Annotated in this window: 53 protein-coding genes and 1 tRNA gene (2 of these 54 cut by a window edge); 19 read left to right on the plus strand and 35 right to left on the minus strand. The window is 44.1% G+C overall.

Annotation, left to right across the window (positions count from 1 at the left end; translation table 11 throughout):
* From flgE to LHL20_RS03815, 6 genes are all read right to left on the minus strand, one after another.
* Positions 1 to 1,165, minus strand: partial view of a flagellar hook protein FlgE gene (gene flgE / locus LHL20_RS03790; RefSeq protein WP_159623576.1) — the 5' portion only. Its footprint begins 221 nt before the window's first position; only the first 1,165 of its 1,386 coding nucleotides appear in the window; the start codon lies at positions 1,163 to 1,165; its stop codon lies beyond the left edge, outside the window.
* Positions 1,166 to 1,179: 14 nt separating this feature from the next.
* On the minus strand, positions 1,180 to 1,866 hold the full coding sequence (locus LHL20_RS03795; protein ID WP_226432303.1) for a flagellar hook assembly protein FlgD: 687 nt from the start codon (positions 1,864 to 1,866) through the stop codon (positions 1,180 to 1,182).
* 31 nt (positions 1,867 to 1,897) lie between these two features.
* Positions 1,898 to 2,320, minus strand: coding sequence for a flagellar basal body rod protein FlgC (gene flgC / locus LHL20_RS03800; protein ID WP_159623580.1), 423 nt, complete (start codon positions 2,318 to 2,320; stop codon positions 1,898 to 1,900).
* Positions 2,321 to 2,322: 2 nt separating this feature from the next.
* Positions 2,323 to 2,757 (minus strand): flagellar basal body rod protein FlgB, encoded by a 435-nt coding sequence (flgB, locus tag LHL20_RS03805; protein ID WP_226432304.1) that lies wholly within the window; start codon positions 2,755 to 2,757, stop codon positions 2,323 to 2,325.
* A gap of 280 nt (positions 2,758 to 3,037) precedes the next feature.
* Entirely contained in the window at positions 3,038 to 3,868 is an 831-nt protein-coding gene (locus tag LHL20_RS03810) for a CheR family methyltransferase (RefSeq protein ID WP_159623584.1), read from the minus strand.
* 15 nt (positions 3,869 to 3,883) lie between these two features.
* Positions 3,884 to 4,813, minus strand: coding sequence for a chemotaxis protein CheV (locus tag LHL20_RS03815; protein ID WP_226432305.1), 930 nt, complete (start codon positions 4,811 to 4,813; stop codon positions 3,884 to 3,886).
* A gap of 202 nt (positions 4,814 to 5,015) precedes the next feature.
* On the opposite strand from LHL20_RS03815, the gene flgA reads away from it, so the two are divergent.
* From flgA to flgN, 3 genes are all read left to right on the plus strand, one after another.
* Positions 5,016 to 5,735, plus strand: a complete 720-nt coding sequence (gene flgA / locus LHL20_RS03820; RefSeq protein ID WP_226432306.1) for a flagellar basal body P-ring formation chaperone FlgA — start codon at positions 5,016 to 5,018, stop codon at positions 5,733 to 5,735.
* Between the two features lie 103 nt (positions 5,736 to 5,838).
* The gene (flgM, locus tag LHL20_RS03825) at positions 5,839 to 6,168 is read left to right on the plus strand and encodes a flagellar biosynthesis anti-sigma factor FlgM (RefSeq protein WP_226432307.1); all 330 of its coding nucleotides are present in this window, start codon (positions 5,839 to 5,841) and stop codon (positions 6,166 to 6,168) included.
* A gap of 87 nt (positions 6,169 to 6,255) precedes the next feature.
* Positions 6,256 to 6,687, plus strand: coding sequence for a flagellar export chaperone FlgN (flgN, locus tag LHL20_RS03830; protein WP_226432308.1), 432 nt, complete (start codon positions 6,256 to 6,258; stop codon positions 6,685 to 6,687).
* 22 nt (positions 6,688 to 6,709) lie between these two features.
* On the opposite strand, the gene LHL20_RS03835 is transcribed toward flgN, so the two are convergent.
* Positions 6,710 to 7,207, minus strand: a complete 498-nt coding sequence (locus LHL20_RS03835) for an LPP20 family lipoprotein (protein WP_226432309.1) — start codon at positions 7,205 to 7,207, stop codon at positions 6,710 to 6,712.
* A gap of 377 nt (positions 7,208 to 7,584) precedes the next feature.
* On the opposite strand from LHL20_RS03835, the gene LHL20_RS03840 reads away from it, so the two are divergent.
* From LHL20_RS03840 to LHL20_RS03860, 5 genes are all read left to right on the plus strand, one after another.
* Positions 7,585 to 8,766 (plus strand): flagellar assembly protein T N-terminal domain-containing protein, encoded by a 1,182-nt coding sequence (locus tag LHL20_RS03840; protein WP_226432310.1) that lies wholly within the window; start codon positions 7,585 to 7,587, stop codon positions 8,764 to 8,766.
* 56 nt (positions 8,767 to 8,822) lie between these two features.
* A tRNA-Arg gene (locus LHL20_RS03845) sits at positions 8,823 to 8,898 on the plus strand.
* Positions 8,899 to 9,340: 442 nt separating this feature from the next.
* A complete protein-coding gene (locus LHL20_RS03850) occupies positions 9,341 to 9,850 on the plus strand; it encodes a hypothetical protein (protein ID WP_226432311.1) in 510 nt (169 codons plus the stop codon).
* Between the two features lie 70 nt (positions 9,851 to 9,920).
* The gene (locus LHL20_RS03855; RefSeq protein WP_226432312.1) at positions 9,921 to 10,691 is read left to right on the plus strand and encodes a hypothetical protein; all 771 of its coding nucleotides are present in this window, start codon (positions 9,921 to 9,923) and stop codon (positions 10,689 to 10,691) included.
* A gap of 17 nt (positions 10,692 to 10,708) precedes the next feature.
* Positions 10,709 to 13,918: a carboxypeptidase-like regulatory domain-containing protein gene (locus LHL20_RS03860; protein WP_226432313.1), complete on the plus strand. Its 3,210-nt coding sequence runs from the start codon at positions 10,709 to 10,711 to the stop codon at positions 13,916 to 13,918.
* Positions 13,919 to 13,938: 20 nt separating this feature from the next.
* Here the strand turns inward: LHL20_RS03860 and LHL20_RS03865 are convergent, their stop codons facing one another.
* Complete coding sequence (locus tag LHL20_RS03865; RefSeq protein ID WP_226432314.1) at positions 13,939 to 14,454, minus strand: hypothetical protein; 516 nt, start codon at positions 14,452 to 14,454, stop codon at positions 13,939 to 13,941.
* Between the two features lie 216 nt (positions 14,455 to 14,670).
* On the opposite strand from LHL20_RS03865, the gene smrA reads away from it, so the two are divergent.
* On the plus strand, positions 14,671 to 15,258 hold the full coding sequence (gene smrA / locus LHL20_RS03870) for a DNA endonuclease SmrA (protein ID WP_202264094.1): 588 nt from the start codon (positions 14,671 to 14,673) through the stop codon (positions 15,256 to 15,258).
* 88 nt (positions 15,259 to 15,346) lie between these two features.
* On the opposite strand, the gene LHL20_RS03875 is transcribed toward smrA, so the two are convergent.
* Together LHL20_RS03875 and purL are read right to left on the minus strand one after the other, a co-directional pair.
* Positions 15,347 to 15,487, minus strand: coding sequence for a hypothetical protein (locus LHL20_RS03875; protein ID WP_201283734.1), 141 nt, complete (start codon positions 15,485 to 15,487; stop codon positions 15,347 to 15,349).
* Positions 15,488 to 15,781: 294 nt separating this feature from the next.
* Positions 15,782 to 19,669 carry a phosphoribosylformylglycinamidine synthase gene (gene purL / locus LHL20_RS03880; protein ID WP_226432315.1) on the minus strand — a complete coding sequence of 1,296 codons (3,888 nt, stop codon included), beginning with the start codon at positions 19,667 to 19,669 and terminating at the stop codon, positions 15,782 to 15,784.
* A gap of 176 nt (positions 19,670 to 19,845) precedes the next feature.
* On the opposite strand from purL, the gene mltF reads away from it, so the two are divergent.
* Entirely contained in the window at positions 19,846 to 21,228 is a 1,383-nt protein-coding gene (mltF, locus tag LHL20_RS03885) for a membrane-bound lytic murein transglycosylase MltF (protein WP_226432316.1), read from the plus strand.
* Positions 21,229 to 21,593: 365 nt separating this feature from the next.
* On the opposite strand, the gene tadA is transcribed toward mltF, so the two are convergent.
* Complete coding sequence (tadA, locus tag LHL20_RS03890) at positions 21,594 to 22,097, minus strand: tRNA adenosine(34) deaminase TadA (protein ID WP_413228877.1); 504 nt, start codon at positions 22,095 to 22,097, stop codon at positions 21,594 to 21,596.
* Between the two features lie 378 nt (positions 22,098 to 22,475).
* On the opposite strand from tadA, the gene LHL20_RS03895 reads away from it, so the two are divergent.
* A complete protein-coding gene (locus tag LHL20_RS03895; RefSeq protein ID WP_226432406.1) occupies positions 22,476 to 22,703 on the plus strand; it encodes a hypothetical protein in 228 nt (75 codons plus the stop codon).
* 94 nt (positions 22,704 to 22,797) lie between these two features.
* Here the strand turns inward: LHL20_RS03895 and LHL20_RS03900 are convergent, their stop codons facing one another.
* Positions 22,798 to 24,765 (minus strand): cation:proton antiporter domain-containing protein, encoded by a 1,968-nt coding sequence (locus LHL20_RS03900; protein WP_226432317.1) that lies wholly within the window; start codon positions 24,763 to 24,765, stop codon positions 22,798 to 22,800.
* Between the two features lie 302 nt (positions 24,766 to 25,067).
* On the opposite strand from LHL20_RS03900, the gene LHL20_RS03905 reads away from it, so the two are divergent.
* Complete coding sequence (locus LHL20_RS03905; protein ID WP_202264090.1) at positions 25,068 to 25,967, plus strand: GGDEF domain-containing protein; 900 nt, start codon at positions 25,068 to 25,070, stop codon at positions 25,965 to 25,967.
* A gap of 76 nt (positions 25,968 to 26,043) precedes the next feature.
* Here LHL20_RS03905 and tilS read toward each other — a convergent pair whose 3' ends face one another.
* From tilS to rpsB, 17 genes are all read right to left on the minus strand, one after another.
* Positions 26,044 to 27,372 (minus strand): tRNA lysidine(34) synthetase TilS, encoded by a 1,329-nt coding sequence (tilS, locus tag LHL20_RS21160; protein ID WP_226432318.1) that lies wholly within the window; start codon positions 27,370 to 27,372, stop codon positions 26,044 to 26,046.
* 40 nt (positions 27,373 to 27,412) lie between these two features.
* Positions 27,413 to 28,369, minus strand: a complete 957-nt coding sequence (gene accA / locus LHL20_RS03915) for an acetyl-CoA carboxylase carboxyl transferase subunit alpha (RefSeq protein WP_202264088.1) — start codon at positions 28,367 to 28,369, stop codon at positions 27,413 to 27,415.
* 68 nt (positions 28,370 to 28,437) lie between these two features.
* Positions 28,438 to 31,902: a DNA polymerase III subunit alpha gene (gene dnaE / locus LHL20_RS03920; protein ID WP_226432319.1), complete on the minus strand. Its 3,465-nt coding sequence runs from the start codon at positions 31,900 to 31,902 to the stop codon at positions 28,438 to 28,440.
* Between the two features lie 4 nt (positions 31,903 to 31,906).
* Complete coding sequence (gene rnhB, locus LHL20_RS03925; protein ID WP_226432320.1) at positions 31,907 to 32,479, minus strand: ribonuclease HII; 573 nt, start codon at positions 32,477 to 32,479, stop codon at positions 31,907 to 31,909.
* Entirely contained in the window at positions 32,472 to 33,620 is a 1,149-nt protein-coding gene (gene lpxB, locus LHL20_RS03930) for a lipid-A-disaccharide synthase (RefSeq protein WP_226432321.1), read from the minus strand. Before lpxB ends, rnhB begins: the two co-directional genes overlap by 8 nt.
* A gap of 2 nt (positions 33,621 to 33,622) precedes the next feature.
* A complete protein-coding gene (gene lpxA, locus LHL20_RS03935) occupies positions 33,623 to 34,393 on the minus strand; it encodes an acyl-ACP--UDP-N-acetylglucosamine O-acyltransferase (RefSeq protein ID WP_226432322.1) in 771 nt (256 codons plus the stop codon).
* Position 34,394: 1 nt separating this feature from the next.
* Positions 34,395 to 34,844 (minus strand): 3-hydroxyacyl-ACP dehydratase FabZ, encoded by a 450-nt coding sequence (fabZ, locus tag LHL20_RS03940; RefSeq protein ID WP_159623645.1) that lies wholly within the window; start codon positions 34,842 to 34,844, stop codon positions 34,395 to 34,397.
* A gap of 207 nt (positions 34,845 to 35,051) precedes the next feature.
* Positions 35,052 to 35,567, minus strand: a complete 516-nt coding sequence (locus LHL20_RS03945) for an OmpH family outer membrane protein (RefSeq protein WP_159623647.1) — start codon at positions 35,565 to 35,567, stop codon at positions 35,052 to 35,054.
* 59 nt (positions 35,568 to 35,626) lie between these two features.
* Complete coding sequence (gene bamA / locus LHL20_RS03950; RefSeq protein WP_226432323.1) at positions 35,627 to 38,110, minus strand: outer membrane protein assembly factor BamA; 2,484 nt, start codon at positions 38,108 to 38,110, stop codon at positions 35,627 to 35,629.
* Positions 38,111 to 38,169: 59 nt separating this feature from the next.
* Positions 38,170 to 39,522 carry a sigma E protease regulator RseP gene (gene rseP, locus LHL20_RS03955; protein WP_226432324.1) on the minus strand — a complete coding sequence of 451 codons (1,353 nt, stop codon included), beginning with the start codon at positions 39,520 to 39,522 and terminating at the stop codon, positions 38,170 to 38,172.
* Positions 39,516 to 40,703: a 1-deoxy-D-xylulose-5-phosphate reductoisomerase gene (ispC, locus tag LHL20_RS03960; RefSeq protein WP_226432325.1), complete on the minus strand. Its 1,188-nt coding sequence runs from the start codon at positions 40,701 to 40,703 to the stop codon at positions 39,516 to 39,518. The genes rseP and ispC overlap by 7 nt, the downstream gene beginning before the upstream one ends.
* Positions 40,703 to 41,566, minus strand: coding sequence for a phosphatidate cytidylyltransferase (locus LHL20_RS03965; RefSeq protein ID WP_159623655.1), 864 nt, complete (start codon positions 41,564 to 41,566; stop codon positions 40,703 to 40,705). Before LHL20_RS03965 ends, ispC begins: the two co-directional genes overlap by 1 nt.
* Before the next feature lie 54 nt (positions 41,567 to 41,620).
* Positions 41,621 to 42,403 (minus strand): polyprenyl diphosphate synthase, encoded by a 783-nt coding sequence (uppS, locus tag LHL20_RS03970; protein WP_226432326.1) that lies wholly within the window; start codon positions 42,401 to 42,403, stop codon positions 41,621 to 41,623.
* 9 nt (positions 42,404 to 42,412) lie between these two features.
* Positions 42,413 to 42,970 carry a ribosome recycling factor gene (frr, locus tag LHL20_RS03975; RefSeq protein WP_071817377.1) on the minus strand — a complete coding sequence of 186 codons (558 nt, stop codon included), beginning with the start codon at positions 42,968 to 42,970 and terminating at the stop codon, positions 42,413 to 42,415.
* A gap of 23 nt (positions 42,971 to 42,993) precedes the next feature.
* On the minus strand, positions 42,994 to 43,731 hold the full coding sequence (gene pyrH, locus LHL20_RS03980; protein WP_159623659.1) for a UMP kinase: 738 nt from the start codon (positions 43,729 to 43,731) through the stop codon (positions 42,994 to 42,996).
* A gap of 219 nt (positions 43,732 to 43,950) precedes the next feature.
* The gene (tsf, locus tag LHL20_RS03985) at positions 43,951 to 44,823 is read right to left on the minus strand and encodes a translation elongation factor Ts (protein ID WP_159623660.1); all 873 of its coding nucleotides are present in this window, start codon (positions 44,821 to 44,823) and stop codon (positions 43,951 to 43,953) included.
* 122 nt (positions 44,824 to 44,945) lie between these two features.
* Complete coding sequence (gene rpsB, locus LHL20_RS03990; RefSeq protein ID WP_159623661.1) at positions 44,946 to 45,677, minus strand: 30S ribosomal protein S2; 732 nt, start codon at positions 45,675 to 45,677, stop codon at positions 44,946 to 44,948.
* A gap of 409 nt (positions 45,678 to 46,086) precedes the next feature.
* Between rpsB and map the strand changes: the two genes are divergently transcribed.
* The 3 genes from map to dapD all read left to right on the plus strand — a co-directional run bounded on the left by map (position 46,087) and on the right by dapD (position 50,671).
* Positions 46,087 to 46,881: a type I methionyl aminopeptidase gene (map, locus tag LHL20_RS03995; RefSeq protein ID WP_226432327.1), complete on the plus strand. Its 795-nt coding sequence runs from the start codon at positions 46,087 to 46,089 to the stop codon at positions 46,879 to 46,881.
* A 317-nt stretch (positions 46,882 to 47,198) separates the two neighbouring features.
* On the plus strand, positions 47,199 to 49,850 hold the full coding sequence (glnD, locus tag LHL20_RS04000) for a [protein-PII] uridylyltransferase (protein ID WP_226432328.1): 2,652 nt from the start codon (positions 47,199 to 47,201) through the stop codon (positions 49,848 to 49,850).
* Positions 49,847 to 50,671 carry a 2,3,4,5-tetrahydropyridine-2,6-dicarboxylate N-succinyltransferase gene (gene dapD, locus LHL20_RS04005; RefSeq protein WP_159623664.1) on the plus strand — a complete coding sequence of 275 codons (825 nt, stop codon included), beginning with the start codon at positions 49,847 to 49,849 and terminating at the stop codon, positions 50,669 to 50,671. Before glnD ends, dapD begins: the two co-directional genes overlap by 4 nt.
* 59 nt (positions 50,672 to 50,730) lie before the next feature.
* On the opposite strand, the gene LHL20_RS04010 is transcribed toward dapD, so the two are convergent.
* The 3 genes from LHL20_RS04010 to LHL20_RS04020 all read right to left on the minus strand — a co-directional run bounded on the left by LHL20_RS04010 (position 50,731) and on the right by LHL20_RS04020 (position 52,363).
* Positions 50,731 to 51,180 carry a flavodoxin gene (locus LHL20_RS04010; RefSeq protein WP_226432329.1) on the minus strand — a complete coding sequence of 150 codons (450 nt, stop codon included), beginning with the start codon at positions 51,178 to 51,180 and terminating at the stop codon, positions 50,731 to 50,733.
* Between the two features lie 71 nt (positions 51,181 to 51,251).
* Positions 51,252 to 52,004 (minus strand): pseudouridine synthase, encoded by a 753-nt coding sequence (locus tag LHL20_RS04015; protein ID WP_226432330.1) that lies wholly within the window; start codon positions 52,002 to 52,004, stop codon positions 51,252 to 51,254.
* Complete coding sequence (locus LHL20_RS04020; RefSeq protein WP_226432331.1) at positions 52,004 to 52,363, minus strand: YqcC family protein; 360 nt, start codon at positions 52,361 to 52,363, stop codon at positions 52,004 to 52,006. Before LHL20_RS04020 ends, LHL20_RS04015 begins: the two co-directional genes overlap by 1 nt.
* A 168-nt stretch (positions 52,364 to 52,531) precedes the next feature.
* On the opposite strand from LHL20_RS04020, the gene LHL20_RS04025 reads away from it, so the two are divergent.
* Complete coding sequence (locus LHL20_RS04025; RefSeq protein WP_226432332.1) at positions 52,532 to 53,581, plus strand: DUF3549 family protein; 1,050 nt, start codon at positions 52,532 to 52,534, stop codon at positions 53,579 to 53,581.
* A gap of 1 nt (position 53,582) precedes the next feature.
* Positions 53,583 to 53,885 (plus strand): DUF3301 domain-containing protein, encoded by a 303-nt coding sequence (locus LHL20_RS04030; RefSeq protein ID WP_226432333.1) that lies wholly within the window; start codon positions 53,583 to 53,585, stop codon positions 53,883 to 53,885.
* A 917-nt stretch (positions 53,886 to 54,802) separates the two neighbouring features.
* On the opposite strand, the gene LHL20_RS04035 is transcribed toward LHL20_RS04030, so the two are convergent.
* Together LHL20_RS04035 and LHL20_RS04040 are read right to left on the minus strand one after the other, a co-directional pair.
* A complete protein-coding gene (locus LHL20_RS04035) occupies positions 54,803 to 55,465 on the minus strand; it encodes a GNAT family N-acetyltransferase (RefSeq protein ID WP_226432334.1) in 663 nt (220 codons plus the stop codon).
* A gap of 313 nt (positions 55,466 to 55,778) precedes the next feature.
* The gene (locus tag LHL20_RS04040; protein ID WP_159623674.1) at positions 55,779 to 56,144 is read right to left on the minus strand and encodes a DUF3192 domain-containing protein; all 366 of its coding nucleotides are present in this window, start codon (positions 56,142 to 56,144) and stop codon (positions 55,779 to 55,781) included.
* Positions 56,145 to 56,319: 175 nt separating this feature from the next.
* Here LHL20_RS04040 and LHL20_RS04045 point away from each other — a divergent pair, with 175 nt between their 5' ends.
* The gene (locus LHL20_RS04045; RefSeq protein ID WP_226432335.1) at positions 56,320 to 56,724 is read left to right on the plus strand and encodes a hypothetical protein; all 405 of its coding nucleotides are present in this window, start codon (positions 56,320 to 56,322) and stop codon (positions 56,722 to 56,724) included.
* A 10-nt stretch (positions 56,725 to 56,734) separates the two neighbouring features.
* On the opposite strand, the gene syd is transcribed toward LHL20_RS04045, so the two are convergent.
* On the minus strand, positions 56,735 to 57,307 hold the full coding sequence (gene syd / locus LHL20_RS04050) for a SecY-interacting protein (RefSeq protein ID WP_226432336.1): 573 nt from the start codon (positions 57,305 to 57,307) through the stop codon (positions 56,735 to 56,737).
* 308 nt (positions 57,308 to 57,615) lie between these two features.
* On the opposite strand from syd, the gene queF reads away from it, so the two are divergent.
* Positions 57,616 to 57,671: the beginning of an NADPH-dependent 7-cyano-7-deazaguanine reductase QueF gene (gene queF, locus LHL20_RS04055; RefSeq protein ID WP_226432337.1), read on the plus strand. The gene runs 802 nt beyond the window's last position; only the first 56 of its 858 coding nucleotides appear in the window; it begins with the start codon at positions 57,616 to 57,618; its stop codon lies beyond the right edge, outside the window.

Here is a 57,671-nt window from a genome sequence, read left to right on the forward strand (position 1 = left end):
TACTTTCCTGAGTAAGGCCCTGCTCATTAGAGAAGCGTACCAAGGCTACACGCACGATAGGTTCAGACGTACCGTTTGAGAAAGTTGCTCGCACAAGGCCATCTGGACCAATATCAATCCCCGTCAAACGGCCCACTGGCAAACCATCTTGCTCAAGAGACGTTACCTCGAATGCTGACGCGAACTGAGTAGGCTCATTCGGTGTTGCACCATTAACATCAAGGTTAAAATCAATGCTAATTTGTTGCGATGGATCTGAACCGTTCGCCAAAATAGTGGCACCAAGTGCCTCTGTTTGCATCTTGAAGTCTAGTGTTGCAGTACCATCTGGCGTTTCCATCCCAACAAAGTCACCACCTTGCGAGAAGATGAGCTTGGAGGCAGTCACTGCGTTACCCGTATTTGTCCCCAAAACGTTCACTGCCGTGGCAGGGTCAGTATCAGCGCCAGCAGAGTCGGTCATGTCAACCAAGGTATCGTCAACGGCTGTTGCAACATACCATTCGTTATCTACACCCGCGGTGCCGTCTTTAATAAAGTAGTATGTCATTACGTGGCTATCACCTAATGAATCGTACACTGTCACTGACGTTGCCGCGTTGTAAGTTAAGGGGTCTTCTGGGTTAAAATCTGCTGGATCAAGTGCTGAATCACCCGCCGGTAGGTTCATTCTAATATCGACTTCAGAAGTTTGCTGCGGCGAACCCGAAGAGTCAGGAATTCGCACGGGCTCAGTGGTACTTAATGCAACCGATGCACTCGTGCCATCAGCGTTCACTGGAAAACCTAGCAGGTTGTCACCATTACTGTTAACGACAAAGTTATCACTATCTAGCTTGAACTGGCCTGCGCGAGTGAAAGAAAAATCGCGAGAGGTTATTTCAGGTACAGTGGCAAAAAAGCCATTGCCGGTAATCGCCAAATCTAGTGAAGTATTGGTAAATTGCAAACTACCTTGTGAAAACTGCTGTGCAACTTCTTGCGTTAATACACCATCACCCACTTTGGTTTTACCACCCGCCAACAGTGATGCCGCATATACGTCACCAAACTCTGCACGTGATTCCTTAAAGCCAACTGTATTTACGTTTGCGATGTTGTTGGCGGTTACATCCAAATCTTTTTGTGCGGCAGATACGCCACTCAGTGCAATATTAAAAGACATTATTGATTCTCCTACTAACTGCCGATTTGAATGACGTCATCAAGATTGATACTGACATCACCATCCAAATTCAAAATTACGCCTTGACCACTAACGGCCAAACTGACACTTCCCACATGGCGGTTTACGGCTGTGTTCAACTGAACACCTTCACCGTTCAACTCACCGGTAGCATTGATTACATACTCGCCTGGGGTGACATCATTGCCATGCTTGTCTTTGCCATCCCATTCAAATTCGATGTTGCCAGCAGTTTGGGTGCCAGCATCAATTGTTTTAATTACTTCGCCGTATTGGTTTTCAATGGTAATTTTCATGTTCTGAACTGTCTTCTCGTTCACAACTACCCCTGAAATGCCGTCACCTTGATTTGCCATATAGCCCACGTTGCCTTGCACCAATACGTTTTGACCAATAAGGCTAGAGGCTTGAAGCGCTTGGTTTGATGTCATGGAAGCAGCGAACGACTCAAACTTTTCATTTAGCTGTGAAATACCATCAGCCATGGTAAAAGATGTCATCTGAGCAACCATTTGGTCATTGTCAACCGGTGCGGTCGGATCCTGATTGGCAAGCTGTTCAGTCAACATCGCGAAGAAATCTTCTTGCGATAGCTGCTGCTCAGTCCCATCGGCAATCTTCACCGTCTCTTCTTGCCAATACAAATCTGTATTTAAGCCGGTATTGTTTATGGTATTCACTGGTTTATCCTCACATTAACCAAGCGGCAGATTATTGCCCTTGACCGAGTTGAAGCACGCGGCGGAAAATTCTTTTGGTTGTATCGGCAACTTGCACATTTGTCTCGTAAGCTTTTGACGCCGACATCATATTCGCCATTTCTTCCACAATGTTGACGTTCGGCTTATAGATGTAGCCATTCTCGTCTGCCATTGGGTTATTTGGTGCATACTCCACTTGAAGTGGCGCATCGCTCTCTACAATGCCTCTTACCTGCACGCCAGTACCTTTTGACTGATCGCGCATGGCATCTTGAAGCGCTGTTGCAAACACAGGGTGTCTTGCTCGGTAGGTCTCGTTGTAACTACTGCTCACCGAATTCGCATTGGCGATATTACTTGCAGTGGTATTTAAGCGCACATTTTCCGCTTCCATACCTGTGCTCGATATTGTCATTACATTAAAAAGACTCATGACTATTGACCTCCAGAGCTTAACGCTTTCTTCATGCCTTTAATTTTTCCATTCAAAAATTCAAGACTTACTTGATAACGCAACCCATTATCTAAAAATCGATTTCTTTCGGCTTGTACTTCAACAGAGTTCCCGTCTCCCGTATCAGGTTGAGTCGGGATTCGGTATTTCATGTCAAAATTTGCCGATACTGACGTTGAATTGCCGCCTATGTGGCGAGAATTTGTCCTAACGAGACCACCTGAAGAGTGAGAAGATACGCCCCCCGAGCTTTCTTTCATTGCAGACTGCATAGCTTTGTTAAAATCGATATCTCTGGCTTTGTAGCCAGGTGTATTGGCGTTGGCAAGGTTGCCCGCAATCACTTCCATACGCTCTGTGCGTATCTTGAGCGCGGATTCGTGAAACCCTACTAATTTGTCTAAATTAATTGCCATAAATCGACCTCTGACTTACTCGTATTGCTTTCTCTGCGTTCATCTTTTGGCTTGGCGTTTATTTGCCCACAAGATGAGAAATGAAAAAGTCTCTTCTAAGCATGTGATGTGTGTAGAAGTTCAACACACGTCATCGATACTTATTTTTGATTGCGGTTAGGCTTTCTTGAAGATTATTTAGCAAAGCAGATGCCAAAATGTGTTTTTGACGGGGAAAGAGAAGTAAGAAAACGGGTTCAATTAGAAGAAAAACACTTATTAATCAAACCCATATTAATATTTATTTTTTTTGATAGTAGAGCCCAGGGTGGCACTTAACCATGCTGTAGATATCACTCGCTGCGCTAATAGATTCAGAAGCGCCAAGGAACAGTACGCCATCACTTTGCAGCTGTCCGGCAATTTGTTGCAGTATTCGCTGTTTAACTTGAGGTGAAAAATAAATAAGGACGTTGCGGCAAAAAACGATGTCGAAGCGGCCAAGACCTGCATAACTTGACAACAAATTAAGACTTCTAAACGATACCATTCGCCGAACTTCAGGCTTCACTTGCATCAGGCCTGTTTCGTGTTGCTCAAAAAAAGTGTCACGGCGCTGAGCAGAAAGACCACGAGCAAGTGAAAGTTCGTCATAGATACCTTGCTCGCACTTCTTAAGCATTTCAGAAGAAAGATCAGTTGCCACTATTTCAACGCCAGCACGCAGAGCGCCCGGCCGCTGACGCTGGAACTCAAGTACTGACATGGCAATAGAATATGGCTCTTGGCCGGAAGAGCATGCCGCACTCCAGATCCTAATCTTCTGATTCTTAGATGCGAGTTTTGGCAATAAATCCTTAATGAGAAGATCGAACGGGTAATTATCTCGAAACCACAACGTTTCGTTTGTGGTCATTGCATCGATCACACCTTGCAGAAGTGTGCGATCAAAACCGCGCACAACAACATCGATAAGTTCATCCGCAGATTCGTACTTATGCTTGTATAGCAAAGAGGCAAGGCGGCTTCGTACTAAGTACTGTTTATTGTCACCTAATACAATACCGCACTGCTTTTCGAGAAAGTCTCTAAATTTAAGGTAACTTTCTGGCGAAACATCTTTATTAGCCAATGCAGTGTTGCTCCGTTACTCGCATTCAGTCATTAACCATTTTTGGACCGCTGTAGCCAACTCATCAGGGTGGAATTTAGCGATAAAGTCATCGGCCCCGACTTTCTGCACCATGGCTTGGTTGAACACACCACTTAATGAGGTATGTAAAACGACATGAAGCTTCTGAAGCTCTGGTGTATTTTTGATTTCGGCAGTAAGGGTGTAGCCGTCCATTTCAGGCATTTCAATATCCGATACCAATACACCTACTCGATTTGTTACATCACCATATTCTTCGGCAATCGCCTTTAGGCGGTTAAGTGCTTCTAACCCGTTTTTGGCAAGCTCTATTTCAAGCCCTAGGCTTGTTAGCGCCTTCTTCACCTGATTGCGCGCCACGGCAGAATCATCTGCAATAAAGATGATTTTGTTCTCTTGGCCTTGGGTGGTTAAGCCCTCTGCAACCTCAGTACTTACTTCAGCGTTGAGCGGTGAAATTTCATTTAAGATTTTTTCAACGTCGAGGATTTCGATTAGCTCATTTTCTACTTCTGTAACTGCGGTCAAATAGCTGGCACGCCCTGTACCTTGAGGTGGCGGCATAATAGCATCCCAGTTTGTATTGATGATGCGCTCTACAGCACCCACCAAAAATCCCTGAACAGAGCGGTTGTATTCAGCGATTACAATAAAGGCGTTTTTTAAATCCTCAATGCGCTTACCACCGGTAGCCATGCTCAGGTCTATTACTGAAATTGTTTGCCCACGAATATGTGCAACGCCGCGTACTAGCGGGTTCAACTTCGGCATTGCGGTTAGAGGTGGACATTGAAGTACTTCACGCACTTTAAACACGTTAATCCCAAAACGCTGACGTCCGTTCAGTCTAAACAGCAACAGCTCTAAACGATTCTGTCCAACGAGCTGGGTGCGCTGGTTAACTGAATCTAAAATCCCCGACATAGGTCACCTCTAAGTAATACTGGGCATGATCATTGCCTACTATGTTTAAGATAGACAATATCACTAAATTTTTGCAGGTCAAACGACAGAAAAATGACGCTTGCTTCTGGTTATCGACCAAAATGCACGTTACTGCAACTTTGTTATCTGCATTGAGTTACTTAAGCATAGTCAATAACTCAACAACTGAACACGAAAAGTCATGATGAAAAATACGTACGCCAGCCTAAGCAGAACCATTTATTCGTTCGTCACACTCGTTGCGATGGGTCTTGTTCCCATTTCGAGTGATGCTTCGCAAAGTATGCACGAAAAAGTCGAAGAAGGCGCGAAACAATATTTATTGTCACAACTTGCTGATAACTCTCAAGATACTAGCACTGATGTGTCAATTGTGAAGATAGACGATAGAATAAACATTCCCAATTGCCCTACTGGCTTCCAATACCATGCTTCTGATGAAGCGCTCGCTCAGTCGTACATATCTGTTCGTGTAAGTTGTGGCGATAATGATTGGTATTTATTCACAAGTGGTCAAGTTACGCGCACTACGGAAATTGTGGTGACTCAAGGCGCGGTAAGTCCAGGAACGGTTTTGACCGCTTCAAACCTATCACTTGCCAAAGTGGATATTCGAAAACTTAGATTTACCGCTTTCACTGATATTGATGCGCTTGTTGGCGCTCGCGTAAAACGGCGGGTAACTGATGGTCAGGCGCTGCAAAGCAATATGCTATGCTTTGTATGTAAAGGTGATAGGATTACCATTACCGCGCAGGTGGCTGGGATGGAAGTAAAAACAGCTGGAATTGCCCAACAAGACGGTGTTGTAGGTGATAACATTAAAGTTATTAACGCCACGAGCCAAAAGCCTGTTATTGCAAGAGTCGCCAGTTCAGAAGAAGTCGTGATACACTTGTAATTGAGGCAGTGAAAATCTACCGCTTTTGTTAGTAAAAAGGCTAAAGAAATTACGCGCTAGGCCGATACAAATAACAGAGGCAAAAAGGTAGTGAGGATTAATTATGGCAATTAACAATATAAACAATGGGTTACCTAAAACTCCCGTTGATAATGGCAAGGTTGCGCAGCAAAATCAAACGCAGCAAGCCCAACAACAGGCATCGGCTCAGACTGCATCGACAGCACCTGTGCCACGTCAAGATTCTGTTTCGTTGACACAATCGGCGCAGCAGTTAAATCAAGTTCAAAAGAAAGGGTCTGAAGCGCCTGTGAATCAGGAAAAAGTGGATCGTCTTAAAAAAGCAATTCAAAGTGGTGAGTACCGCGTTAATCCAGAAGTACTGGCTAACAAAATTGCAAAACTTGAGTCAGAAATCTTCAGCTCAAAGTAAAACTCATGCCCGTTGGCGTCTAGAGTCCACTAATCTTTAAAGTAATTTAGTAAGTAGCTTAATAAGTAATGTAATACAGGTATCGAAGTGACAGAACAGATGAGCAATTTGGAACAGGCACTAAGCAAACAGGTAGAACAACTTTCTACACTCGCTTTATTGCTTGAAAAAGAATTGCAATTGATCAGTTCCCGCGAAGCAGAATCACTCATGCGTTTGCTCGACGAGAAGTCTGTCTTACTGGAAGCTATTCAAACTCTTGACGGTCAGGTGGAGCAGTTGATAAATGCTGCTCAAGAAATGACTGAAAAAGAAGAAGCGTTACTAGATAAAGCAAAGTCGCTTTTAGACGATTGTAAGTATCGAACTCAAATCAATCAAAAAGCCGTTGAGCAAGGACAGCTACGCCTCACACACCTACGCAATTTGATGATGGAGTTACGCGCCAAAGAATCGTTGACTTACGATAAGAAAGGTAAACCGAAAGGTGGCACTTTGGGTTCTGGCGTAAGTGCGTAACGCAATTTAACTCGGCACTACCTTAATAGTATTTAACGTTCTTCACCCTTCTAGGCTTTGCTGTCGTTAGGTAAAGGTCGTAGACCTGCTTCATATCTAATGAGAGTTCGGTAACATAAGTGTTATCTCCAACAGGATACGCCTTCATAACCTCAGCGCCACGGATAACACCTTCTACTGATGCTTTGAGTGTTTCACTTTCAACCACAAGACTCGAGACAGATTGGTTACCTTCTAAACGCTGCCCGTATACTTGTTCAGCTAACTCGCGATAGGCATCAAGTTTTGAAGCTCTCATTGCCATTATTAGCTTAGCGCTCTCACTGTCACCGCGCTGAGAGTCAATAGGCGCATAACCAACCGCTTTAAGTATAGGATAGCTCTCGGGTTCTACCGTTTCCCATTCCACATGCTTGTCGATAATGCCACAGCCACCCAAAGAAAGTGCAGCCCCTAGCGAAATAGCAAGCAACGAAGATTGACCGATATTCTTAAGTTTCTTAGACACTTTACATGGCATAACCGTATTTCCTGGCAAAAACAACTCAGACAACATTTTGACGCTGTTAAGCGTCTATTGGCTTTGAATTAATGTAACAGTTATTCATAAAGCAATTTGTGCGCCCATTTGAACTACTCTCGTAAACCTGAATCCATTGTAAGTTTGATTACGGGCTATAAATTGCCTGAAATGCTATGCAATCAATAGACGGATTTTTGGCAAAGATTATTGGCATCTTTTTAGCATATCCCATATGCGTTTGCTTCTTGCCTTAATAGACAAGGTATAAACAGCGCGGTAAAAGCCGCGCACAACAATACAACCAAACGCCCTTATCAATAGACGCCTGACGCGCGTTGCGTCAAGGTATTAGTGACATTTTACAGAGGTGTATTGTGCGACATTTAAATAGAGTGACAGCAACAGCCCTATTTAACATTGTTGTGGTGGTCATTTGCCTAATTGCACTTTTTATGGGGCAAGCAAATGCCGCATGGTATGAAGCTAAAGGACAAGCCGTTATTATTGATGGCGATAAAGAAGGCGCAAGAAAGAAAGCTACGCAAGAAGCACTAAAACAAGCAATGTTATTCGCTGGTGCGTCTATCCACAGTGTACACACACTTACTAATGGGCTGCTTGAAAACGAAGAAATGACAATCAGCGCCTCAGGCGAAGTTGCTCAATTAGAATTAGTCGATGAAATATACAATGGCAACGTTATTACCGTCAGTATCAGAGCCGATATCTTTCCAAAAGCACAATCATGTGACGCACAATTTGATGAGAAACACTTTTCAACAACGCGCTTTTTAGTTAAAAGCCGTCAGCAACTCACTCATGGTAACATTGTAAACTTTGACCAGGCATTTACTGAGCGCTTTGGTTTTATAATGCGCAATACCACCGACAACCTGAAACTTACGCACATAGCGCCCCACACTGCCCAATTTAAAACCCAATTTACCGAACAAAATGTGCGCAATCTTTCTCAGCAAAGCAACACGCAGTACGTTATTCTCGGCAGTATAGACGACCTCAGTATTGAAACATCTCCATCATCAATTTTCACACCTTGGAAAGACGACAAACAGCATAGACATTTTTCGCTTACCCTGCGCGTATACGATGGTATCAATGGTGGTCTTCTGTTCACGCACAATTACAAAACACGTGCGCAGTGGAGTTTTGACAAGTTTGAGAATGTTGACGAATACTCAACCGCATTTTGGCAGTCCCGTTATGGGCAAGCAGTGCAAGAGCTCGTTGAAGACGCCGTGCAAGATATAAAAGAAGCGACAGCATGCCAGCCAATTACAGGGCGAGTTATCCACGTTGCAGGCGATGTTATTTCGGTGTCTTTGGGGCACGATAACGGCGTTAGTAATAATGATGAACTATACGTTTATCAATCAAAAGAAGTCATAGACAACTATGGCCGTAAATACCTTCAATATCACCTTTACCCAGGTACTTTTGTTGTGCGTAACGCGTATAGCAACTCCTCGTCAGTAGTGAGTAAGAATACAGGTATTGTGGCTAATATTCAGGAGAACGATTTTGTTGTGAAGAAATAGTGTGATTCTATTCTATGGGTTAACAGGACTAATTTTTTACGTATAATCAAGATGCTGTCCTCATAGTTTAACTGGATAAAACAAGAACCTCCTAAGTTTTAGATCTGCGTTCGAGTCGCGGTGGGGACGCCATTTTCGTGATATTTTTACATACCTTTAACGTAAATTGCTAAGATCTTTTGTCTTGCAATTTGTGCATTTCGTGGAAAAAGTCGATTTTTAATGAAAAAAACTCGCCTAAAGTATTAAAAAAATAGCATTTTTGGGCTAACTGAAAATTTATACGAAAGTATTAAGCTGTTTTTCGAGTACAAAAAATACACTCCGAATCTATAAAAATCCCATTAAAAACAAAAGCTAACGAAGTTAATAATTCCAATTCTCACCTGAAATCAAGGCACTGCTTAATTAGTTATGTGTGTTGATACTTTATCTTTTGTCAAGTCATGTGGTTGAATAACCGTCGAAGTATGCTAGCAGTCTAAAACAGCGTACATCACCACTATAAAATTTATAACGTTTTCGTGTCACTGGAATTTCGGTGACACTTTTAGGGATAATTTGGGATATACACATGAAAAAACGCTTAGTCTCTCTTGCGCTACTTTCAACGCTATCTGCTTCAACAATTGCTGCAAATAGCACATTTCAAGCTACTGTAAATGCCATCTCTGATGCGGCAATTGCACAAACTACTGCACTTCATTTTGGTGCGATGCAACCAACTTCAGGTGCCGTTTGTACAATGGACAACACAGGTGCAGTTACAGGAAGCTGTGATGCAACCAACGCAAACATTGCTATTGGTCTAATCACAGTAAGTGGGCTGACCGCTAACGTACCACTAAACGTAACCGTTACAGGTCAAGCTGGTACTAACGTTTCATTTGTATCTGAGTTTGATATCAACGGCGCTGTTGGTACACATGAAAATAACGCTGACAACACCGCTATTGCTGTAACGACTAATGGTACGGGTGATAACTTAACGCTTGACGTATACGGTCAGATGACTGTTACTACTGCACTAACACCTGGTGACAGCTATACAGCAAACTACATCGTAGATGTATCTTTCCAGTAAAACTGCTAAAGTAGGGTGCTAATTCAAGCACCCTTTCACTCTCAAATCATGCAGTTGGGACCTTCACTTTATGCGCAGTACACCATTCTTTTCTCGTTTCTTTTTTTATACATTTTTACTTTTTGGGCTAATACTTTCAACGCAGGTTTCAGCCAATGTCGCGCTATCTAAATTTAGAGTCTATTTCGACGGTAAAACCCGAACCGCTTCACTGCAATTAAGAAATACGGGTGCTAAAGAGTTTAAGTACACTGCTGAATTAACGCTTAACGAAATGACCGAAGAGGGTGCTATTTACAGCGTTAATAGCGACCCATTGGCTGCCGATAAGTTTATTCGCTTTTCGCCAAAGCGAGGCACTATTAAGCCGGGTGAAAGACAGGCGCTACGCTTTGCCTTAAGAAAACCATCAGGGCTTGCCGATGGCGAATATCGCGCGGTATTGCGTATCGTCACTGAACTTGCTCCTACTGAAGGCGGAAACGTTAACCTTGCAAGTAAACTGGCATACAACGTACCCATTATAGTTCGTCACGGTGAGGTGTTTGCTGAATCAAGTCTCGCCTCACCCTCTACCGTGATGCATAACGGGCAGCCCCATATACAGGTATGGCAAACAAGAACGGGGAATCGTTCATTGTTCGGCGATTATGTAGTGGAAACAACAGATGGTGAAACCTTAGGCGTGCTAAACAACGTAGCCGTTTATCGTCCTCTCGAACGCAGAAAAGTATTAATACCATTAATTAATGCGTCAAAAGGCGACGTGGTAATCCGTTATACAGAAAACGAAAAGTTTGGTGGTAGTCTAGTACTCTCTATCCCCCACACTATTAACTAACCCACTGTTAGATCTTTATGTTCAGGCTCGTTCTGCTTTTGCTGCTTGCGTTAACAAATAGTGCGCTTGCGGCAAATTGTAAACTTGACGAGCCTTTTAAGCGCGTAACACTCGACGAAGACAACTTTTATATTGCCGTTTTACGTTTAAACGGGCGCCCGGTGTGGGACGGTTTAGATGTTTACAACGTCGATGATCATTTGCTTGTGCCTGTTTCACTTCTTGTTGATGCAATGGGCCTGAATTGGAACATAGACATTCCTACGAATAATATTGCTTCGCAAGGCGCTGAAAGCCACTGCGATTTTGATATTCAATTTTCATCTACCAGTACAAACTCTCGCGACTTCCTTTATTGGAGTAAAGACGATTTTGACCTTTACATTGATGTAAATGCGCTGCCAGCTTTGCTGCCCGTAAGTTATGAGTTCGATGATTCACTTTTGGTATTAAGTCTTACCAGCAATGATATAGAATTTATAGATACCACAGAGCCTCAGTTGATTGTCCCAACGTTTTATAAAAAAGATACCGAGAGTATCGACCGTGTTATTGACGATACGTACCACTTTTATACCTCCCCATTGTTTAGTTATCGCGTTGTAGCGCAAGACAGGAACGCGCAATCAGAACGATTAAGTGTCAATATCAATGCTGGTTTCGATTTACTTAAGCACGAAACCAACTTTCGAATGAGTAGAGTAAGGGATACTAGCCAACACTTCTTACGACTGACGAGAACGTTAGAGGATACCGCGACGTTACTTAGCGAACGAGGCTTAACCTACGAATTAGGTGATATTCAATTAATCGGAGACAATGTTGTCACCTCCCCCAGCCAATCGCTGGGTTTCCTCGTTCACAACGGCGATGACAAGGGGCGACGGAACTTTTCCAAAACCACTATTGAAGAGTTTGTACTTCCGGGTTGGCGTGTGCAGCTGTTTAGAAATGGGCAGTTTATCGATGAAAAATTCAGTGACGATCAAAACAAAGTACTGTTTGAAGATATAGATACGTTTTACGGAAACAACTTCTTCGAACTTAAACTTTACGGTCCTGAAGGACAACAGGAAACCCGAAATCAAACTGTTAGTGTTGGGCAAGAGCAAACACAAAAAGGTGACATCGATTTTAGTTTTGGGGTGAATGACAATAATTATCGCTTGTTAGATGGCAAAGTTTCTGAAAGTGGTTTAGGGAAATCAGTATTAGCGAAGGTAGGCGTGGGCTTAACTGATGATACAAGTATATCTGGCACTTACCAACGTTTATGGCTTAACGATACACCACTCGATTATTACACCAGCGCAATAGACACGCAATTTAAAGGTTCTGCGTTGCATGTATCCCTTACACAGCAAGAACAAGGTGGTTATGCGACGTTTGTTGGATGGAATGGAAGGATAAATCAGGATGTTGTATTTAACTTTTCAAATCGACATCTTAGTGACTTTGTTAGTCAGCGCTATGGTGAAAACTCGCTTATTGAAAACGAAACCACCGCTCGAATTAATGGGCAAACTGAATTATTTGGGCGGCTAGGCTGGAACGCCAACCTGTCGTATCGTACGTTTAAGCGAACAGATGACAATGCTAGCCTCGGGCTAAACATAAATAATAATTTATTGGGCGGTACGTTTTCTGGTGGTGTAGTGTTAGGCAAGAATACTGCGGAACCTGTAACAGGCCGATTGTATTACTCTAAGCAAATTGAAGGCTGGCAAGTTGCCAGTGCTTGGGACTTTGTTCCGTCAGATGGCTTTAATACCGACACGTTTTATGTTGCATTGCGCTGGCCTTATTTACTATCTCAGCATCGAGAAACACGCTTACAGTACAGAGCAAGCGGTACGAACAACCTTGAAGTGCAACATCAGCACAACTGGACCTTCGACTTTGTTAACGTGGGATTAGGAGGAACGCTTGGTGAAGATGGCGACTGGTCAATAAATCTCACGTTTACAGGCAATATCAATTATAACCCGTACAGTCGCGCATTTAATTTTGACAGAGCGGCTACTCCAGCAGCAGGCAGAATAGATGCTTTTGCATTCCTTGATGCAAACAGAAACAATCAATTCGACAGCAATGAGCAACCTCTAGAGGGTGTGAACTTCAAAGGTAATTCGCAATGGCGCAATGATTACACCAATGAAGAAGGTAAAGCGCGCATTATTACCAGTCACAATTTCCAAACGTTATCGATTGATAGCGCCTCACTGCCCGATCTCTATATGATAGCCGCAGACAATAATGTTGAAGTACTGACGCACAGCGGTGGTGTAAACCAAGTGAATTTACCGGTACACACCATAAGCGATGTAGAAGGCACACTTTTCCTTGTTAGCGAACAACAAAGTCGCGGCGCCCCCAGGGTTCAATTAAACATTGTTGATGAAAGTGGCCATAATGTGGCCACAACTTATACCGAGAGTGATGGTTATTTTTACGTTACGCAACTTCCACCCGGGGAGTACGAACTTGAAATAGACGAAGGCTACTTACAACGAAATGCGCTAAGCGTAAGTAGCAATTCATTGTCATTTATTGCACCTACTGAAGGTGATTCCATCTACTTAGACGACATCAAACTTATCAAGTCAATCGAATCGTCACAAGGTCTCCAATTAGACGATGATAGTCAATTTACCGAAAGTTCGATTATTGATGCCGATGTTAAATACGAAATACAAATTGGTATTTTTAGACATGCTCGTTCGATAAGTGAAGTCGTTAGACACCTCCCTACTACACCGAGCTCAATGCAGTATTATCGCAATCATAGATTAGCCATGACCTATGTAACGGTTGGCGGGTTTACAAGTATTACTGATGCATCGCTATTTTTAGAAGCAATTCAAAGTCACGTTGCGTTTAGTAACGCATTTATTAGTCCTGTTACGCGCTATGAAGGCGAAGATTGGACAAGAGAAACGGTTGTTTATGAATTTGATGAGAAAATTGAAGAGTCGCAACGTGCACTTGCAAAGAGCCTACCCAAACAAATATGTCAGTTGTCTGCATACTACTCCAAGGCATCCGTAAACCCACAAATACTTATATTACACCCAGAATTATTGCTTGTGCCAAACTCACCTGCAGATGCAACATTTTATCGATTGTTAGCACCGGTTAACGAAAATGGTACGTGTGTTGATGACTACCTCGATCATCAATATCGAGACGCACCGTTCATGATCCGCGCTGCGAACGTTCTTCACTAGAGCGCATTGAATTAAAAGGGTTATTGAAAGTTTACGTTAACGGTATAACTGGCTTGATATGTGTCACTGCTTTGCAATTCAGACAACACTTCTAAGTTTCCATGCACACTGATAGTCATGGTGTCGGTTGGCTGAATAGTAGTAACGGAAACACTTTGATCGCCATCGCTATCCGTACTGACTATACTATCGACCGTTATGGCAGGCTGAAAACGCAGTATGCCGTTATCAGAACCGACGACTTCAATTTGATATTCTTGGTTGGCAAGCAACCCAGATATATCGATTAGCCCAACAGAGATATTGGCGTTAGCGCTCACGCAGGCGCCTGATACCGTACCAGAGTTGTCAAGCGAACAGGTTGAGCCTGAAGTGTTGAGTATGCTTCCAAAATGCAGTGGGCTCGCCTCACTGATACTCGGTTCGTCGAATGCCGTAACTGCAGCCTGGAATACTGTGGACGCGGCAGTAACCGGCACAGTAATCAATAGGCAACACAATAGCGTTAGACGTAAAAACATAATTAGAACACTCATCAGATAATACTGAGTATTATAGCCTATTCTTAACCTTGTGCTTAATATCCAGCGACGAAAAATCACCTTCTATATATACCAAAGTATAAATAGACAAAAGTATAAGATCAGAATGCATTACCTAGTCGTATGCGAATGGATATATTGTAAAAACAATATTGCGCCCCACATTAAAGTAAGCGAATCAAAGAAGCGAGTAGTTAACGGGAGCTAACCATGATGTATGAAGATAATGATGATTTAAGTTCGTTCTTTGATGAAATGAAAGACGTTAGACGTATTAAAAGCGATAATGTGGCTCAACTTCACGACCCAGAAAGTGCGCTAGAGAAAAAACGAAAACGCGCATCCTCCCAAGATAGTATTCGAGATAAGTTATTAAATCCTCTGAGTATGGAAGGCGTAAAACCGGTACCGCCTGATGATTTTATAGCCTTTCAACAACCAGGGATCCAAGATGGGGTGTTTAAAAAACTTCGTTTGGGCAAATACCCTTTAGAGAATAAAATTTCGCTAAAAGGAATTTCATTAAAAGAAAGTTGTGATCGCGTTTATCAAACCATTAAACAAAGTCATGAGCGGGGCGTTCGCGCACTGCTTATTCAACACGGACAAGGCCTTGACAGTAAGCCGTTTCCAGCTTTAAAGAAAAGTTATGTGAACCATTGGCTGCGTGAGCTTGAAGAGGTCATTGCGTTTCACACAGCCCAACCATTGCATGGCGGTTTTGGGGCTACTTATGTTTTACTTAAAAAACATCCTGATCAGAAGATGATCAATAGGGAAAATAACAGAAAACGCTAACGCGTATTATCTCGCGTTTTTTAGCCCCCTAAATGAGTAACGCCCGTAACAGGAAACCTGCTACGGGCGTTAGAATTTTTCTTTCAGACTACTTAACTGAAGACTGCACACTAAGCGTCGATGGAGCATCGGCTGATTTCGCTGAAGTGCTAAACACAGCAGTAACGAACATCAGAACTACAGCAACAGCTACTCCGGTTAAGCCAAACCCTTTTGAAGAACGATTCATTAGTCGTCTCTTATTATTAAAGCCAGCGTATGACTTCGCAACCACGTTGCTTACCACTGGTACAACCCCAACTAAACTCCTGTAACCTAAGCGCATTCCTTGCTTGCACTACAATAGATCAGAGATCCGCTATTGACAAGAGCAAAAAGCAGATTTTTGACGCTTTGCCAAAGGTTTGACACAAAAGGTCTGCTACTTTGGTAAAAAAACGGCTATTTTTGTTTAAATTCAACACGCATTGATGATGAATCTTTCAAAATAGCCGTTTTACTTATTACTGAGATCCGTCAGTTATTAGCCAACAAATTTGCGTGCATTTCTAAAGATACGCATCCACGCGCCATCTTCTTGCCAATCATCCGGACGCCACGAGTTCGCTACCGCTCTAAATACACGTTCTGGGTGCGGCATCATAATTGTACTGCGCCCATCTGAAGACGTTAAACCTGTGATCCCTTGTGGTGAACCATTTGGGTTTGCCGGGTATTGCATCGTTGGCTTGCCGTAGTTGTCTACATAACGCATCGCCACTTGCGCACTCACTTGTGCCAGGGCATTATCGTTGGCAAATTCAGCCTGACCTTCACCGTGTGACACGGCAATTGGCATACGAGAACCCGCCATGCCGTCAAGTAACACCGACTTAGACTCCATTACCTCAACCATAGCAACACGGGCTTCAAATCGCGCCGACTGGTTAGTGACAAAGTGTGGCCAGTGTTCAGTACCAGGAATCAATGATTTAAGGTTTGATAGCATCTGACAGCCGTTGCATACACCTAAGCTAAAGGTGTCGTTGCGTTTAAAGAAGCCTTCAAATTGGTCGCGCGCTATACTATTAAACAAAATAGACTTAGCCCAGCCTTCGCCCGCACCGAGTACGTCACCGTAAGAGAAACCGCCACAAGCAGCAAGGCCAGCAAACTGTTCAAGCGTTATACGACCGGCCAACACATCACTCATATGAACGTCGATAGCGTCGAAGCCTGCGCGAGTAAATGCCGCTGCCATTTCAAGATGCGAATTGACGCCCTGCTCTCTTAGAATGGCGACTTTTGGCTTGACGCCCTTAGCAATATAAGGCGCAGCAATGTCTTCATTAACATCATAAGACAAAGCAACATGCAAACCTGGGTCTTCAGCGTCTTGCTTAGCAGCGTGCTCTTGTTCTGCGCACTCAGGGTTATCACGCAGCTTCTGCATTTCAAACGTAGTTTGCGCCCATGTAGTGCGCATAGCAACGCGACTGTCGGTAAGTACAGCAACGCCATCTCGACTGAACTCAATCATGTCTGTCGTGTTAAGCGTGCCGATATCGTGGGTAAGGTCAGTGAGGTCAAACTCGGCCAACACAGCATTAACCGCGTCTATATCGCTTTCGAGCACTTGAATAACGCCACCTAGTTCTTCATTGAACAATACAGCAACCTCATTGCCTTTAAGGGTATCAAGTGTAACGCTCACGCCTGTCTTACCGGCAAACGCCATTTCAGCAACTGTAGTAAACAGGCCACCATCAGAACGGTCGTGATAAGCTTGAACTAACCCTTTTTCAATGAGTGCCTGCATGGCGTCAAAGAAGCCTTTAAGGCGCTGTGCACTGACAACATCCGCTGGGCTATCACCAAGCTGTGTATACACTTGAGCTAAACAGCTCGCACCCAAGCGATTTTTACCTTCACCAAGATCAAGCAATAACAAACGGCTTGCGCCTTTGTCAGTGCGTAACTGAGGCGTCACTGTCTTACGGATATCTTTAACAGCACCAAACGCTGAAATAACCAGTGACAACGGTGAAGTAACCGCTTTATCTTCACCGTTCTCATTCCATGCCGTTTTCATAGACATTGAGTCTTTACCAACAGGTATCGTTAGGCCAAGCTCTGGGCAAAGCTCTTCACCTACGGCTTTTACTGCTTCGTAAAGGCCAGCATCTTCACCCGGGTGTCCCGCTGCCGCCATCCAGTTTGCCGAAAGTTTAATGCGCTTGATATCGCCAATGTTTGCCGCAGCAATGTTCGTTAGCGCTTCACCAACGGCAAGGCGCGCAGACGCGCCGTGCGATAGCAAAGCCACTGGCGTACGTTCGCCCATCGACATCGCTTCACCGTGATACGTATCAAATGCAGTGGCCGTTACCGCCACATCAGCAACAGGCACCTGCCATGGACCTACCATTTGATCGCGGCTTACAAGACCTGTTACAGAGCGATCGCCAATGGTAATTAGGAACGTTTTCTCAGCAACCGTTGGCAAAGATAAAATGCGATTCGCAGCATCAGCTAGTGTAATACCTGTCTCATCGAGTGCAGGCGAGCTGACTTTTGTAGAACTTACGTCGCGATGCATTTTAGGTGGCTTACCTAAAAGTACATCAAGCGGCATATCAATAGGTTTATTATCAAACTGGCTATCGTTAAGGTTTAGGTGTTGCTCTGCCGTTGCCTCACCAACCACGGCAAACGGCGCGCGTTCGCGGGCACAAATCGCTTCGAACACTGGCATATTTTCAGGTGCAACAGAGAGTACATAACGCTCTTGTGACTCATTACACCACAATTCAAGTGGCGTCATACCAGGTTCATCTGACAGTACTTTTCTTAGTTCAAAATTACCGCCACGGCCGCCGTCATTGACAAGTTCAGGTAATGCGTTTGAAAGGCCGCCCGCACCAACATCGTGTATAAACTGAATTGGGTTGTTTTCGCCTAATTGCCAACACGCATCAATGACTTCCTGACACCGACGCTCCATTTCTGGGTTGTCACGCTGTACAGAGGCAAAATCTAAATCTTCGTTCGATTGGCCAGACGCCATTGACGATGCAGCACCGCCACCAAGGCCAATATTCATCGCTGGGCCACCCAACACGATTAGCTTCGCGCCAACCGTAATCTCGCCTTTCTCGATGTGTTCACGACGAATGTTACCTAATCCACCAGCCAGCATAATAGGCTTGTGGTAACCACGAACTTCAACGCCGTTGAAACTATTAACTTCTTGCTCAAACGTACGGAAATAACCCAGTAACGCAGGACGACCAAACTCATTGTTAAACGCCGCACCACCAAGTGGTCCTTCAAGCATGATATCAAGCGCACTTACAATGCGCTGAGGCTTACCATACTGTATCTCCCACGGTTGCTCAGCCCCCGGAATACGTAAGTTAGATACAGTAAAACCAACCAAGCCCGCTTTAGGTTTTGAACCTCGACCAGTTGCACCTTCATCACGAATTTCACCACCTGAGCCGGTTGCTGCACCAGGGAAAGGCGAAATAGCAGTTGGATGGTTATGCGTTTCTACCTTCATCAATATATCGATATTTTCATGATGGTATTCGTATTGGTGTGACTGCGGATTTGGGAAAAAGCGCCCTGCTTGCCATCCTTCCATGACTGCCGCGTTGTCTTTGTAAGCGGAATACACATGATCAGGTAACAACTCGTAGGTGTTTTTGATCATTTTAAACAACGATTTTTCTTGGTCTTCGCCGTCAATTGTCCAACTCGCGTTGAAAATCTTGTGGCGGCAATGTTCAGAGTTTGCTTGAGCAAACATATAAAGCTCTACATCGGTAGGGTTTCTTCCTAGCTTTGTAAAACTATCAAATAGGTAGTCGATCTCATCATCCGCTAAAGCTAGGCCTAACGAGACATTGGCATTTATCAACGCATCTTTGCCTTCACCTAGTACATCTACACTGGTGAATGTATTTGCTTCAGTGTGGGCAAATAGTACAGCAGCATCGTCTGTGTTCGAAAATACAGACTCAGTCATACGGTCGTGAAGAAAACTTGCAATCAGAGCAAAATCATCTTCAGTCAGTTCACTCTCTGTCTCAATATAAAACGCACAGCCTCGTTCAATACGATTAATGCTTTTTAGACTACAGTTATGAGCGATGTCGGTGGCTTTGGAAGACCAGGGAGAGATAGTGCCGGGGCGAGGAGTTATGAGGAAGAGGGTTCCAGTGGGGGTTTGTGCTTGCCTCGCGGGGCCGTAAGTGAGCAGCTTTTCCAATATTTCTATGTGCTGCTTAGACAAATCACCCTGGGAATCGACTAGGTGAACATATTCGCTATAAAGGTTTTTGACCTTAACGCCGGATTGACCCAGCTTTGCAATCAGTTTAGTTTGGTTAAACTCTGACAGTGCAGGAGCGCCTCGAAGGACCAACATATTGATTTACCTGGTTTGTTAGAAACAACGACCACCAATGCGACACGTTGCCTCTTGGATTGATGAGTATTTCGGCGCGGATTATAGAGTAAATATGATCGCTTGATAACCTCATAACGCGCTAACATGACGTTTTTTTTAAACTTAGACGGTTTAATCACAATAAGACAAGGTCTATGCCGCTACTTGAATACAAAAAGCGATTAAAACTTTTACTTGTAATCACTTTATCTATGTTGACTGTAAGCTGTGGTGTGCCATCGGTGCATACTGCTTTATCGACATTGTTAGAGCGTGAATCGTTGCGCGTAGGCACTGTCTACGGTGCTGCAACCTTTTATAATGGTGCTGAAGGGCCACAAGGCTTTGAGTACGAGTTGTTAGCAGGTTTTGCCGATTTTCTTGGCGTCACTCTCGATTTATATCCATTCTATAGCTATGACGTCATGCTTGAGCAGTTAGAAGAAGGTAACCTCGATATCGTTGCCACAGGCGATGCCATAACTCCTCTGCTAGCAAAACGATTCGACTACGGGCCGGCTTACCAGCACGTAGAACAATTATTAATTTATCAAGCTGGAACAACTCGCCCACGAGACCTAGAGCAACTAGATAAGCCTATTATTACCGTTTCTGGCAGCAGCCAGACACAACTACTAGAAGAAAGACTTAACCTCGCCCCCCCACTTCAACCATCCCAACGAGTAGTCACTACTGATGACTCTGACTCTGAAGAGTTACTGCAGCAAGTGGCTGATGGCTCCATTGCTTATACCGTGGCAGATAGCAACCGCCTTGCGCTGCAGCGCAGGCGCCATCCGAATCTTGCTGTCGCATTAACACTTCAAGAAAACATGCCAATGGCGTGGGCGCTACCGCTCAATCAAGACGACTCTGTAAAGGCTGCACTTATCGAGTACTTTGGAACCGTGCATCAATCTGGTTGGTTTACTGTTTTAGAAGACAAATATTTTGGCCACATTAGGCAATTTGACTACGTTGACTCGCGAGCGTTTAACGCATCTGCAGAGACCGTACTCAATGAATATAAACCGTTATTTCAGAAGTACTCTGGCGAGTTGGACTGGCGACTAATTGCAGCAATGAGTTATCAAGAGAGTCATTGGGAACCCGAGGCGGTATCGCGAACCGGCGTAAGGGGGTTGATGATGTTAACCATGGATACGGCAAGTGACTGGAACGTTGATGACAGAACCGATCCAGAGCAAAGCATTCGTGGAGGTTCTCGCTACTTTGCCAGCCTGTTAAGTCGCATTCCCGCTCGTATTAGTGAACCTGACAGAACGTGGATGGCAATGGCTGCTTATAACGTTGGAATGGGACATTTAGAAGATGCACGAGTCTTAACACAACGACAAGGCGGTAATCCTGACTTGTGGGTTGATGTAAAACGCCGTCTTCCACAACTTAGACAAAAGAAATACTACCGCACCACCAAATACGGTTATGCACGAGGCGATGAGGCGTTGCAATACGTGGAGAATATTCGCCGCTATTACGACAGTTTGGTCTGGCTTGATGAACAAGGACGTATATAGGCGCTATTAACCTGCCATTTATCCTACGCCTATTGATAATTGTCATATCGATGTCATTTATAGGAAGTATAGTGAGATATACCTATTTCACCGCACTATCGTGCGAGTGTCATAAACTGAACAAAAGCGTGTTTAATATAAGCTCGCAACACGCTGAACTGAATGACTGAATGGTTGTCTTACCTCACGTTACGCAAGCAATTGCAAGGAGGATTAATGAAAAAAAACCGTTTTATGAGAAAAGGAACAAAATTGAAGAATAACAATAGACGTAGAATGATGTTAAAACGTTGCCATCAAAAAGTACTGCAGCGCCGTAAATTATTTGTCACAAGCGATATGTTTACCCAATTAACTCGAACAAACTAGCCTTCAGCGCTCAGCTTTTTCGCCTTTTTGGCAGCTTTTATTTCCTTCCTGCGCTTTTGAAAAAAACGTGACAATTTGTCGGCACATTCATCAGCAAGCACCCCAGAGACGATTTCCGCTTGGTGATTAAGCGCAGGATGTTGTAATAAGTTCATTACTGAGCCAGCGGCCCCTGTCTTTGCATCCCATGCGCCAAATACCACGCGCTTAACCCTAGCATGCACCAACATACCCGCACACATTGAGCACGGCTCAAGAGTGACATATAAGGTTGCGTCGACCAATCGGTAGTTTTGTACTTGTTTTGCAGCCTGTTGCACCGCACGAAGTTCAGCGTGTGCCGAAGGATCATGTGTGGTGATAGGCTCATTATACCCCTCACCCACTATCTCACCGTCAACAACAATACAAGCGCCTACAGGCACCTCGCCAATCAACTCCGCCTTATCAGCAAGAGATAGCGCGTGCTTCATAAACTTAATGTCTTGTTCAGAAACCATTGAAATGGCGTCAATACTATCAGCTTGTTGTTGGACCATCTCGGAGCCCAACAATTGATTATTTTCGTTACTCATTCGTCAATTTAACTAACTTGGATGGTGAAATTACTCAAAAGGCTGTAGCCACAAATGTACTAGGTCGCGTTAACTCATTATAAAATAGTGACTTTTGTCACTTGGCAATGTATTTGCAATCTTACAATATAACCATACTTGCTATTCGTAACTCGTTACATTTAATGCTGAAACGCTATGCCATTTAGGGCTATAGTAACAAAAGGGATATAGCAGTAAGTAGAAAAATAGACGAAACAGGTAAATTGCCGAGTTTTCATCTACACTCTTTTAACGCCATCTGAGAGGGATACCGCCGTGAATATGACCGCTGTTGCCATTGTTGCCATTTGTGCTTGGGCGCTTGTAACTATTATCGATAGTGCCAAAGACAAAAGTAAAAAAAAGCTAAATAGCAAAGAGACTGATGCTTACAAAGCAGAAATTGCTGAACTAAAAGAGCGTGTTTCGGTCCTTGAAAAAATCGTTACCGATGAGCGCTATGATTTGAAAAAGCAATTTGCCGATTTAGAAAAAGATCGCGTAGCCTAACCTAGATTTCTATGCAGCAAGGCCAGTATTAATTGGCCTTGATGCTCTCACATGTATCCCACCTATTGCTAACACAGTGCGATTGCACTTCCTACTAGCTGCCTTCAAGCAGCTTACGTTCAGCACGCTCCACTCGTCTAGGTTTACCCGCAATCACCAACACGTCATGCGCTTGTAATATGGCATCTTGGTCTGGATCTTTCACTTCGTTGCCATTGCGCCTTAGCCCTTTAACCGTCACGCGCATTCGAGCAAAGTCTATGTCTTTGATGGGTTTACCGATACAGGATGCATGCTCAGAGAGCACGACAGCATGAATAAATTCCAGCTTATCCTCAGTACCATACGTTATCTCGGTTGTCTCACCAGGATAGAAGCCGTGCATATGATCATACCGGCCTTTTCGCTCTGCACGCACCCGTTTTAAAATACGCGACATAGGCACTCCCGCATAGTGCAGCACCTGAGAGACCAACATTAAGCTTCCTTCTTGAAGCTCTGGAACCACCTGATTAGCACCGGCATTGTAGAGACTGTCGAGCTGATAATCTCGTTTAGTACGAGCCATTACATCCACGCGCTGTGCAAGTGAGCGAGTCTGTGTAATCACTTGCTTGGCTTTATCTACTTGGTCGAAAGTGACTAACACAAGCTTGGCGCTTTCTACATTTGCACTTATCAAAATATCCTTTTGACTTGCATCACCGAAAATCACTGGTTCCCCCGCATTTCGGCTTTCATGCACTCGAACGGGGTCCATATCAATAGCAACAAAGTGAATGCCTTCCATTTTAAGCATTCGCGCAACAGACTGCCCTACACGACCAAATCCACATATGACAACATGGTTGCTTAACGAACCGCTCAACACAGATGCCATATCGTCATCGCTTGGCAACTCGTTGTTTACTATACGCTTTGCAATAATAACGCTGTTAGCCATTAGCCATGGCGTAAGGGCCATACTTATAACGCCCATACACACAATAAGCGATGACTGTTGTGAGGTAAGCACGCCGTGAGTAGTGGCCAACGCTGCTATAACAAAACTAAATTCTCCTATTTGGCATAGTTTCACGCCAGCAGACCAACCATCAATAGCATCAGTTTTAACGAGCATTGACGCTGCACGAACCAGTACTACTTTAACAATCATTAATGCGAAGACACCAAATACAATCTCAAATAAGCTGTCCCATAGCACCGTCAGTTCGAGTTGCATTCCCACCGTAACAAAGAAGAGCCCCATCAATATATCTCTAAAGGGCCGAATATCTGCTTCTAGTTGATATTTATATTGGCTTTCTCCCAACATCATGCCAGCTAAAAACGCACCCAACGCCATGGATAGGCCGAAGTAATAGGTTAGGCCACCAGCAAGTAGTGCAATTAAGATGGTAGTCAGTACAAACAATTCATCCGTTCTTGTTCTCGCTACTTCTCTAAATACCCATGGCAGCAACCACTTACCTATCGACATCAGTAGTGCTATTACAAATACACCTTTTAATAGTGCTTCGCCTAGCGCCAACGCAATACTGACTTCACCGGTTTGCGCCAGTAATGGAATCGCAATTAAAAAAGGGACTACCGCGAGGTCTTGAAACAGTAAAATACTGACTGCAAGCTGTGTTCTTCGGTTGTTGAGGATCCCCATTTCCGTGGCCTGCTTTATAACAATAGCAGTAGAACTCAGTGCTAACGTCCCGCCAATTATTATCGACGCACTTAAATTGATCCCAAGAAAATACGGTACACAAGTAAAGACTGCAGTGGTGAGCAGCATCTGGCCAAGCCCCACACCAAATACCAATGAACGCATTGCGAGCAGTTTTGGGAGCGAAAACTCTAAGCCTAATGAGAAAAGTAAAAACACAATACCCACTTCAGCTAAAAGGTGCATTTCCTCTGGATGGGCAAAAACCGTTAATACTTGTGGACCTGCCAAAATACCGGCAAAGAGATACGCGAGAATGGGTGGCAAGTGTGCGCGCTTAAATAACGCGACGGCACACACAGAAATAAACATCAGTACCACAATATTTAAAAAGCTAGTTCCCACATCAACTCCATCTTGTATAACCACTTACTAATCAAACATTTCAACCAATATCGCTAGACTAGCCCACCCATAAAGCGCTGCAATTAATAGTGTGTTACAGCTGCCACATGGCTCGTGAATAGGCGTCAAAATAAGAATTGGCATCCACTTTGCTAAATCACATATATAGATGCAAATCCGGCAAGTTTTGCCGCTGTAAAACATTAAGCCAACCATACTATTGGCGTTTGGCAATTACAGAATCGTCAGGGCATTGACGCTATTTTTTGCATACCGAAGCACATTTGCATAGAGGTATCACTGTGGATTTTTCATCACCCATTTACGATAGCACACAACATGACAACTTTTACCCTGCACAAAGTACAGGCACATCACTTTCTGTCAGTGAGTTAACCGGGTTTGTCACGCAACTACTCTCTACGCTCGAATTACAGGAGTTAGGTGCACTGTATTTTCAGCAACTGAATATGCTCCTTCCAATGGTTGGCTTTAGCTTATCTGATTTTGATTCTCGCTGGGTATATGGCAACGCTAAGGTTTCCTCGACGTTGATTGATTTACCACTTCACGGGGCGCATTCATTAAGTGGCGAACAAGCCCATGCCTACTATTACATTAGCTCACCACTGTCGTTGTCGCAACGCGAAACCCTTTTCCAACTGCATGATTTATTTGGAAAACAGGTAAAACATGCGTTGTCACTGCTTCGTTTACAGCAGATGGCAACAAAGGACAGTTTAACGGGAGTGGGTAATAGAGCAGGCTTTGAACAAGCTATGCTACGTCAATTAGGTTGGGCGCAGCGCCATAACGAGCCCTTCGCGCTTCTCATCATTGATCTGGATAACTTCAAATACGTTAATGACAACTATGGGCACAGCGAAGGAGATAAAGTGCTCGTTCATATTGCGTCGCATCTCACCAAGGTTTTACGTGACGAAGATGAAGCCTTCCGCTTTGGTGGCGATGAGTTTTGCTGTGTACTCGATTGCCAAACACAACAGCAACTAGCATGCGCCGCACAGCGTATTCAAACCAGTATCAATCGCTCTCAATACCTTTCTCGGCTTGGTATCTCTTGCAGTTTAGGCGGTGCGGTATATCGTGATGCAGACACCACCGAAGCACTGTTTGACAGAGCAGACAATGCACTATACCGCGTTAAAAATTCAGGTAAAAACAGCTACTACGCGGCTTAAGCGCGATGTTAGAGCGGTAAAAGCTGCGGCAAAAAAGTGCCGCCTTCTTATTGTGCGATGTGCTGAAGGTTTCGCTCTACAAGTCCCGTGAAAACGTTATCTTAATGTCGCTATTGCATGTTGTTAGGTAGATACAAGCGTTATCTACTATAAGCCCTACTGGCACGCCGTTTACGAAAATCACAGGCACCTGACTTCGCTCCCACAAGGGCACACGCCACACTTTAAACCAATCCTTTAAGGTTTTAGAAACACTTGACGAACTTGGCTTTACTTTAAGTCCGCGTTGATTTGTTTTAAGTACAATCTCACCGCTGTCATTATCGGTTGAAACTTCAACGCGTATGTTTCCCTGCAACCAAGGTAGGTAACATGGTTCATTGACAGTCAGTGTTATTTCACTTTCTACAGGGTGTTTTGCATGCTCAACCCAGAAAAGGTCGCCATTAAATCGTGCCACTTTTCCCCAATTAAACGAGACTTCTGGTGTTGCATCGGGTTTAGCATGCAACATAGCCAAGATTTCGTCGAGTTGCGCTTTAGAGGGAACAAGTACCTTATGCGATGTGAACCACGCTCTTACAACGGCTGATTGCCATGGTACATTGAGTGTCGCAAGCCGTTCACCATTAAGACGTTTATCGTTGAATTTGACCGTATCAAGGTGAGCCAGCGCGGTTTCATTAACGAGTTCGGTTTGCTGGGCACACAATATGGCACTACGTCCTACCGTTTTAGTAAGCTTTGGCCAGCGTGACATGAGCTGAGGGATAATTTCGTTGCGCAAAAAATTTCGGTCAAAGCTGTTTTGGGTGTTTGACTCATCTTCTATCCACTTGAGACTTTCATCTTCAGCGTACTGAATGATATCTTGCTTTTCTAAGGCAAGCATCGGACGCATAACCAGCACGCCTTCGCGCAATTGCGCTTCTCCCATGCCCGAGAGACCTTGCGGCCCTGCTCCGCGCTTTAATTGAAGTAGCACCGTTTCGAGCTGATCTTGTGCATGTTGGCCTAATAGAAGCACACCGTTAACACTACGACATACTTGCAATAATTCCTTGTATCTCGCCTTACGCGCTTCTGCTTCAAGGCTTTGCCTTGCACCTTTTGCCACATCAACATGATGAAGGTGAAAGGTAATGTCATTCAACCGGCACTGCAGCTCACAGTGCTGTGCCCAATGATCTGCGTTAATACTAAGCCCATGATGAACATGTACTGCATGGATAGGACAATCAAACTGGTCGCGATAATCAACCACAGCTTGTAACAGAACGGAGGAATCAACACCGCCGCTGTAAGCAACAACGAGCGGTGTCTTTTGCGAATATGCAGCATCGGCAAGTGCGTGAGTGATGCGGTTAACAATATGCTCACTCACTGAGAATGATTGACGTGTCACTTACCTACAATGCCTTTTATATTTCAGCGATGTTTAGCGCTTAACAATAACCAAATGACATCAAGCGTGCATAACGCTCTTCCATCAGTTTTGTTTTATCTAGCTCTTTAAGCTGATTAAGCTGCTGCTTAATTACCGCTTTTAGGTTTGCAGCCATGCCATTGTGATCACGATGTGCACCACCTAAAGGCTCTTCAACGATACTATTGATTAGGCCTAATTCTTTAATTTGCGGTGCACTTACGCCCATTGCTTCTGCCGCTAATGGCGCTTTTTCAGCACTTTTCCACAAAATTGATGCACAGCCCTCAGGTGAGATAACCGAGTAGGTTGAATACTGAAGCATGTTTACGCGATCACCAACACCAATAGCCAGTGCACCACCCGAACCACCTTCACCGATAACAGTACACACGATTGGCACTGTTAATTCAGCCATTTCAAACAGGTTCTTAGCAATAGCTTCACTTTGACCACGCTCTTCAGCACCTACACCAGGATATGCTCCAGGTGTATCGATGAAGGTAATGATAGGTAGATTAAAGCGTTCCGCCATCTTCATTAGACGCAGTGCTTTACGGTATCCCTCTGGCTTCGGCATACCGAAATTACGTTTGATTTTTTCATTGGTATCACGCCCTTTTTGATGACCAATAACCATCACAGGTTGGTCATCTAGCATAGCCGGGCCACCAACAATGGCTTTATCGTCAGCAAAAGCACGATCCCCTGCAAGCTCATCAAACTCAGTGAAAATGCGAGGAATATAATCTAGTGTATAAGGACGCATTGGATGACGTGCAAGTTGCGACACCTGCCACGCGCCTAGGTCAGAAAAGATCTTCTTAGTAAGCTCCGCACTCTTACCACGAAGTTTATTAATCTCTTCTTCGATACCTACATCAAACTCACCACCTTGATTTACCAACCTAAGCTCTTCAATTTTTGCTTCTAGTTCGGCTATTGGTTGCTCAAAGTCCAAAAACTGTATACTCATTTCGTGTCCTATTCGTACTACGCTCGTCTATGCAAACGCGAGATGTCCAATCTATCGAACTCTTACCCTTAATGGTAGAGTATTGAAACGGCTTTTTCTCCCAAACACTGTTTGAGGTCGTGTAAAAGTTGATCCTCTGGTGTGACATACCATTTAGCTCCGCATGCTAGAGTAACCTCTGCATCGGGATGTGTCACGACCAATTGAACGGGACAGCTTCCACCGTTGAACGCCTGCAAGATAGATTGCATCTGACTCATTTTCTTTGGTTCAAGCATCTGGGTATCTATATTTAGTGCCAGTGCTCTCGCGTTTTTCTCTCGTGCCTGAACAATGTCCATTACATCACGGGCGGTGATTGTATTGCCCCCAGAGAAATCATCAAAGCTGACCTGTCCCTTTATGAGTAAAATTCTATCGGTTTCAAGGACACTTTCGAACTGTTCATACATATCGGGGAAGAAACGTACGTCTATTCTTGCACTCTTGTCATCAAGAGTCACAATAGCCCAGCGACGTCCGCGCTTATTAGTCATTACACGCACACCAAGCACAAGACCAACTGCATTAGCCATTTGATCTTTGCCCGTGGGTTTTAAATCAACCAAGCGTCCATCAGTGTAATAACGCAGTTCATCGGCATATTGATTTATGGGGTGACCCGTAAGATACAAGCCCAATGTGTCTTTTTCGCCCTCCAGCCAGACTTTTTCAGGCCACTCTGGCACGTCGGCAAACGCCTGCTTTACATCTTCTGGTTCGGTAGTCAGTAGACCAAACATATCAGACTGGCCAAACGACTCAGCTTTTGCGTGCTGACCCGCTGCTGCAAGTGCCTCTGGCAAGCTTGCCATGAGCGTTGCGCGATGTGGACCTAAATTGTCCATTGCACCTGCTAAGACCAACTTCTCGAGCACGCGCTTATTAACGCGCTTGATGTCGATTTTGGCGCAGAAATCAAAGAGGTCTTTAAACGCCCCTTGGGTTTCACGAGCTTCAATAATAGCCTCAATCGGGCCTTCGCCTACCCCTTTAATTGCGCCAATCCCGTAGACAATACGCCCTTCACTATCGACGGTAAATTTGTATTTACCCGCATTCAAATCTGGCGGCAGTATCTCAATACCCATACGTTCACATTCGTCGACAAGAGTTACGATTTTATCTGTGTTATCCATATCAGCAGACATTACTGCTGCCATAAATTCTGCGGGATAGTGTACTTTTAACCACAGTGTTTGGTATGAAACCAGTGCATAAGCTGCCGAGTGTGATTTGTTAAAACCATATCCCGCAAACTTTTCTACCAAGTCGAAGATTTTCATCGCCAGGTCTGGGTCGATGTTATTGCCTTTGGCACCTTCAGCAAACGTACCACGCTGCTTGGCCATCTCTTCTGGTTTTTTCTTACCCATTGCACGACGCAGCAAGTCAGCGCCGCCCAGTGAATAGCCTGCCATTTCCTGAGCAATCTGCATTACCTGTTCCTGATACAAGATAATGCCATAAGTAGGCTCTAGAATTTCTTGCAAGCACTCGTGCTGATATTCAGCATCGGGGTAGGAAATTTCTTCACGTCCGTGCTTACGGTCAATAAAGTTATCTACCATGCCTGATTGCAGTGGGCCAGGGCGAAATAGCGCAACCAGTGCGATAATATCTTCGAAGCAGTCAGGCTTAAGGCGCTTAATCAGTTCTTTCATACCTCGGGATTCCAACTGGAATACCGCGGTAGTCTCGGCGTTTTGAAGCGTTCTAAAACTCTTAGGGTCTTCGAGTGGAATCGCGCTGATATCTACTTCAACGTTTTTGCCTTCCTTAATCATATCAATCGCCCACTGAATGATAGTCAGTGTACGAAGTCCTAAGAAGTCAAATTTTACAAGGCCGGCAGTTTCAACGTCATTCTTATCGAACTGGGTAACCGGGTTTTTACCTTCGTCATCACAATACAAAGGCGAAAAATCAGTAATAGTGGTTGGCGCAATAACAACACCACCGGCGTGCTTACCTGCGTTTCGCGTAACCCCTTCAAGAATACGTGCCATATCAATGAGGTCTTTGACTTCCTCATCACTTTCGTACACTTCTGGTAATTGAGGCTCGGCCTTAAACGCTTTTTCAAGTGTCATGCCAGGGTCAGGTGGAATAAGCTTAGAGATACGGTCTACAAAGCCATAGGGGTGGCCTAATACGCGACCTACATCGCGAACCACCGCTTTTGCTGCCATGGTACCGAAAGTGATAATTTGTGATACCGCCTGACGTCCATAAAGCTCAGCAACGTGGTCGATTACTTCGTCTCGCCTATCCATACAGAAGTCGACGTCGAAATCGGGCATAGATACACGTTCTGGGTTCAAGAAACGTTCGAAAAGTAAGTCGAATTCAAGTGGGTCTAGATCGGTAATTTTTAGGGCATAAGCCACCAGTGAGCCGGCACCTGAACCCCGCCCTGGACCTACCGGAATACCGTTGTCCTTACTCCACTGAATGAACTCCATAACGATAAGGAAGTAACCGGGGAACCCCATTTGGTTGATTACTTCTAACTCTACGCGCAAGCGATCATCGTATTCTGGTCGCTTTTCTTTGCGCTCATTTTCATCGGGGAATAAGAATTCGAGGCGCTCTTCCAGACCTTCTTCCGATACCTTGACCAAGAAATCTTCGGTGGTCATACCGCCGGTTGGAAATTGCGGTAGAAAGTATTCGTTTAGCCGCACAGTTACGTTACAGCGTTTTGCAATTTCAACGGTGTTTTCAATTGCTTCTGGAATGTCGCTAAACAGCTCAATCATTTCATCGGCAGTTCGCAGATATTGCTGGTCGCTATAGCGCTTGGGACGACGATTGTCATCAAGGGTGTATCCATCGTGAATACACACACGGATCTCGTGAGCTTCAAAGCCTTCTTGCTCGATAAAACACACTTCGTTAGTGGCTACTACTGGCAACCCTTGCTTTTCGGCAAGCTCTACCGCCAAATGTAAGTAATCTTCTTCGCCCTGACGACCTGTGCGTATGAGTTCTAAATAGAAGCGGTCGGGAAAGTGAGTTTGATAGAATGATAATGCGCTATCTAGTATTTTGGCGTTGTTCTTCATTAGTCCAACGCCAATATCCCCATGCTGAGCACCTGATAACACAATAACGCCTTCACTGTGCTCTGCTAACCATTCTTGGTCGATAACCGCACGATGAGATAAATGCCCACGAAGGTACGCTTTTGAAATAAGAATAGTTATATTTTTGTAGCCTTCGTTGTTCATTGCGAGCAACGTCAGCCTGAATGGTTCATCACCAAATATTTCATTTGTCACCCAAAAATCGGTGCCGATAATGGGTTTGATACCTAAATTATGCGCTTCAGAGTAAAACTTTACCAAGCCGCACATATTCATTTGATCAGTAATGGCAACGGCAGGCATACCCAAAGCTGCTACCTTTCCTAAAATAGGCTTTACCTTGTTAAGCCCATCCATCATTGAAAAATCGCTGTGGACACGTAAATGAATAAATGGCGATGACATGATGTTATTTCTCTTCAAGTAACGCTTTTACTGGTTTGAAACTTTTGCGATAGCAGTCTAAAACGCCAAATTCAGCAATGGCTTCAAAATGCGCTTTAGTCGGATAGCCCTTATGCCCGGCAAAATTATATTGGGGGTAGGCGTCGTGTAAGGTGAACATATCATTGTCACGCTCCACTTTGGCAATAATTGACGCTGCCGATATTTCTGCATGAAGACTATCACCTTTCACTACGGCCTCAGCGTCGTAATTCCAGGCAGGAACGCGATTGCCATCTACGCGCACAAAGTCAGGCTTTACGGCAAGCCCGTCAACCGCACGGGTCATGGCGAGCATGGTGGCGTGTAATATGTTGAGTTTATCGATTTCCTCAGGACTGGCGCGTCCGATACTCCAATAAAGCGCTTTTTCACGAATTTCCTGTGCTAAAGCAACACGCTTTTTCTCGCTCAACTTTTTAGAGTCTGTGAGCCCTTCGATAGGATTATTGGGGTCTAAAATAACTGCGGCAGTGACCACATCACCCACCAGTGGTCCGCGCCCTACTTCATCTACTCCGGCGATTAACTTATGCAAACAATTCCTCCACGACAGCTTTTGCTGCTGTTTTATCAGCATTGCATTTTAGCGTATGGTGGAGGTCGGTGAAACGGGAAATAAGAACAGAATTGTCACTTTCGAAGAAGTTGAGCAACTGTTTGCTCATATTCTCTGCATTAACGTCGTCTTGAAGTAATTCAGGAATGATTGCTTCATTTGCAAGTAAATTAGGCAAGGTGAAAAACGGGGCTTTATAAATCCGCTGCATAATGCGGTAAGTCAGCGGTGCCAGTTTGTACGCTGCCACCATGGGCCGCTTACACAACATAGCTTCTAATGTCGCCGTACCTGAGGCAAGTAAGATTACATCGCTGGCGATCATCGCTTCTCTTGCTGTGCCTTGTGAAATTTTAATGGGTAGGCGCGCTTGCGCATTATCGCTATTAGAAAGAATGTCATTAATTTGAGCAAGGCGGTGCTCATTTGCCGCAGGGATCACAAACGTGATATCACTTTGCTTAGAATGAATCGCTTCAATGGTCTCTAAAAAGACAGGCAGTAGTGTCTCAACTTCGCCGCGTCTTGAACCAGGAAGTACTGCAAGTACGCGTTGATCACTATCAAGTCCAAGAGATTGCCGCGCCGCCTTTTGATCGGGCTCTATGGCAATAGCATCTGCCATTGTGTGACCTACAAACGTATAGGGTACTTGGTATTTATCATATACCTGTTGTTCAAATGGGAATAACCCCAACACTCTGTTACATGCTTTTGCGATTTTATGAATGCGTTTTTCACGCCATGCCCACACCGTCGGGCTTACGTAATGCATGGTTTTTATGCCACGTGCTTTTAACGTTTTCTCTACACGTAGATTAAAATCGGGGGCGTCTATACCAACAAAAATATCAGGTGGGTTTTTCTCAAAATGAGTAAGCAGCTGCTTTTTAACTTTTAAAATAGCCGGAAGATGAGAAAGTACTTCAACTAGCCCCATAACCGATAAGGTTTCCATGTCAAAAAGACTGTGAAAACCGTTCTTTATCATATTGGGACCACCAATACCCTCGATAATAGCATTGGGGTATTGGCGCTTTAGTTCAGCCACCATTCCAGCGGCAAGTACATCACCAGAGGGCTCTCCGGCAACCATGCCGATTCGTAATGGCCTTGTCATAATTAGCGAATAATGCCTCGCTGTGCATTTTTAAGGAAGTCGACCATTCTGGCCACACCAGGAAATGAAGCAGCAGACTCGGCGAGCTTGGTAATTGCTTCTTCCACCGTATTACCCTCACGGTAAATAGCCTTATAGGCGCGCTTAATCGCCATCACTTCATCTTTCTCGAAGCCACGACGCTTCAAGCCTTCAGAGTTAATTCCCTGTGGGATATTTTTTTGGCCACTCACCATCACAAAAGGTGGCACATCGCGCAGAATAATACCGCCTGCGCCCAAAAAGGCATGTGCACCAATCTTACAAAATTGGTGGATACCTACTGCACCGCCTACGATGACAAAGTCGTCCATATGAACGTGACCAGCCACTGCAACATTATTAGCAATGATAATATCGTCGCCTAGAACACAATCGTGCGCAATATGCGCATTGGCCATAAATAGGCCACGTGAGCCTATAATGGTAATGCCTTTATCTTGAATAGTACCGCGGTGAACGGTAACCCCTTCACGAAACTCGTTATCATCACCGATAACCAGTTCAGTAGGCTCGCCCGCGTACTTTTTATCTTGGCAGTCTTCACCAATAGAAGAAAACTGATAAAACTTGTTGTTTTTACCGATACGCGTAGGGCCGCGTACCACCACATGTGATTTCAGTATACAGCCATCGCCAATTGTGACATTGTCATCGACCACGCAAAAGGGGCCTATGGTGACGTTTTCACCAATGGTTGCACTATCAGAAATTACCGCAGTAGGATGGATCACGTTATGCTATCTCTCTCATCGCACACATAAATTCTGCACTACAAGCTAGGTCGCCATCGACACTTGCAGTACCTTTAAACTTCCAGATCCCTCTGCGCTCTTTTACTAAGGCAACATCGAATTCTAATCGGTCACCTGGTACAACAGGACGCTTAAAGCGCGCGTTGTCTATCCCTGCATACAAATATAACTTGTCATTATTGCCCATGGTCTTAAAACCAAGCACACCGGCAGCCTGCGCCATCGCTTCAAGAATGAGCACGCCTGGAAAAATCGGCTGTTCGGGAAAGTGTCCCGTAAAACAAGGCTCATTAATGGTAACATTCTTATAGGCCTTAATCGACTCACCCAGCACATAGTCTGTTACGCGATCGACCAATAGGAATGGATATCTATGCGGAAGTAATTCCAGGATTTCCTGAATTTCGATGGTATTGAGTGAATTGGTCAAAAACTTTCTCCTGTATACAAGCATGACCTTTAGTGGTGTTTACCCTCAATGTATTGTCGCGGGTATAATGGTCAAGCTCGCCGTAAAAAACAAAACGGCGGCAACCATACGCTGTTAAGCGTAAAAAACAAATCAGACCAACACCTTTTGAGTATTGGTCTGAAGATATTATAGCCTGTTAACTGCCTACCTTGGCAGCAAAAGCAATTAGTTAACTTTGCTAACTTGCTCTAGAACTTGCTCAGAAAGGTCATGCTCTTCTTTTGCAAATGCAACTGCACCTGAGTTAAGAATAAGATCATAGCCTTGCTTCGCCGCAACAGAGTCAATCGCTTGCTTGATAAGACCAAGAAGCTTGTTGCGCTCTTCGTTGCTACGACGCTGAATGTTTTGTTGTAGCGGTTGACCTTTTGTGGCTAGCGCTTCACGTACTGACAAGATTTTTTGCTCTAGTTCTTTCTTCTCTGCATCGCTCATTGTAGCCGCATCGCGTTGTAGACGCTCTGCGTAAAACTGACCGTCACGTTGAAGTTGGTTTACTTCTTCAATTTGGTCTTTAAACTCTGCTTGAATTGCATTTTGAATTTCAGCAGCCTGAGGCATAGCTTGGAAAATACCTTGAACATCAACAACTGCTACTTTTTGTTCCGCCATTACAGACGTACTTACTAAAGCGCTACCCAACATTGCACCAGCAACGATATGTTTAACCAACTGTTTCAAAAGGAACTCCTTTTTTCATCTTTTTATAGGGCGCGGTAATCTCGCGCCACTTTTAATATTTAGAAAGTTTGACCGATATTGAAGGTGAAGAATCTTGCATCGTCACCTTCGCGCTGTTGTATAGCTTTCGAGAAGCTGAATACCATTGGTCCCATTGGAGAAATCCACTGAACCGATACACCTGCCGAGCTACGATACAGGCTCCAATCAGAATAGTCCAATAGCACTTGTTCACCGCGCTGGTTTGGACTTACTTCAAACTGGCTATATCTGTCATAGTCGAATTCAGTATCCCACACGTTACCCACATCCACAAACAAACTTGTGCGAACTGAGTTATCCATGTCTTCTTCAACAAATGGTGTTGGAACAATTAACTCGATACCACCGAGCGCCATTGCGTTACCACCTAGGCTTCGCTGCGACCAAGAAATTTGGGCATTGGCAGGGTCGCCAGGGAATGGTTCGCCATCTGGACCAACAATACTGCCTGCGTTGCCAAGGAAGATACCGCGAGGACCAACAGTGTTGTTTTCAAACCCGCGCAATGAATCTGCACCACCCGCCGTAAAGTTCTCGGTGAATGGAAGAATTTGCTCATTACCGTCGATATCACCATAGCCATTACCGTAACCTAGACGCATACGAGCAAGGAACGACCAGCGTTGATTACGAGAAAGTGGGAAGTACCATTTTCCATCGAACACGGTTTTGAAGTAGTTAACGTCTGAGTTTGGTGTAGTGATACTAAAAGAAGCACGTTGCGATGAACCCGCCGTCGGGAATAGACCGCGGTTCAATGTACTTCTACTCCAGCTCACGCTCGCCAAATAGCTATCGTATTTAATCGCTGCATCTGGATCTTCACCATTGGTGAACTGGTTATAGAATTGTTCGGTTTGCTCGTAATAACCACGGTTGAATAGCTCTACGTTAGAGTAAGTCAAACCGAAGTTTATACGGTTGAATTCGTTGATGGGGTAACCAATGTTAGCACCAATAGACCAACGCTTTGAGTTGTACTGGATAACGTTGAAGTCAGAACCATCAAATTCGCTATAACCAATACTTCCACCCAAGCTAATGCCATCAATAGTGAAGTAAGGGTCGTTATAAGTGATTTGTGCTGAGCGCTGATAAGACACTGTACTTAGGTTAATACCTACGCGTTTACCTGTGCCCAAGAAGTTATCCTGCTGAATGCCAGCCTGCAAACTCAATTTGGTACGGTCACCATAGCCGATACCCGCATTAAAAGAACCTGACGGCTGCTCTTTAACGTTAAAGTTTACATCCACTTTATCTTCTGAACCTGGAATACGGATTGTTTCAAACTCAACCTCTTCCATGTAAGTCAAACGAGAAAGTTGGTTCTTTGATGACTCAAGTAGGTTATTTGATAACCACGTACCTTCCATCTGACTGACGTTTTGACGAAGTACATTATCTGCAGTGACTACGTTACCGTTGAACTTAATACGGTTCACGTAAATACGTTTTCCTGGGTCTACAGATAAAGTCAATTTAACGGTTTTATCTTCATCATTGATATCAGGTACTGTAGTTACGGTCGGATAAGCGTAGCCAAAGCGTCCTAAATATTTGCTGATGAATTCTTCGGTATAAGTGACTTCAGCTTGGTTGTATAGCTCACCTGGTGTCAGTGGCAATACTGCTTCAATATATTCTTCGTGCCCGAGTACGTCACCGACTAACTCTACTTCAGAGATAGTATATTGTTCCCCTTCACTTACGTTCATCGCAATATAAATGCCTGACTTCTCGGGTGTCATTGACACTTGAGTCGAGTCTACATTAAAACGCAAGTAACCGCGGTCAAGGTAATGGTTGCGCAACGTTTCCATATCACCTTGTAGCGTTTGCTGCTGGTAACGAGTTTCTGAAAGGAAGTCCCACCACGGTGTATCGTATTGGAGTTCAAACGCTTCCATTAACTCTTCGTCAGAGAAAAGCTCGTTACCCACAATGTTTATCTGCGCAATCTCAGCGGCGTCGCCTTCTTCAAAAAGCAGCTTTAAATCTACGCGATTGCGCGGAAGTGGCGTGATGATTGCCGTTACATCAGCATTATACTTACCAATACTGTAGAAGAAATCTTTGAGGCCATTTTCAATAGATGTCAGTACTGTCTTATCAAGCGGCTCACCAACTCTTACGCCATTACCATCTAAGCTTTCTTGAAGCTGCTCATCTTTGATGTCGTCATTACCTTCAAAAATGATATTACTAATGGTTGGACGCTCAGCGACGCGAACAACAAGTGTATTGCCATCGCGCAGTATTTCTACATTCTCAAAGTGAGTTGAAGAGTAAAGCGAACGAATGAGCTGTGTCACTCGGAACGTATTTAGCTCATCACCAACCTGTACCGGCAAGTATGTAAGCGCCGCACCTAGTGCAACACGTTGTAAGCCTTCTACACGAATATCTTCAACAACGAACTCACTGTCTTGCGCCGCAGCGTTGGCAAAGCTAGCACTGGAAAGGATGGCTCCGGCTGCTACTAACTGTTTTAACTTCATCTATTTTTCTTTTCCTGGCCGCGTTTTTATATTAGCTGTTTTGTACTTCCTGATTTGTATCAGGTTATGCGAGCAATATCGTTAAATATAGCGATACCCATAATCATAAACAGAAGCACGCCACCTATTCTGTAACCCCACTCCTGCACCGCTTCAGGCACAGGTTTGCCTGTGATCCACTCCACGGTAAAAAACATGAGGTGACCACCGTCAAGCATGGGCAAGGGTAATAAATTAATAATGCCTAAATTTACGCTTATTAAGGCAAGAAAACTCAAGAAGTACGCAAGTCCATACTCTGCACTTGTCCCCGCACCTTGAGCAATTGAGATAGGCCCATTTAAATTTTTCACAGACACATCGCCTGTAATGAGCTTACCTATCATGTCGACACTGAGTGTCATAAGACGCCACGTTTTATCTAGCGCCCTCCCAATAGCCTCTATAATGCCATATTGATGGGTAAACACATACCCCTCAGGCCAAGGCTCAAATGTTGGGCTTACACCTAAATACCCACTTTGCCCTTGTGGTGTATCGCGGCGCGCTATCGTGGCATGCAGTATCTGTGTTTGTCCATCCCTTTCTATTTCAAGCGCAACACGCTCTCCAGGGCTATCGACCACCACGTCCACCAAACCATTCCACGATGACAACTTGTTTCCGTTCATCGCAATAAGCGTATCGCCAATTTTCAGGCCCGCTTGCTGCGCTGCACTTCCCTCTCCAACAAAACCCACCTCCAAAGTAGGATCAGGTCGAAATGGGGTTAGTCCCAAACTGCTTAATGGAGACTCACTATCTGGGTCAAAGTTCCAAGAAGTCAGTGTAAATGTCAGTTCTTTTTCAACACCTGCTGAATTTTTAACCGTAACTTGCGCTTTTTCATCACCAATGTTTGATACAAGCTCAAAATTTACTGCTTCCCAATCTGGCGTAGCGCGAGAACCAATCTTTATGATTTCGTCACCATTTTGCATGCCCGCCATCTCAGCGATGCTGTCGGGTTCAACACTTTTAACCACGGGTTTAACTGTCTGAAGACCAACCAGGTACATTAGCCACAACGCAAAAAAAGCGAAAATAAAGTTTACCCCCGGACCGGCGGCAATTACCGCCATACGCTGTAATACGGGTTTATTATTGAATGCTTTGTCAGCTAGGTGCGGTGGTACGTCGTCAATACGTCCATCTAACATGCGAACATAACCACCAAGTGGAATCATCGCAATCACGTATTCGGTGCCTGATTTGCTCAGCTTGCGCCAAATTGGCTTACCGAAGCCTATCGAAAAACGTTCAACTTGAACGCCGCACTTGCGTGCAACATAAAAATGGCCCCACTCGTGAACAGCGACCAAAATGCCCAAGGCGATAATAAACGCTCCAAGGCTCCACAAAAACGCTAACACAGAAACTTACCTCTTATAATGTCGCTCGCTTTGTCTCTTGCTAAAACATCTTGCTCAAGAATTTGTTGAATAGACGATACTTTTACCATTGGCATGGACTCAAGAGTGGCTTCGTTGACCTTGGCAATGTCACAAAATTGAATTTGCCCTAAAAGAAAACGCTCTACCGCTACTTCGTTAGCCGCATTTAAACGCGTAGTCGCACACTGCCCTTCTTTGCATGCATCGATGGCAAGCTTCAAATTGGGGTAGCGCTTGAAACACGGTGTTTGAAAACTGAAATTGCTAATGTCAGCGAAGTCTAATGGAGTTACACCTGCTTCAATCCGTTCAGGAAATGCAAGCCCATACGCAATTGGCGTACGCATATCTGGATTCCCCATTTGAGCAATGACAGAGCCATCAATGTACTGCACCATAGAGTGGATAATGCTTTGAGGATGGATAACCACATCAATATCATCAGCACCCGCGCCAAATAACCAACACGCTTCTATAAATTCGAGCCCTTTATTCATCATAGTGGCAGAATCTATCGTAATTTTTCTGCCCATCGACCAATTAGGATGGGTACTTGCCTCATCAATACTGATAGAGGAAAAGGTATCTAGCGCACGCTCTCTAAAAGGTCCACCCGAGCCGGTAAGAAGAATTTTTCGAATGCCCGATGCCTCAAAATTTCCATATTGGAAGTCATGAGGTAGGCATTGAAAGATAGCATTATGCTCGCTATCAATCGGTAAGATTGTTGCGCCACTTTGGTTCGCGGCTTCAATAAATAGCGCGCCAGACATCACTAACGCTTCTTTGTTTGCTAGCATGACACGCTTGCCTGCTTTAACAGCAGCTAGTGTAGGCAGTAAGCCTGCAGCACCAACAATGGCGGCCATAACTGAATCGACTTCTGGTGCACTTGATACATCTTCAAGCGCTTGCGCCCCGCACAAAATTTCAGCATCTACGCGGTATTGCTTAGCTAACTCACAAGCCTTGTCGTACTGATTTTCATCAGCGACAACAACATAACGAGGGGCGCATTTAAGCGCTTGTTCCATGAGAAGGTCTAGCTGTGAATTCCCCGTAATAGCAAATACACGGTATTGTTCAGGGTGGCGGCTAATAACATCAAGCGTATTACAACCAATGGAGCCTGTAGCCCCTAGTATTGTTACCGTCTGCATTACGCCATCCAAGTTACATAGCAGAACGCAAATACCGGAAACGCAGCGGTAAGACTATCGATGCGATCAAGCACACCGCCATGTCCAGGTAGTATCTTGCCACTATCTTTAATTCCCGCACAACGCTTTAACATACTCTCGTTAAGGTCGCCTAGAGCAGATACTGCTACTGTAATACACCCAACAACAAAGTGAAGCCAAATTCGCGAAGGTTCAACCTGATAGTGCAATGCCGCAAAGGCGATAATCGCAAATGAAGCGGCAATACCACCTAACAACCCTTCTAGGCTTTTTCCTGGCGACACATTTGGACGAAGCTTGTGACGACCAAATTTAACACCCACGAAGAAAGCACCAATGTCAGCAGCCCATACAATACCCAGTACGTAGAATATTAAGGATGTACCGTAATGGTGGTCAACATCGTACAAACTTGTCTTGAGCGCAATTACAGCAACCCACGTAGGAATAAGAGTTAACGCACCAAATAACGTTCTAACGCCTTTGCTCTCTCGCCAAAACCCCGTATGTTTTGGATAGGCTAGCACCATAAACAATGACGCAATCCACCAAAAGACCGAAATTGTTAAAATACCTCTATACAATCCATGGAGTTGCCCTTGGTGCCAAATGCTATCTGCATCAACAATAAGCGAAAGCAGTATACAAATACTGAATGCACCCACTAAGTACATAAGCTTTTTGGGGCGCTCGCACACACCAGACATATTTGCCCACTCGTAAGCGCCGATACCGACGACACCCGCAATGGCAATTTCAAACCAAAAAATAGGAAGGAAAAGAATGGCATAAAGCGCCAGAGGCGCAAGAATTAATGCAGTTATTATTCGTTGTTTTAGCATAGTTTGCCCTTGGCTCCTGTTACCAGGGCGTGCCTGATAATCGCCTGCATGGTCTTAACCATCGGCAGTGACAACCTGCTCACCAGTAAGTCCAAATCGGCGCTGGCGAACATTGAAATCGTCTACGGCTAATTGAAACACGTCTTCGTTGAAGTCGGGCCATAGAACGTCGGTAAAATACAATTCAGCATAAGCACATTGCCAGAGTAAAAAGTTACTTATACGGTGTTCGCCACCTGTGCGAATCAGTAAGTCTAGCTCTGGAAGGTTTGCTGTAGAAATATGAGTATTAAACGTGTCTTCATTTATGCTATCAACATCAATGTCACCACATTTAACTTGCTGGGCCAGCTGCTTGGCAGCGTTGACAATATCCCAGCGACCACCGTAGTTGGCGGCAATATTAAGGACCAAATCTTTGTTGTCCTTCGTCATCTCTTCGGCTTTGCGAATCTTTTCTACAAGCTTGGCGTCAAACGCAGAAACGTCACCAATTACCTGTAATCGCACGCCGTTTTTATGCAGACGCTTAGCTTCGCTGTTCAACACAAGATTGAACAAGTCCATCAATACACTGACTTCTTCTTCTGGTCGCTTCCAGTTTTCACTGGAAAACGCGAATAATGTCAGTGATTCAATCGCGTTCTGTCTAGCAAAGCGCACTACAGCGCGCACTGATTCCACCCCGGCTTTGTGGCCAAAGGTACGAATTTTCCCTTTCTTCTGCGCCCAACGACCGTTGCCATCCATGATGATGGCAACATGCTTGGGGCCGGCAGATGAAACCGGCTCCATTACTTTTGTCGATTTGGCTGCGCTTAACCGCTTTCCAATCATAATACTGACTTAAACTTCCATTAATTCTTTTTCTTTGTCAGCAAGCATGCTGTCAACTTTCTTAATGAACTCGTTAGTAATTGACTGAATGTTCTCTTCTGCTGCACGGCTCTCATCTTCGCTGATTTCTTTCTCTTTCAGCAAATCTTTTACATCGCCATTCGCGTCGCGACGAATGTTACGAATAGCCACACGACCACCTTCTGCTTCGTTGCGCACCACACGGATTAAGTCTTTACGACGCTCTTCAGTAAGCGGAGGAAGAGGAATACGGATTGAACCACCCGCACTCATTGGGTTAAGGCCCAAATCAGATTGCATAATTGCTTTTTCTACCGCTTGAATGGCGCTTTTATCAAAAACAGTTAGCGCAAGTGTGCGGCTATCTTCAGCGACTACGTTAGCAACTTGCTTTAGCGGCGTATCAACACCGTAATAAGGGACCATAATACCGTCAAGAAGGCTTGGATGTGCACGACCTGTGCGAATTTTACTGAATTGACCCTTAAGTGCTACAAGGCTTTTTTCCATGCGCTCTTGCGCATCTAATTCAATTTCATCAATCACGATTTGTATCCTATTGTTCTTAATTAATCGTTGTCAGCGTGGCGGATCACAGTACCTTCTTTTTCGCCCATCACTACGCGTTTTAGGCAGCCTGGCTTGTTCATATTGAACACGCGAATTGGTAAGCTATGATCACGAGCCAAAGTGAATGCTGACAAGTCCATCACTTTAAGTTCTTTTTCTAACACTTCTTGATAAGTTAACTCATCGTAAAGCGTTGCTTCTGGGTTTTTAACTGGGTCATCACTGTAAACGCCGTCTACTTTGGTCGCTTTTAATACCGCGTCAGCCTCTATTTCAATACCACGCAAGCAAGCGGCTGAATCTGTGGTAAAAAATGGGTTACCTGTACCCGCTGAGAAAATAACAACACGGCCTGATTTTAGTAAGCTAATCGCTTCTGCCCAGTTGTAAGCATCACACACGCCATTAAGTGGGATTGCAGACATCATGCGCGCATTAACGAAGGCACGATGTAGTGCATCACGCATCGCTAATCCGTTCATCACCGTTGCTAACATTCCCATGTGATCGCCCACTACGCGATTCATGCCCGCCTTTGCTAGGCCTTCCCCGCGAAACAAGTTACCACCACCAATAACAAGGCCAACTTGAACACCGAGTTCAACCAGCTCTTTAATTTCTTGTGCCATTCTATCTAGCACTTTTGGATCAATACCAAAGCCTTCTTCACCCATTAGGGCTTCACCACTTAGCTTTAACAGAATGCGACGGTATGCTGATTTTGGTGTGATACTCATAGTTTGAAATGTCCTCGTAAACCCGTTTTGTCGTATAGCTTTCTTACTGTCTGAAGGCAAAAAGCATAGGACAAAGCGTTTTAGCATGCTTAACTGCTTAGCTTCACATCGTTGAGCAATAATGGCAACAACAATGAAGTGCAGCTATAAAAAAGCACCTCAAATGAGGTGCTTTGTAGTTTATCTAACTATTGCGTAATGCAAAAGACAAACGCTCAATTATTTCTTAGCAGCTTCCATTTGCGCAGCTACTTCAGCAGCGAAGTCTTCAGTCTTCTTCTCGATACCTTCACCAACTTCAAAACGTACAAAGTTAATTACGTCTGCGTTGTTGTTCTTAAGAAGCTCAGCAACAGAGATTGAAGGATCTTTAACGAAAGGCTGACCAGTCAAGCTCACTTCGCCAGTGAACTTCTTCATGCGGCCTGCAACCATTTTCTCAGCGATATCAGCTGGCTTGCCAGATTGGATAGCGATTTCGATTTGGATTTCTTTCTCTTTCTCAACAACTTCTGCTGGAACGTTTTCAGGCTTAACAAACTGTGGGCTTGCCGCTGCAACGTGCATTGCAACGTCTTTCGCTAGCTCTTCGTCACCACCAGTAAGGATAGAGATAACACCAATTCGGCCACCGTGGATGTAAGCACCTAGTGTATCACCTTCAACGTTGATAACACGGCGAGGAGAAATGTTCTCACCGATTTTAGCAACTAGTGCATCACGCGCTTCGCTAACTTTAACGCCGTTCATGTCTGCGTCGTTAAGCGCTTCGATGTCGTTGATGTTGTTAGCTGCTGCTACTTCTAGAAGCTCGTTACCGAACTTAAGGAAACCTTCGTCACGTGCAACGAAGTCAGTTTCACAGTTTAGTTCAAGCATAGTCGCGCGACCTGCTTCAACTTTAGTAAGGATTACACCTTCAGCTGCGATACGACCAGCTTTCTTAGCCGCTTTCGCTTGACCTGATTTACGCATATTTTCAATGGCTAACTCGATGTCACCATCCGTCTCAACCAGGGCTTTTTTACAATCCAGCATACCTGCGCCAGTACGTTCGCGCAGTTCTTTAACTAGTGCTGCAGTCACTGCCATTTTTCAATTCCTCAGCATTAAATTTTAAATTCGTTAGGTAAAAGGGGCGATACCGCCCCTCTCAATACGTCTCGTATTATAGCTCTGTCATATTATCTTGATATGACAGTTAGCAATCAGAATTACTCTGCTGCTTCTACGAAGTCGTCTTGCTCAGCTTGTACTTCAAGGTTGCTTTCGCGACCTGAGTTGATAGCGTTTGCAGCTGCATCCAAGTAAAGTTGGATAGCACGGATAGCATCGTCGTTACCAGGGATGATGTAATCAACACCGTCTGGGTTAGAGTTAGTATCAACAACACCAACAACAGGGATACCTAGGTTACGCGCTTCAGTGATAGCAATGTGCTCGTGATCTGCGTCGATAACAAAGATTGCGTCTGGAAGACCGCCCATATCCTTGATACCGCCAAGGCTGTTTTCAAGCTTGTCCATTTCGCGCTGAAGCATAAGTGCTTCTTTCTTAGTTAGCTTTTCAAACGTACCGTCTTGGCTTTGTTGCTCAAGATCTTTAAGACGCTTGATTGACTGACGTACTGTTTTCCAGTTAGTCAACATACCACCTAACCAACGCTTGTTTACGTAGTACTGGTCGCACTTAAGAGCAGCTTCTTTAACCGCTTCACCAGCTGCGCGCTTAGTACCAACGAAAAGGATTTTACCTTTCTTAGACGCAACACCTGAAAGGTAGTTAAGTGCGTTGTTGAAAAGTGGAACCGTTTTTTCAAGGTTGATGATATGAACTTTGTTACGTGCGCCGAAGATGAAAGGCTTCATCTTTGGGTTCCAGTAACGAGTTTGGTGACCGAAATGCACACCGGCTTTCAGCATGTCACGCATAGAAACATTAGCCATTTTATTTTCCTCTTGGGGTTAGGCCTCCATATACCCCTTGTATCGATTCAGAACTGCATTTAAGAAGTGCTGAACACCCCGATACGAAGTGACGGTATATGTGTGTTTTAATAAAATAAATTTACCCTCTAAAACGGTGCTTTTTGCACAAGGCAAACGGAGCTTTCCGTCAGGGCGCGCGCTTTATATCACAAGTCGCCACCAGTCTCAAGTTTTCAACCTTAAAACACGGCTATTTTAGTCATTCAGCGCTTGGTGTCTTTCCGCTGGCTTGCTCTGTTGACTCTTTTGGCGCCTTTGCAATAAAAATCATAATATACAACAACTTACCAATATTGGCCTGTTTAATGTTATACTTCGTATCATATTTATACTTATTGATTTTAGCTTTAATGATTTGAGAGGCGCTGTGTCAGCAATCATCAAAACCCCAGAAGAAATCGAAAAAATGCGCGTAGCCGGAAAACTGGCTGCCGAAGTATTAGAAATGATTACCCCGCATGTGAAAAAGGGTATAACGACAGATGAGCTTAATACTATCTGTCACGATTACATCGTCAATGAACAAAAGGCGATTCCTGCTCCACTTAACTACGGGCACCCACCTTTTCCAAAATCTATTTGTACATCAGTAAACCATTGTATATGTCACGGTATTCCGTCGGATAAAAAGCTCAAAGATGGCGATATCATCAACATTGACGTTACTGTGATTAAAGATGGTTATCATGGCGATACCTCAAAAATGTTTATCGTCGGCAAACCTTCAATTCTTGCCGAGCGACTCATTCGCGTTACTCAAGAATGCCTTTACAAAGCCATTGAGCAGGTTAAGCCGGGTATGCGTCTAGGTGATATCGGCCATATCTGCCAAACCCATGCAGAAGCGCATAACTATTCAATTGTTCGCGAATATTGTGGTCACGGTATTGGCGCTAGCTTCCACGAAGAGCCACAAATTGTGCATTACGGGAAGGCAGGGACAGGTGATGTTTTAGAGCCTGGTATGTGCTTCACTATCGAACCTATGGTCAATGCTGGGAAACGTTATTCTAAAGTCCTTCCAGATCAATGGACTGTTGTAACCAAAGACAGAAGTTTAAGTGCCCAATGGGAACACACGCTGTTGGTAACTGAGGACGGTGTTGAAGTGCTAACCCTGCGTGAGGATGAAACGTTACCTCGCGTAATTTCTCATAGTTGATAAAACGAGAAATTGCTGTATTGCTTAATTTCGAAGCAGTTGAATAAAGGTTCAACTGCTTTTTTTATGTCCATTTTCCATAACTTATCACTATTTTGTGACTTTTTTTATTTTCAGGCTTACCGCTATCCCGCACAAAATAAGGTGTGAGAAACTTACGATAAAAGTCGCCCGACAACCAGAAACATATTTGCAACAAATTATCATAAATATTCACATATCATCCCACACTATGCACCGTTTGGATACTGCGAAAACAGATCGATTCGTGTTATTGTTCGTAGCGTCTAAAAAGAAGTCTTTTGGAAAGGTACATTTTGAGCCTGCAATCACTGATTAAAAACATCGACACTATTAGTTCTGTTGCCGATATACCTGCAATAAAATCTTGTGTTGAAGCAAGTTATGTTTGGATATCGGCATCTTTTGACTCAACGCCTGTTAATCAACTGGTAACGGGTAGAGCGCAATTCATCGATGCACTGTTGTGCCACCTGTGGCAATTGTATGGCTTGGACACCGTGAGTGAATTATCGCTTTGTGCCGTGGGAGGATACGGCCGCGGGCACCTGCAGCCTCATTCAGACATTGACCTGCTCATAGTGAGTAAGAAGAAGCTTAAACCGGAAGTACAAGAAAAGATTGGCCAATTTATTACATTGCTGTGGGACATCAAACTTGATGTTGGGCAGTCAGTACGAACCATCAAAGAAACGGTAAAGCTTGCAAAAGACGATATAACCATCGCTACCAACCTAGTAGAAAGCCGCTTACTTTGTGGCAGTGAAACTACGTTTGAAAAACTGTGGGAAGAAGCCAACGGGCGAAACTCCTGGAGTAGTAAAGCGTTCTTCTCAGCCAAATATGATGAACAATTAAAACGTCATGCAAAATTCAACGGTACAGCCTATAACCTCGAACCAAATATAAAGGAAAACCCAGGATGCCTTCGCGATATTCAATCTATTGGCTGGGTTGCGAAAAAACACTTTAAAGAGTACGACGGCTGGAATCTTGTTGGCCACGGTTATTTTACCGAGCAAGAACACAGTGAATTAATTGCCTGTAGAATGCATCTCTGGAAAATGCGTTGTGCACTGCATCTAGTCGCAGGGAGAAGTGAAAACAGATTACTGTTTGACTACCAACCCGATGTCGCAAAGATGTTGGGGTACGGTGAAGAAGGTAAACCCTCGGTTGAAAAAATGATGCGTGACTTTTTTCGGACCGTCGCACGGGTTTCTGAATTAAATCAAATGTTGCTGCAACGCTTTAAGTACGACATGCTAAACCAAACTGTGCAGCGTACTTCAATCATTAATGAAGACTTTGAACTTCTCGACAACATGATTTCACCGCGTCATGAGCATGTTTTTACCTCTCCTGAAGCGATTTTAGATTTTCTAAATCTCATCACTAATACCCCAGAGGTACAAGGGTTAAGTACGATTTGTATTCGACAACTTCGCAATGCCCATCGCGCTTTTGAAACCGAGTACTTTGTTGAACGTCCTCAATGTCGTGAAAAGTTTATGGTATTAATGCGCCAACCAGAATTCTTTAATTTTGGTTGGGACATAATGCACCAATACGGTATTTTGCAAGCCTACTTACCTGAATGGGACACCATTGTGGGTATGATGCAATTTGATTTGTTTCATGCTTATACAGTTGACGAACACACGCATCGGCTTGTAAAGCATGTGAACTATTTCTTTTCAAAGGAAAATAAAGACTTTCCGCGCTGTGGTCGAATTTGTCGAAATTTAGATAAACCAGAAGTCCTCTACATCGCCGCCATCTTCCATGATATCGCCAAAGGCCGTAATGGTGATCATTCGACACTTGGCGCACAAGATGTTGCGAAGTTTTGCAAGCAGCACGATATCCCAAGTGACGACGCTGAAATGATTGCTTGGTTAGTCGAAAATCATCTGCTTATGAGTGTAGTAGCACAGCGTCGCGATATTTATGACCCTGACGTTATCAGTGAGTTCGCTGGCGCAGTAAGAAGCCATAACCACTTAAATCTGCTTTACACGCTAACGCTTGCAGATATACGTGCAACTAACGATAACTTGTGGAATGACTGGAAAGCGTCGCTTTTACGCGAATTATATTTAATGACTCAAAAAGCATTAGATAATGGCTTGCAATGCCAAGTTACGCTTAATGAGAGAGTAACCACTCACAAACACCAAGCGCGTCAAATATTGCAGGAGCGCGCTATCGACCCAATAGCAATTGATGCACTGTGGGCACGTTTGGATGATGACTATTTTGTGCGCTTTAAACCAACTCAAATTGCGTGGCACACTGACGAAATTTTAAAGGCGCAAGACGATTGGCTTACACCTGAGCATAGCGGCCTGTTAGTCAAAGCAAATGATAATAGTGCTAAGGGCGGAACTGAGCTTCTGATTTATGGAAAAGACAGAAAAGCGTTATTTGCCCAAGTCGCTTCGGTGTTAGATAGTCGTAATTGCTCAATCCATGATGCACATGTTACGGTGACTCGCGACGGCTATGTGTTCGATAGCATGCTAATTTTAGAAAACGACGGAACGCGATTAACATCAGACTCGCGCATCGCCTCTATCGAGAACGCCATATCGGCGCAATTAGAAAAGCCAGGCCGTTCCCATGAGAATAAGCGCAAACTACCGCGTCAAATGAAGCAATTAGATGTGCCAACTAAAGTGCGATTTTTCACGCTTAACGACGAAGCGACACTTGTTGAGTTAGAAGCGCTGGACGCACCGGGCATTTTAGCTAAAATTGGACACGCTTTCGTCGATACCAACACCACACTTAAGCTTGCAAAAATCGCCACCATTGGCGAACGCGCGGAAGACATTTTTATTGTCAGCAATGAATCTGGCAAAGCATTAACCCAAGAACAACAGGTAAGCCTTAAAAAGCGTATACTGTTTAAACTCGATCAACTTGAAGATATCACGATACCATGAATGAATTGAAAGCCATTATTGAAGACGCCTTCGAAAATCGCGACAGCATTAGCCCAACGTCGGCACCTGAAGATGTTAAAAACGCAGTAGCACAAGCTATTGAGCTACTTAACACTGGTAAAGCGCGTGTTGCTGAAAAAATAGCTGGCGAGTGGGTAGTACACCAGTGGCTAAAGAAAGCTGTACTGCTTTTCTTCCGCTTACATAATAACGATATAATTGAAGGTGCTGAAAGCAAATTTTACGATAAGGTACCACTGAAATATACCAACTATACTGCTGAGCAATTTGCTGCAGATGGCGCTCGTATCGTTCCGCCAGCGGCCGTTCGTACGGGTACTTTCGTGGGTAAGAACGCAGTGGTCATGCCTTCTTATGTCAATATTGGTGCGTTTGTAGATGAAGGCACTATGGTAGATACATGGGCAACTGTTGGTTCATGTGCTCAAATTGGTAAAAATGTTCACCTTTCTGGTGGTGTGGGGATTGGTGGCGTTCTAGAGCCGCTTCAAGCTAACCCGACCATTATTGAAGATAACTGCTTTATTGGCGCGCGTTCTGAAATTGTAGAAGGCGTAATCGTCGAGGAAGGCTCAGTAATCTCTATGGGTGTTTATATCGGTCAAAGCACGCGTATTTATGATCGAGAAACCGGTGAAATCCATTATGGTCGAGTACCTGCGGGTTCTGTGGTTGTTGCAGGCAACTTGCCAAGTGCAGACGGGAAGTACAGCTTGTACGCTGCAATCATTGTTAAGAAAGTTGATGCAAAGACTCGCGCTAAAGTAGGTATTAACGCTTTACTTCGCGGTGTTGAATAGCCTTTTGAAGGTAGCGATTTATCCGAAAAATGGCGCTTAACGCGCCATTTTTTTTGTCTTTACGCGATTAACTTATCTTTAATGCTATTCACCCACTCAACCACGTCTTTCTCTGGCTCTAATGTCTCCATTGCATCAACTTCTAATAAATCTGCAACGGCAGTCGCTTGAAGTTCATCAAGTAATGCTTGAAATTGCTTACCCGCGCCACAAAAGCTTTCCCCGTAGCTGCTGTCACCTAATGCCGCCACTGCAAATGGCTTCCCTGTTAACATTGGCGACTCATCCTTCAAGTCAGAAAATACAAATTCCAGATTAGGTGGCACATCGCCCTGCCCAGTGGTTGACGTAATAACAAGTAGGGCGTCGGCGTCTGTAAAGTCAGTAACTGAAGGATCACTTTCTAGAACGCAGTCTATCCCCTGCTGTGCTAAGTTTTCTTCAACTTGCTCCGCAACATGCTGAGCATTACCGTAAACCGTGCCCGCGATTATCGTTAATGTCGCCATTTTTACCTCTTTTAATTCATAATAAATTTATTACTTTCGCAACAAGCGAACACCATACTTAAGCGTGCATGTTACTTCGTTATTTTAAATGGCTGCAATGTATCTACTAGCCTTTGCATCTCTTGATGCATGCCCGTATTCACATCCACCCACTGGCCAGTAACAGGATGCGTAAAGCCCATATGAGTACAACTTAAGGCCAAGTTAGCAAAATTAAAGTATGCCTTTGCGAATTTGTTTTGTTTGCCGTCGCCATGCGTTGTATCACCAATGATGGGATGACGAATATGCACCATGTGACGTCTTAGCTGATGTTTGCGCCCCGTACTAGGATGAAGCTTTACTAACGAATATCGAGCACTTTGATACTTGCCTACTGGTTCAGGCACCTCAAAGTGTGCGATTGACTCATACACAGTAGTTGCTTGCTGAGGTGGCTGTTGGGGGCGTTTGTGTTTATCTGCAATTTTATCGTAGCGATATTTTAGTGCATAGTCGATAAGACCAGTATTATGTACAAAGCCGCGAACAACAGCGCGATACGTCTTTGTCACTTGTTTTTCCATCATTTGCTTGCCAAGCTGGGCAGCAATTTCTGAATTAAAACTAAATAGCAAAACGCCAGATGTAGGTCTATCCAACCGGTGAGCGGGGTAAACATGTTTGCCAAGTTGGTCGCGAAGGGTTTGCACTGCAAAAACCGTTTCATGTTTATCAATGGGGCTGCGATGCACCAATAAGCCAGGCGGTTTATCAATTGCCACTACATGCTCATCTTGAAAAAGCACATTTAGTTTTTTACTACTGAGACTTAACGCTTCCACTAGCTGTACTTCCCATCGATATTTTTAAAGGTAACCTGATATTGCTTCGCAATAGCATCTATTCGCTGCAATTGTTCCACAACGCCTTTACCCGCAGAGTCTTCATTAGTTGAGTGAAGATAGACCTCAGCGGCAGGGGCGATATTCATCGGTGGAATAGGCATCTTCTCATCCACAATCAAGCGCATTTTGGGAATAAATATAAATGCCAACCAGCTTTCAAATGGCATGGTGTCGATTGCGAAAGGTTCACTACTTTGCAATGCTTCTTTTGTAGGCACCTGTTCAGGCCACAAGCTTGCCTTTTGCATTGTAATTTCCAATACATCAAGCGCTGCGCTTAAAGCAATATAAGACACTGTTGACGTCACCTCGTTTAACGGCTTACTGCAAATTTTTTCAAATACTAAAATTGCGGCGCAGTATAGCATAGGAAACAAAGTTCGCTGGGCGTGTCAGAAAAAACAACAGCTGTGATAAACTTGCGCCTTAAAGCAAAAACATTAGCAGTAATTTCGGAATACACGATGAGCGCCAATAGCATAAATTCAATTAGCGAGTTTTTATTACACGCTGGTACAGAATATCAAGTATTTGACATGGGTCGCAGACTAACCCCTCTTGATAGCCAACAGTTCTTAGATATTGAAAATGGCAGCGCCTACGCCCCCTATCCTCGTCAGCAGCATGCGTGGTTTGGTATTGTTTTTTGGAATAAACGCGCTTCTAATCAGCATTACATTTGGTTTATTAAGTTACCGCTTGATGAGCAAGGGTTGGTTGTATCCGCAACACGAAATCATTTTTTAGAAATCATCGTTGATGCTTTGGGGCAATCTGTCGCCGACGACTCTGAAAAAGCGCAAACGCTACCAGATAATCCGTATTCCTTCGTCCCTGGTCAATCTCTACTTGCTCAGTTTAACGCATTCGTGAAACACACGCTTAAACAACCACTTAGTGAAGATGCTCAAAAAGTAGAAGCGTATATAAAGGCGCCTCAATTAGTCGATTGGCAACAAATATCAATGCAAAGTGTCGCTGACTTTGTTCACGGTCTCAAAAGCCACGAACACTATGACGCCATCGTTAGCGCGTTTTGCACTAACAAGGCGCTTTATTCGGACGTTTTTCTCAATACCTTCTTAGAGATGAGTGAAAACATCTCATTGCCAGAGCAGATAGAAACATTTGCAATCGAACGCCTACAAATCAGCGGTGATGTTTCACTTAGCGCTCTGCGTGCACTCTCCAGTGATGTTTTTTCTAAGCGCATTAATACGCAATTAGTTGCACTTTTAAGACAAGAAGTATCTTCACGTCTAGATATTTTAAGTGTAATAGCCGCACGGCATTTCGAACAAATGGATGAAGTGCTGCTAGAAGTATTTTTAGAACAGGCGGCGAAAGTGGACGAAAAAGAAGGGCACAATGGCGCGCTATTTTCAGGCTTTTTTTCTGACTTAGTTCAAATCCCCAAGTTACGTCGCCAAGTGTTGACTTTGCTTCATTCTTCTACTCATTCTCAAAGTCTGATGAAAGCATTCAATCAACTCTTTGCTCAAGCGAGAAAGTGACATGACACTATTAGAACTTGTAGTTTGGCTGGTTATTGCATTTGCGGCTTATCAATTTTGGCGAGTTCGCGCAATTTCAGAGGCCACGTATAAATACTTAACACACTATTGCAATACACATCAGCTTCAGTTGTTGAGCGTCGCGCGCGCCAAAACCCGCTTTTCGTTTAAATATGGAAAACCTGATTGGCATAGTTCATTTAATTTCGAATTTTCCAGTAATGGAGAGGATAGATACAGTGGACAGGTAGAGTTGGTTGGATTACGCATTGTGCGCACTGAAGTCCCACCGCATCGTGTTTAAGCAGAATGCGTGACGTACTATGAGATCATTGTGCGCAGGTTGTACGTATTACTCGCCCACTAATAGGTAAAAAAAGGGGAACCAAACGGTTCCCCTTTTTCTTGGAATTTTGAGTTTCCCTCTCTGCGATCCCTTGCAACTAAAATCTTCCCGATTAAAATCCGTATACGCCCCTTTCCTTCTAATCTCGCGACATCCTGTGCGAGCTACCCGTCCTTGCGTAGGTCCCTTTCCATTTCTCCATGACTTACTGTACATCCTTCATACAGCGTTCCCCATCCTAGGGCTGTCCTATGTCAGACTCCGCTGACAGTCCTTTCCGTTGCTCCATGTTTCACTGTACTTCCTGCTACAGTCTTACCAATCCTTGGCGTGTCCTCATGTCTTCCTTGGTTTGCTCGTCCGTGCAAATTCTTCCTGAACTCGGGCTTCCTGCTACATCCTGTCGTGACATCCCGTCACTCAATTAATCCGTTAAGTCCCTTACAGTCCATAAATCCGTGTAATTACAGCATCCTCGCTGTGTTTCCTTTTCCTGTACTCACCGCCATGTGAGATTCTCATCCTTAAGTTGTCCTAGGTCGTCCCTGTTCAATCTTCCTGACTCGTCGTGATTCCCTGTGACATCTTCATAGTATCCCTTCTAATTATTACCGCCATATGGAATTACACGATTTTAATGAACTATTTTCTTCTACTTTCGGCTAATTAATAAAAAAACGATAAAAATCAAAAGCTTTATACTTTAGTATAATTTTAAGCTTCAAAAAAAAGGTAAGATCACTCACATATTTTGTAGGAAATGTCTTACAAACGAATGAGGCGTTAGGGAGAAAGGGGTGAATACAGAAAAGTGTTGGTCGCTCACCAACATACTTTTCTGAAACTGGAAGTACAAAAAGCGAACGAAAATTCTTTTAATGGGATGAATTTCTTTGCGCTCTAAACATAACTTCACCGTTAACATGAGAAAGCGTCAGATTTCCCACTACGCTATAATTGTCATCACCAAAGAAAGATCGATGCTTAGGTACTGTGACAAATACCGCCACCCCCTCACTCTTATTATCTTCACCAACAACACTGTCGATTGCGCCGAGCAAAATGTGACCTAAACCATGCTCTTGATAATCTGGGTGGACCGCAATAAAGCTCAGCATGTGAAAGTTGTCTGCTGGTACCAATGCGCGCACCTTTTCTTCTTTTTGAAGCATTTGCTTAGTACCGAACAAACCGGCAGTTAATAGCATTCTTAGACGCCAATGCCAGTAACGGCCCGAGCCAAAAGCAGCATCGGGTGAGGTGAGGCACGCCAAGGCTATTAAACGGTCATCATCAAATAATCCAATCATGGGTTGTTCTGCTACCCAAAAAGCATTTAATTCTTCGCGAATAGCTGAGCGAAGTCGACTTTCGTACCCTTCTTTTTCTGCTTGAAAGATCTCGACAAAAAGTGGGTCGTCAACGTAGGCATTATACAAAATCGATGCCGCGACTTTCAGATCATCCACACACAGATAGACCGCTTTAACGCTCTCATGAATGGGCGCTATTGCATTTGTAGAAGCGTTTGTTGTCATGAAGAGTTCCTCACTGTCCGGCAAGCATTATAGGTTGAGCAAAATGATACGACACACCATTTTTACTTACTTAATAGGCGATGAGTTTAGTACACACAAGCAAACAGCGCCCTTGATTAAACTTTAGCCTACGCTAAAAAACAAAAAATGTTAACTTTTTGTTAAAACCGAGAGCGAATACGAAGAACCAAAGCTAGAAAGGAAAGAAAAAGAAAGGAAGAAATAAAACGAGAATGAGATATTGACCTTTGCGCTAAAGGCCCTATAACAAGCAATAGGGCACTCTCTCAAAGGCCAATATCATGAATCGGTATTAGTGCATGAGACTGTATGCACTATCTCCCCAACCAATCAGACTACCATTTTTGAATACCAGCGGTGTGCACTCATCTTTGGTTGTGATGCCATCGCCCATTGTTTTTTGTGTACGATAATAAAGCACGCGGTATGTACCATCTTGCTTTTCAAATAATTCGTTAAAGTCAGCTACACCCATTTTGCGCAAAACACTTTCATATGCTGTGCCTGTCTCCAAATTAGCAATATGTTTGCGGTTATTGAACTCTCTATCTTCCCAATCTGCACCATAGTGGCTGTCTGAACCACCACCGACAGATACCACACAACCAGAAAGAAGTACTGAAGAAGCCAAAGCAGCTGAAATAAGAAGCGTTTTCATGTGTTTTCCTTGTTGAAACATTTTACTTTTTTAAATTTACTGAAGCTCGAATGAACGGTAACTGAATACTACTGATTATCGAGCTTTTGATGCGTTCTTTTGAGTTAGATTCGTAACCAGACACAATCAAGAATGGCGCCAAAACATAACGCATTGATTTAATTAAATTATTTAAATGAGCAACACATATTTTGTCAAGAAAATTGGTGAATATGACAAAATTTTAGTTAAATTGACCGCAATACCCGTTTACACTAGTCATTACGTACTTCTCATTGCGAATTTTATGGACAACATTCAACAGCTTATTATCATCTGCCAAAAAATGCATAGTGAGGGTAAAACACCTTCAGTAGGAATTCTTCGCTCGAAAGCCCCCTTTAAGGCTTCTGTTACAGATGCTATTGAGGCGATTAAACGCTTTAATGCGTCGAAGGAAAGTGAACTAGGTTCACAGCATGTCCCGACTAAGAATAAAGAAACGCACGAGTCGGCGTTAGAAAAGCGCGTGATAATTCTGGAACAAGAGGTGGCAGCGTTAAAGCAATCCCTTTCAGCATTGCTTAACAAACCACAATAATTTCTGCTATTTAGAGCCTTGGGCTTAAGTCAGCGACAAAGTGAGCTAATGACGGTGCAAGAATCTTTTGTGCAGGTTTACCAACCTGCTCAAGAGCAACTTCCCCCGTCTCATTAACAACCGTCAAAATGAAATCTTCTTCGTCTGTTAATCCGAAAAACAAAGTTGGCGCTTGATTAAGGCGTTGCTTCATCAATAAATGACCGATGAGGTTTTGCTGCAGACGCTCAAAATCGTCTTTATTCCACACTTGAAGAAGTTCGCAGTCACCTTGTGGAGCTGTAGCTTTTAAACTGTCACTAAAGTAGCGAGTAAAAAACACACAGTATTGCGGATCGAGAGTAAGCGACATCGCGTCTTCAACATTGCTAAAAGAAAGTATCTCAGTTTGACGCACTGGCCTCCATGCAACCATGCCCTTTTCTTGGCTGCTGCCATGATTACTCGCCATGCCAGACTCACTTTCAACGTAACATTCTGAAGGCCACTCTTCATCGTAAGGTATAACAAGTTTATCCGGCTCACCGAGCTCGACATAAGATGATACAAAATTATCTAATTGTTCAATTATAGTTAGTGTCATTGTGAAGTTACCATAGAACGCGCTGACCTTTGCGCTACGTTTTTGCAGCTGCTTGCAAGGTTTACCCAAGCGAGCGTCATACTACTTCACTCGGCGCTTATTTGGAATAACCAAACCACGTACCTTGTTTATTGCCTGAAACTCGCATGAAATATGCGAACCGTGTACCGCAAAGGTCAACACGCTCATACTATTTTGGGGTACACTATACCTATAGTACGTAGTACGTTCTTCAATATCAGTTTCGTTTTGGTAGCTTTGGTTTTACAAAACGTGAAGCCATACCAATGATGTTTATAAAGGTTAGTATGTCAACGGATAACACATTCGAGAAAATTTCAATTCAAGCACCTGATGATCTTTC

The sequence above is a fragment of the Alteromonas sp. McT4-15 genome, from assembly GCF_020515205.1.
Taxonomy (GTDB): Bacteria; Pseudomonadota; Gammaproteobacteria; order Enterobacterales; family Alteromonadaceae; genus Alteromonas.

What these genes read in the sequence shown, in the direction of transcription:
- flgC (WP_159623580.1), bottom strand. Translation starts at nt 2,320, where the DNA reads ATGAGTCTTTTTAATGTAATGACAATATCGAGCACAGGTATGGAAGCG.
- flgB (WP_226432304.1), bottom strand. Translation starts at nt 2,757, where the DNA reads ATGGCAATTAATTTAGACAAATTAGTAGGGTTTCACGAATCCGCGCTC.
- LHL20_RS03815 (WP_226432305.1), bottom strand. Translation starts at nt 4,813, where the DNA reads ATGTCGGGGATTTTAGATTCAGTTAACCAGCGCACCCAGCTCGTTGGA.
- flgA (WP_226432306.1), top strand. Translation starts at nt 5,016, where the DNA reads ATGATGAAAAATACGTACGCCAGCCTAAGCAGAACCATTTATTCGTTC.
- flgM (WP_226432307.1), top strand. Translation starts at nt 5,839, where the DNA reads ATGGCAATTAACAATATAAACAATGGGTTACCTAAAACTCCCGTTGAT.
- LHL20_RS03835 (WP_226432309.1), bottom strand. Translation starts at nt 7,207, where the DNA reads ATGCCATGTAAAGTGTCTAAGAAACTTAAGAATATCGGTCAATCTTCG.
- LHL20_RS03850 (WP_226432311.1), top strand. Translation starts at nt 9,341, where the DNA reads ATGAAAAAACGCTTAGTCTCTCTTGCGCTACTTTCAACGCTATCTGCT.
- LHL20_RS03855 (WP_226432312.1), top strand. Translation starts at nt 9,921, where the DNA reads ATGCGCAGTACACCATTCTTTTCTCGTTTCTTTTTTTATACATTTTTA.
- LHL20_RS03860 (WP_226432313.1), top strand. Translation starts at nt 10,709, where the DNA reads ATGTTCAGGCTCGTTCTGCTTTTGCTGCTTGCGTTAACAAATAGTGCG.
- LHL20_RS03865 (WP_226432314.1), bottom strand. Translation starts at nt 14,454, where the DNA reads ATGAGTGTTCTAATTATGTTTTTACGTCTAACGCTATTGTGTTGCCTA.
- smrA (WP_202264094.1), top strand. Translation starts at nt 14,671, where the DNA reads ATGATGTATGAAGATAATGATGATTTAAGTTCGTTCTTTGATGAAATG.
- LHL20_RS03875 (WP_201283734.1), bottom strand. Translation starts at nt 15,487, where the DNA reads ATGAATCGTTCTTCAAAAGGGTTTGGCTTAACCGGAGTAGCTGTTGCT.
- purL (WP_226432315.1), bottom strand. Translation starts at nt 19,669, where the DNA reads ATGTTGGTCCTTCGAGGCGCTCCTGCACTGTCAGAGTTTAACCAAACT.
- mltF (WP_226432316.1), top strand. Translation starts at nt 19,846, where the DNA reads ATGCCGCTACTTGAATACAAAAAGCGATTAAAACTTTTACTTGTAATC.
- tadA (WP_413228877.1), bottom strand. Translation starts at nt 22,097, where the DNA reads ATGGTTTCTGAACAAGACATTAAGTTTATGAAGCACGCGCTATCTCTT.
- LHL20_RS03895 (WP_226432406.1), top strand. Translation starts at nt 22,476, where the DNA reads ATGACCGCTGTTGCCATTGTTGCCATTTGTGCTTGGGCGCTTGTAACT.
- accA (WP_202264088.1), bottom strand. Translation starts at nt 28,369, where the DNA reads ATGAGTATACAGTTTTTGGACTTTGAGCAACCAATAGCCGAACTAGAA.
- dnaE (WP_226432319.1), bottom strand. Translation starts at nt 31,902, where the DNA reads ATGTCATCGCCATTTATTCATTTACGTGTCCACAGCGATTTTTCAATG.
- lpxB (WP_226432321.1), bottom strand. Translation starts at nt 33,620, where the DNA reads ATGACAAGGCCATTACGAATCGGCATGGTTGCCGGAGAGCCCTCTGGT.
- bamA (WP_226432323.1), bottom strand. Translation starts at nt 38,110, where the DNA reads ATGAAGTTAAAACAGTTAGTAGCAGCCGGAGCCATCCTTTCCAGTGCT.
- ispC (WP_226432325.1), bottom strand. Translation starts at nt 40,703, where the DNA reads ATGCAGACGGTAACAATACTAGGGGCTACAGGCTCCATTGGTTGTAAT.
- LHL20_RS03965 (WP_159623655.1), bottom strand. Translation starts at nt 41,566, where the DNA reads ATGCTAAAACAACGAATAATAACTGCATTAATTCTTGCGCCTCTGGCG.
- uppS (WP_226432326.1), bottom strand. Translation starts at nt 42,403, where the DNA reads ATGATTGGAAAGCGGTTAAGCGCAGCCAAATCGACAAAAGTAATGGAG.
- pyrH (WP_159623659.1), bottom strand. Translation starts at nt 43,731, where the DNA reads ATGAGTATCACACCAAAATCAGCATACCGTCGCATTCTGTTAAAGCTA.
- tsf (WP_159623660.1), bottom strand. Translation starts at nt 44,823, where the DNA reads ATGGCAGTGACTGCAGCACTAGTTAAAGAACTGCGCGAACGTACTGGC.
- rpsB (WP_159623661.1), bottom strand. Translation starts at nt 45,677, where the DNA reads ATGGCTAATGTTTCTATGCGTGACATGCTGAAAGCCGGTGTGCATTTC.
- dapD (WP_159623664.1), top strand. Translation starts at nt 49,847, where the DNA reads ATGAATGAATTGAAAGCCATTATTGAAGACGCCTTCGAAAATCGCGAC.
- LHL20_RS04010 (WP_226432329.1), bottom strand. Translation starts at nt 51,180, where the DNA reads ATGGCGACATTAACGATAATCGCGGGCACGGTTTACGGTAATGCTCAG.
- LHL20_RS04025 (WP_226432332.1), top strand. Translation starts at nt 52,532, where the DNA reads ATGAGCGCCAATAGCATAAATTCAATTAGCGAGTTTTTATTACACGCT.
- LHL20_RS04030 (WP_226432333.1), top strand. Translation starts at nt 53,583, where the DNA reads ATGACACTATTAGAACTTGTAGTTTGGCTGGTTATTGCATTTGCGGCT.
- LHL20_RS04035 (WP_226432334.1), bottom strand. Translation starts at nt 55,465, where the DNA reads ATGACAACAAACGCTTCTACAAATGCAATAGCGCCCATTCATGAGAGC.
- LHL20_RS04040 (WP_159623674.1), bottom strand. Translation starts at nt 56,144, where the DNA reads ATGAAAACGCTTCTTATTTCAGCTGCTTTGGCTTCTTCAGTACTTCTT.
- LHL20_RS04045 (WP_226432335.1), top strand. Translation starts at nt 56,320, where the DNA reads ATGAGCAACACATATTTTGTCAAGAAAATTGGTGAATATGACAAAATT.
- syd (WP_226432336.1), bottom strand. Translation starts at nt 57,307, where the DNA reads ATGACACTAACTATAATTGAACAATTAGATAATTTTGTATCATCTTAT.